58 protein-coding genes and 1 pseudogene are annotated in these 55050 nt (G+C 71.2%); 16 read left to right on the top strand and 43 right to left on the bottom strand.

The features are described 5' to 3' along the window. Window positions 1–54: 54 nt before the first annotated feature. The 12 genes from AB0B57_RS34815 to AB0B57_RS34760 all read right to left on the bottom strand — a co-directional run bounded on the left by AB0B57_RS34815 (window position 55) and on the right by AB0B57_RS34760 (window position 13172). Window positions 55–300, bottom strand: a complete 246-nt coding sequence (locus AB0B57_RS34815) for a hypothetical protein (RefSeq protein WP_357079987.1) — start codon at window positions 298–300, stop codon at window positions 55–57. 142 nt (window positions 301–442) lie between these two features. Beyond that, on the bottom strand, window positions 443–655 hold the full coding sequence (locus AB0B57_RS34810) for a hypothetical protein (RefSeq protein ID WP_357079984.1): 213 nt from the start codon (window positions 653–655) through the stop codon (window positions 443–445). Between the two features lie 130 nt (window positions 656–785). After that, window positions 786–1793 (bottom strand): glycosyltransferase, encoded by a 1008-nt coding sequence (locus AB0B57_RS34805; RefSeq protein WP_357079981.1) that lies wholly within the window; start codon window positions 1791–1793, stop codon window positions 786–788. 20 nt (window positions 1794–1813) lie between these two features. After that, a complete protein-coding gene (locus tag AB0B57_RS34800) occupies window positions 1814–2827 on the bottom strand; it encodes a glycosyltransferase family A protein (RefSeq protein ID WP_357079978.1) in 1014 nt (337 codons plus the stop codon). Beyond that, window positions 2824–3951, bottom strand: a complete 1128-nt coding sequence (locus AB0B57_RS34795) for a glycosyltransferase family 4 protein (RefSeq protein ID WP_357079975.1) — start codon at window positions 3949–3951, stop codon at window positions 2824–2826. The genes AB0B57_RS34800 and AB0B57_RS34795 overlap by 4 nt, the downstream gene beginning before the upstream one ends. A gap of 11 nt (window positions 3952–3962) precedes the next feature. Continuing rightward, window positions 3963–4769, bottom strand: a complete 807-nt coding sequence (locus tag AB0B57_RS34790; protein WP_357079972.1) for a UbiA prenyltransferase family protein — start codon at window positions 4767–4769, stop codon at window positions 3963–3965. Between the two features lie 157 nt (window positions 4770–4926). Further along, window positions 4927–5946, bottom strand: a complete 1020-nt coding sequence (locus tag AB0B57_RS34785; protein ID WP_357080039.1) for an NAD-dependent epimerase/dehydratase family protein — start codon at window positions 5944–5946, stop codon at window positions 4927–4929. Beyond that, on the bottom strand, window positions 5946–7268 hold the full coding sequence (locus AB0B57_RS34780) for an aminotransferase class III-fold pyridoxal phosphate-dependent enzyme (RefSeq protein ID WP_357080036.1): 1323 nt from the start codon (window positions 7266–7268) through the stop codon (window positions 5946–5948). The genes AB0B57_RS34785 and AB0B57_RS34780 overlap by 1 nt, the downstream gene beginning before the upstream one ends. A 261-nt stretch (window positions 7269–7529) precedes the next feature. Beyond that, window positions 7530–8570, bottom strand: coding sequence for a glycosyltransferase family 2 protein (locus AB0B57_RS34775; protein ID WP_357079969.1), 1041 nt, complete (start codon window positions 8568–8570; stop codon window positions 7530–7532). Window positions 8571–8633: 63 nt separating this feature from the next. Next, entirely contained in the window at window positions 8634–9830 is a 1197-nt protein-coding gene (locus tag AB0B57_RS34770) for an endonuclease/exonuclease/phosphatase family protein (protein WP_357079966.1), read from the bottom strand. Between the two features lie 53 nt (window positions 9831–9883). Further along, window positions 9884–10918, bottom strand: coding sequence for a glycosyltransferase family A protein (locus tag AB0B57_RS34765; protein ID WP_357079963.1), 1035 nt, complete (start codon window positions 10916–10918; stop codon window positions 9884–9886). A gap of 286 nt (window positions 10919–11204) precedes the next feature. Next, window positions 11205–13172 carry a BTAD domain-containing putative transcriptional regulator gene (locus AB0B57_RS34760; protein WP_357079960.1) on the bottom strand — a complete coding sequence of 656 codons (1968 nt, stop codon included), beginning with the start codon at window positions 13170–13172 and terminating at the stop codon, window positions 11205–11207. Window positions 13173–14397: 1225 nt separating this feature from the next. Between AB0B57_RS34760 and AB0B57_RS34755 the strand changes: the two genes are divergently transcribed. Together AB0B57_RS34755 and AB0B57_RS34750 are read left to right on the top strand one after the other, a co-directional pair. Beyond that, window positions 14398–15504 carry a YbhN family protein gene (locus tag AB0B57_RS34755; protein ID WP_357079957.1) on the top strand — a complete coding sequence of 369 codons (1107 nt, stop codon included), beginning with the start codon at window positions 14398–14400 and terminating at the stop codon, window positions 15502–15504. A gap of 31 nt (window positions 15505–15535) precedes the next feature. Continuing rightward, entirely contained in the window at window positions 15536–16747 is a 1212-nt protein-coding gene (locus AB0B57_RS34750; RefSeq protein WP_357079954.1) for a glycosyltransferase family 4 protein, read from the top strand. Between the two features lie 31 nt (window positions 16748–16778). Here the strand turns inward: AB0B57_RS34750 and AB0B57_RS34745 are convergent. The 3 genes and pseudogenes from AB0B57_RS34745 to AB0B57_RS34735 all read right to left on the bottom strand — a co-directional run. Then, window positions 16779–17006, bottom strand: a pseudogene (locus AB0B57_RS34745) (AbfB domain-containing protein); the annotation flags it as partial. 46 nt (window positions 17007–17052) lie between these two features. Next, the gene (locus AB0B57_RS34740) at window positions 17053–17541 is read right to left on the bottom strand and encodes a hypothetical protein (protein WP_357079951.1); all 489 of its coding nucleotides are present in this window, start codon (window positions 17539–17541) and stop codon (window positions 17053–17055) included. Beyond that, window positions 17502–18047, bottom strand: coding sequence for a hypothetical protein (locus AB0B57_RS34735; protein WP_357079948.1), 546 nt, complete (start codon window positions 18045–18047; stop codon window positions 17502–17504). Before AB0B57_RS34735 ends, AB0B57_RS34740 begins: the two co-directional genes overlap by 40 nt. 140 nt (window positions 18048–18187) lie before the next feature. On the opposite strand from AB0B57_RS34735, the gene AB0B57_RS34730 reads away from it, so the two are divergent. Further along, complete coding sequence (locus AB0B57_RS34730) at window positions 18188–18532, top strand: hypothetical protein (protein ID WP_357079945.1); 345 nt, start codon at window positions 18188–18190, stop codon at window positions 18530–18532. An 8-nt stretch (window positions 18533–18540) separates the two neighbouring features. Here the strand turns inward: AB0B57_RS34730 and AB0B57_RS34725 are convergent, their stop codons facing one another. From AB0B57_RS34725 to AB0B57_RS34710, 4 genes are all read right to left on the bottom strand, one after another. Continuing rightward, window positions 18541–19008: a ribose-5-phosphate isomerase gene (locus tag AB0B57_RS34725; RefSeq protein ID WP_357079942.1), complete on the bottom strand. Its 468-nt coding sequence runs from the start codon at window positions 19006–19008 to the stop codon at window positions 18541–18543. Window positions 19009–19096: 88 nt separating this feature from the next. Next, window positions 19097–20296 carry a DUF1015 family protein gene (locus AB0B57_RS34720; RefSeq protein WP_357079939.1) on the bottom strand — a complete coding sequence of 400 codons (1200 nt, stop codon included), beginning with the start codon at window positions 20294–20296 and terminating at the stop codon, window positions 19097–19099. A gap of 79 nt (window positions 20297–20375) precedes the next feature. Continuing rightward, window positions 20376–20924 carry a hypothetical protein gene (locus tag AB0B57_RS34715; protein ID WP_357079936.1) on the bottom strand — a complete coding sequence of 183 codons (549 nt, stop codon included), beginning with the start codon at window positions 20922–20924 and terminating at the stop codon, window positions 20376–20378. Window positions 20925–21102: 178 nt separating this feature from the next. Next, window positions 21103–21729 (bottom strand): disulfide bond formation protein DsbA, encoded by a 627-nt coding sequence (locus tag AB0B57_RS34710; RefSeq protein ID WP_357079933.1) that lies wholly within the window; start codon window positions 21727–21729, stop codon window positions 21103–21105. Window positions 21730–21952: 223 nt separating this feature from the next. Between AB0B57_RS34710 and pepN the strand changes: the two genes are divergently transcribed. Both pepN and AB0B57_RS34700 read left to right on the top strand, forming a co-directional pair. Beyond that, window positions 21953–24502, top strand: a complete 2550-nt coding sequence (pepN, locus tag AB0B57_RS34705; protein WP_357079930.1) for an aminopeptidase N — start codon at window positions 21953–21955, stop codon at window positions 24500–24502. An 88-nt stretch (window positions 24503–24590) separates the two neighbouring features. Continuing rightward, window positions 24591–25154: a Uma2 family endonuclease gene (locus AB0B57_RS34700; protein ID WP_357079927.1), complete on the top strand. Its 564-nt coding sequence runs from the start codon at window positions 24591–24593 to the stop codon at window positions 25152–25154. A 343-nt stretch (window positions 25155–25497) separates the two neighbouring features. Here AB0B57_RS34700 and AB0B57_RS34695 read toward each other — a convergent pair whose 3' ends face one another. From AB0B57_RS34695 to AB0B57_RS34620, 16 genes are all read right to left on the bottom strand, one after another. Next, window positions 25498–25905 (bottom strand): DUF5130 family protein, encoded by a 408-nt coding sequence (locus AB0B57_RS34695; protein WP_357079924.1) that lies wholly within the window; start codon window positions 25903–25905, stop codon window positions 25498–25500. Then, window positions 25892–26188 (bottom strand): hypothetical protein, encoded by a 297-nt coding sequence (locus tag AB0B57_RS34690; protein ID WP_357080033.1) that lies wholly within the window; start codon window positions 26186–26188, stop codon window positions 25892–25894. Before AB0B57_RS34690 ends, AB0B57_RS34695 begins: the two co-directional genes overlap by 14 nt. 75 nt (window positions 26189–26263) lie before the next feature. Further along, window positions 26264–27727 (bottom strand): amidase, encoded by a 1464-nt coding sequence (locus AB0B57_RS34685; RefSeq protein ID WP_357079921.1) that lies wholly within the window; start codon window positions 27725–27727, stop codon window positions 26264–26266. A gap of 56 nt (window positions 27728–27783) precedes the next feature. Continuing rightward, the gene (locus tag AB0B57_RS34680; protein WP_357079918.1) at window positions 27784–28212 is read right to left on the bottom strand and encodes a PIN domain-containing protein; all 429 of its coding nucleotides are present in this window, start codon (window positions 28210–28212) and stop codon (window positions 27784–27786) included. Continuing rightward, window positions 28209–28427 (bottom strand): type II toxin-antitoxin system VapB family antitoxin, encoded by a 219-nt coding sequence (locus tag AB0B57_RS34675; protein ID WP_357079915.1) that lies wholly within the window; start codon window positions 28425–28427, stop codon window positions 28209–28211. The genes AB0B57_RS34680 and AB0B57_RS34675 overlap by 4 nt, the downstream gene beginning before the upstream one ends. Window positions 28428–28455: 28 nt before the next feature. Further along, window positions 28456–29466, bottom strand: coding sequence for an amidohydrolase family protein (locus tag AB0B57_RS34670; protein WP_357079913.1), 1011 nt, complete (start codon window positions 29464–29466; stop codon window positions 28456–28458). Then, a complete protein-coding gene (locus tag AB0B57_RS34665) occupies window positions 29466–29990 on the bottom strand; it encodes a 3-hydroxyanthranilate 3,4-dioxygenase (protein ID WP_357079910.1) in 525 nt (174 codons plus the stop codon). Before AB0B57_RS34665 ends, AB0B57_RS34670 begins: the two co-directional genes overlap by 1 nt. Next, window positions 29987–30415: a RidA family protein gene (locus AB0B57_RS34660; RefSeq protein ID WP_357079907.1), complete on the bottom strand. Its 429-nt coding sequence runs from the start codon at window positions 30413–30415 to the stop codon at window positions 29987–29989. The genes AB0B57_RS34665 and AB0B57_RS34660 overlap by 4 nt, the downstream gene beginning before the upstream one ends. A gap of 130 nt (window positions 30416–30545) precedes the next feature. Continuing rightward, window positions 30546–31319 (bottom strand): fumarylacetoacetate hydrolase family protein, encoded by a 774-nt coding sequence (locus AB0B57_RS34655; RefSeq protein ID WP_357079904.1) that lies wholly within the window; start codon window positions 31317–31319, stop codon window positions 30546–30548. After that, window positions 31316–32377 (bottom strand): 4-hydroxy-2-oxovalerate aldolase, encoded by a 1062-nt coding sequence (gene dmpG, locus AB0B57_RS34650; protein ID WP_357079901.1) that lies wholly within the window; start codon window positions 32375–32377, stop codon window positions 31316–31318. The genes AB0B57_RS34655 and dmpG overlap by 4 nt, the downstream gene beginning before the upstream one ends. Beyond that, on the bottom strand, window positions 32374–33309 hold the full coding sequence (locus AB0B57_RS34645; protein WP_357079899.1) for an acetaldehyde dehydrogenase (acetylating): 936 nt from the start codon (window positions 33307–33309) through the stop codon (window positions 32374–32376). Before AB0B57_RS34645 ends, dmpG begins: the two co-directional genes overlap by 4 nt. Then, window positions 33306–34103, bottom strand: coding sequence for a fumarylacetoacetate hydrolase family protein (locus tag AB0B57_RS34640; RefSeq protein WP_357079896.1), 798 nt, complete (start codon window positions 34101–34103; stop codon window positions 33306–33308). The genes AB0B57_RS34645 and AB0B57_RS34640 overlap by 4 nt, the downstream gene beginning before the upstream one ends. Before the next feature lie 20 nt (window positions 34104–34123). Continuing rightward, entirely contained in the window at window positions 34124–35605 is a 1482-nt protein-coding gene (locus AB0B57_RS34635; protein WP_357080029.1) for a 2-hydroxymuconic semialdehyde dehydrogenase, read from the bottom strand. Window positions 35606–35628: 23 nt separating this feature from the next. After that, entirely contained in the window at window positions 35629–36966 is a 1338-nt protein-coding gene (locus AB0B57_RS34630; protein WP_357079893.1) for an NAD(P)/FAD-dependent oxidoreductase, read from the bottom strand. Continuing rightward, on the bottom strand, window positions 36963–38243 hold the full coding sequence (gene kynU / locus AB0B57_RS34625; RefSeq protein ID WP_357079890.1) for a kynureninase: 1281 nt from the start codon (window positions 38241–38243) through the stop codon (window positions 36963–36965). The genes AB0B57_RS34630 and kynU overlap by 4 nt, the downstream gene beginning before the upstream one ends. Before the next feature lie 14 nt (window positions 38244–38257). After that, complete coding sequence (locus AB0B57_RS34620) at window positions 38258–39160, bottom strand: tryptophan 2,3-dioxygenase family protein (RefSeq protein WP_357080026.1); 903 nt, start codon at window positions 39158–39160, stop codon at window positions 38258–38260. Between the two features lie 148 nt (window positions 39161–39308). Between AB0B57_RS34620 and AB0B57_RS34615 the strand changes: the two genes are divergently transcribed. The 3 genes from AB0B57_RS34615 (at window position 39309) to AB0B57_RS34605 (ending at window position 41278) form a co-directional block, all read left to right on the top strand. Next, window positions 39309–39761, top strand: coding sequence for an Lrp/AsnC family transcriptional regulator (locus tag AB0B57_RS34615; protein WP_357079887.1), 453 nt, complete (start codon window positions 39309–39311; stop codon window positions 39759–39761). A gap of 140 nt (window positions 39762–39901) precedes the next feature. Continuing rightward, the gene (locus AB0B57_RS34610) at window positions 39902–40426 is read left to right on the top strand and encodes a hypothetical protein (protein ID WP_357079884.1); all 525 of its coding nucleotides are present in this window, start codon (window positions 39902–39904) and stop codon (window positions 40424–40426) included. 12 nt (window positions 40427–40438) lie between these two features. Beyond that, complete coding sequence (locus AB0B57_RS34605; protein ID WP_357079881.1) at window positions 40439–41278, top strand: class F sortase; 840 nt, start codon at window positions 40439–40441, stop codon at window positions 41276–41278. On the opposite strand, the gene AB0B57_RS34600 is transcribed toward AB0B57_RS34605, so the two are convergent. Further along, the gene (locus AB0B57_RS34600) at window positions 41221–41994 is read right to left on the bottom strand and encodes a MerR family transcriptional regulator (protein ID WP_357079878.1); all 774 of its coding nucleotides are present in this window, start codon (window positions 41992–41994) and stop codon (window positions 41221–41223) included. The two genes, AB0B57_RS34605 and AB0B57_RS34600, sit on opposite strands and share 58 nt — an antisense overlap. A gap of 55 nt (window positions 41995–42049) precedes the next feature. On the opposite strand from AB0B57_RS34600, the gene AB0B57_RS34595 reads away from it, so the two are divergent. The 3 genes from AB0B57_RS34595 to AB0B57_RS34585 all read left to right on the top strand — a co-directional run bounded on the left by AB0B57_RS34595 (window position 42050) and on the right by AB0B57_RS34585 (window position 44378). Next, complete coding sequence (locus AB0B57_RS34595; RefSeq protein ID WP_357079875.1) at window positions 42050–43636, top strand: DUF6194 family protein; 1587 nt, start codon at window positions 42050–42052, stop codon at window positions 43634–43636. A gap of 86 nt (window positions 43637–43722) precedes the next feature. Next, window positions 43723–43989 carry a hypothetical protein gene (locus AB0B57_RS34590; protein WP_357079872.1) on the top strand — a complete coding sequence of 89 codons (267 nt, stop codon included), beginning with the start codon at window positions 43723–43725 and terminating at the stop codon, window positions 43987–43989. Further along, on the top strand, window positions 43986–44378 hold the full coding sequence (locus AB0B57_RS34585) for a PIN domain-containing protein (protein WP_357079869.1): 393 nt from the start codon (window positions 43986–43988) through the stop codon (window positions 44376–44378). The genes AB0B57_RS34590 and AB0B57_RS34585 overlap by 4 nt, the downstream gene beginning before the upstream one ends. 14 nt (window positions 44379–44392) lie before the next feature. On the opposite strand, the gene AB0B57_RS34580 is transcribed toward AB0B57_RS34585, so the two are convergent. Continuing rightward, the gene (locus tag AB0B57_RS34580) at window positions 44393–44929 is read right to left on the bottom strand and encodes an HNH endonuclease (RefSeq protein ID WP_354978555.1); all 537 of its coding nucleotides are present in this window, start codon (window positions 44927–44929) and stop codon (window positions 44393–44395) included. A 436-nt stretch (window positions 44930–45365) separates the two neighbouring features. On the opposite strand from AB0B57_RS34580, the gene AB0B57_RS34575 reads away from it, so the two are divergent. From AB0B57_RS34575 to AB0B57_RS34565, 3 genes are all read left to right on the top strand, one after another. Then, window positions 45366–45677 (top strand): antibiotic biosynthesis monooxygenase, encoded by a 312-nt coding sequence (locus tag AB0B57_RS34575; RefSeq protein ID WP_357079865.1) that lies wholly within the window; start codon window positions 45366–45368, stop codon window positions 45675–45677. Beyond that, window positions 45677–46876 carry a helix-turn-helix transcriptional regulator gene (locus AB0B57_RS34570; RefSeq protein ID WP_357079862.1) on the top strand — a complete coding sequence of 400 codons (1200 nt, stop codon included), beginning with the start codon at window positions 45677–45679 and terminating at the stop codon, window positions 46874–46876. The genes AB0B57_RS34575 and AB0B57_RS34570 overlap by 1 nt, the downstream gene beginning before the upstream one ends. 489 nt (window positions 46877–47365) lie before the next feature. After that, complete coding sequence (locus AB0B57_RS34565) at window positions 47366–48337, top strand: NADP-dependent oxidoreductase (RefSeq protein WP_357079859.1); 972 nt, start codon at window positions 47366–47368, stop codon at window positions 48335–48337. 4 nt (window positions 48338–48341) lie between these two features. On the opposite strand, the gene AB0B57_RS34560 is transcribed toward AB0B57_RS34565, so the two are convergent. The 4 genes from AB0B57_RS34560 to AB0B57_RS34545 all read right to left on the bottom strand — a co-directional run bounded on the left by AB0B57_RS34560 (window position 48342) and on the right by AB0B57_RS34545 (window position 51323). Then, window positions 48342–48935, bottom strand: a complete 594-nt coding sequence (locus tag AB0B57_RS34560; protein WP_357079856.1) for an HAD-IA family hydrolase — start codon at window positions 48933–48935, stop codon at window positions 48342–48344. 27 nt (window positions 48936–48962) lie between these two features. Continuing rightward, window positions 48963–50219, bottom strand: coding sequence for a sigma-70 family RNA polymerase sigma factor (locus AB0B57_RS34555; protein WP_357079854.1), 1257 nt, complete (start codon window positions 50217–50219; stop codon window positions 48963–48965). Between the two features lie 2 nt (window positions 50220–50221). Beyond that, window positions 50222–50569 carry a YciI family protein gene (locus AB0B57_RS34550; protein WP_357080023.1) on the bottom strand — a complete coding sequence of 116 codons (348 nt, stop codon included), beginning with the start codon at window positions 50567–50569 and terminating at the stop codon, window positions 50222–50224. Between the two features lie 109 nt (window positions 50570–50678). Beyond that, window positions 50679–51323, bottom strand: coding sequence for a winged helix-turn-helix transcriptional regulator (locus tag AB0B57_RS34545; protein ID WP_357079851.1), 645 nt, complete (start codon window positions 51321–51323; stop codon window positions 50679–50681). Window positions 51324–51395: 72 nt separating this feature from the next. Here AB0B57_RS34545 and AB0B57_RS34540 point away from each other — a divergent pair, with 72 nt between their 5' ends. Then, the gene (locus AB0B57_RS34540) at window positions 51396–52118 is read left to right on the top strand and encodes a hypothetical protein (RefSeq protein WP_357079848.1); all 723 of its coding nucleotides are present in this window, start codon (window positions 51396–51398) and stop codon (window positions 52116–52118) included. A gap of 57 nt (window positions 52119–52175) precedes the next feature. Here the strand turns inward: AB0B57_RS34540 and trpS are convergent, their stop codons facing one another. Both trpS and AB0B57_RS34530 read right to left on the bottom strand, forming a co-directional pair. Next, a complete protein-coding gene (gene trpS / locus AB0B57_RS34535; RefSeq protein WP_357079845.1) occupies window positions 52176–53234 on the bottom strand; it encodes a tryptophan--tRNA ligase in 1059 nt (352 codons plus the stop codon). Window positions 53235–53501: 267 nt separating this feature from the next. Beyond that, a complete protein-coding gene (locus tag AB0B57_RS34530) occupies window positions 53502–53972 on the bottom strand; it encodes a PRC-barrel domain-containing protein (RefSeq protein ID WP_357079842.1) in 471 nt (156 codons plus the stop codon). 176 nt (window positions 53973–54148) lie between these two features. Here AB0B57_RS34530 and AB0B57_RS34525 point away from each other — a divergent pair, with 176 nt between their 5' ends. Next, the gene (locus AB0B57_RS34525) at window positions 54149–54391 is read left to right on the top strand and encodes a hypothetical protein (RefSeq protein ID WP_357079839.1); all 243 of its coding nucleotides are present in this window, start codon (window positions 54149–54151) and stop codon (window positions 54389–54391) included. The last annotated feature ends 659 nt before the right edge of the window (window positions 54392–55050 follow it).

Below are 55050 nucleotides of genomic sequence, written 5' to 3'. Positions count from 1 at the left end.
TCGCGTACGTTCCCGGGGATCAACGCCGCAGGGCGTCCGGAGGCGACAAACCCCTCACGCCGACGGCATGGCGGCGTCCACCGCGAGAAGCGAGCCCTTGCCGGCCACCAGCAGGACACCCGGCGTCGACACGCGCAGCCCGCTGATCTGCTGGTCGACCAGGCGGCGCTCGCGGGGCCGACCGGTGTCGTCGACGAGCAGTAGCAGACCGGGTCGCCCGGTGGCCAGCACGTGCCCGCTGGGCCGGGACGACGTGGTCCACCGCGTCCGGCCCGGCGCTGACCCGCCAGCGGAACGCACCGGTGGTCAGGTCCAGCGCGACGGCACCACCCCGGCGCTCGCGCGCCCGAACCGATCCGCACCGGCCGCCACGAACGCCGGCCACTGTCCGTCGCCGGCCGCGAGGGGCTCGGGCCGGCTCCAGCGACGTGTTTCGTTGCCGTCACGCAGGTCGAGCAGCCGTACCGATGTGCCGCCCCCGACGATGTACCCGCTCGCCGATGACGGCCGGCAGCACGGTTGCCGTCCGCTGCCGGTCGACCCAGAGCAGACGGGTCGAGCGCTCGTGCACCAGGACGCCGTCGGGTGTGCTCGCCATCGCGGTCGGGTCGACCCGCTGGTGCAGTGCGCGACGCCACAGGACTTCGAAGATCACCCACCCTAGCCCGCGCCGGCCCCGCCACGGGGACCCGAGGCGCGTCACACCAACCCACCACCTCCGAGCCGGTTCACCGACGCTGTCAGCGCAGATGCCCAGCCGTTGTCGACCGAGGGGAGCGGCCGGTTCAGCGGACCGGAACCGAGTGCCGGACCGCGCTGGTCGTGCGGCGGAGCAGGATCCGCTGCAGGACGCCGACCCCCATCCCGACCGTCCCGACGAGGGTGACGAGCAGATGCACGGCGAAGAAGTACCCGCCGAACAGCAGGCCCTCGCTCGCGAACACCTGCCGGTACGTGGTGCCGTCCAGGCCGATGGCGGCGGCGAGCAGCAGCGGTGTCACGGCGGCGCCGGCCGCGCCGACCAGCAACGGTAGCGGCAGGGCCAGCGTGGCGAGCACGACCAGGACGCCGGCGACCGCGCGGGACCGGGAGTCTCCGGGCAGCTCGCCCCGGCGCCACTCCAGCGCGCTCGCCACCGCGCGCCGGAACACCTTGTGCAACACCATCCGCAGGGTGGGGTCGTGATCGTGGCAACCGCGGATCCGGTCGGTGAGGGCTACGTCGTAACGCTGGACGAGCCGGGCCCGGTAGTCGGCCGCCTCGGTGTCGCGCAGGTACGGGTTGAAGCCGCCGATCTCGGCGAAGACCCGGGCCGGCACCGCCAGCAGCGCTGCGTGCAGTTCCCGGGTCGGCCCGCCCGTCGGCATCCACCAGTGGTACATCTGCAACGCGCGGTACCGCGCGGCGAGGCTGTCGGCGATCAGCGACCTCGGGTGCAGGATTCCGCAGACCGCGCCGAGGTTCGGGTCGTCGCGCAACATGGCCACCGCGTTGCCGATGCTGTCTGGGTCGAGGGCGATGTCGGAGTCGAGGAAGAACAGTATCTCGCCGCCCGCGTGCCCGGCGCCGAGGTTGCGGGCCGCGGACTGGCCGCTGTTGGTCCGGGTCCGCAGCACCGTCGCCCCGGACGACTCGGCGACGGCGACCGAGTCGTCGGTGCTGCAGTCATCCACCACGATGATCTCGATCGGCGCGTACGTCTGCGCGGCGAGGGCCCGCAGGCAGAGCGCCAGGGCGTCGCGCCGGTTGTGGTGCGGAACGATGACCGAGACCAGCGGATTCGAGTGACTCATGGCTCCTCCGGGGATGGATCTCACGCGTTCGCGTGGCTGGTGGGGTGGCTCTGGGGCGGGCCGGGCCGGCGGGTGAGGGCGTACTGCGCCACGCCGACCCCCGCCGCCACGGCGGCGGTGAGGGTGACGAGCAACTGCACGGCGGTGAAGTAGACGCCGAAGCCGACGCCACCGGTGGCGAAGACGTGGCGGTAGGTGGCGGCGTCCAGCCCGATCGCGGTGGCGACCAGCGCCGGTGTCGCCACCGCGCCGACCGGGCCGACCAGCAGCGGCAGGGGAAGCGCCGCCGCCGCGCCGGCCACCGCCACGCTCGCCAGCGCCCGCGATCCGGTCGCGGCGCCGCCGGGCAGGGTGCGGTGCCGCAACCACAGGGGCATTCCCATCCGGGTGCGGTGGAACACCTTTCGCAGGATCGTCCGCAGCGTCGCGTCGTGGTCGTGCCGGCCGCGGATTGCGGTGGTGACCCGCACGTCGTAGCGGCGGCCGAGCCGGTAGCCGTAGTCCTGGTCCTCGGTGTGCCGCAGCCGTGGGTCGAACGGCCCGGTCTCGGCGAACACCTCCGCCCGGATGGCGAACAGGGCCGTGTGCAGGCCGGGTATCGTCCCCTCCACCTCGTTGAACCACACGTACTGCTGCGCCGTCCGGTACCGGGTGGCCAGGGTGCCCGGTAGCAGCGGCTCGGCGTCGTAGACGCCACAGATCGCGCCCACACCGGGCTGGTCCCGCAGCACGGAGACCGCGATCTCGACCCCGGTGGGATCGAGCGCCACGTCCGAGTCGAGGAAGAAGAGGATTTCTCCGGTGGCGTGCTCGGCACCGAGGTTGCGGGCCACGGACTGGCCGCTGTTCGACCCGGTGCCCACCACCGTGGCGCCCATCGCCCGGGCCACCTGCGCCGAGCCGTCGGTGCTGGCGTCGTCGACGACGATCAGCTCGATCGGCTGATAGGTCTGCGTGGCCACCGAGCGCAGGCAGAGCTCCAGCGTGGCGATGCTGTTGTAGCTGGGGACGATGACCGAGACGAGTGGGTTCACCGCGGATGCTTCCGCAGCGACTCGAACAGCTTCTGGTAGGCGTCCAGACAGGCGCCGACCGAGAACCGCTCCCGCGACTCCTTCGCCTTGAGCTCACGCCAGTCGGGTGAAACGGTCCCCATCCGGCGAATGGCGCCCTCCAGCGCCACCGGGTCGCGCGGGGGGACGACCTCGCCGAACCCGGTGGCCGCGACCGGGTACCGGCCGCCGGGGATGTCGGTGGTCACCGACGGTATCCCGCACATCATCGCCTCGGCCTGGACGATGCCGAAGGTCTCCGCCACCGACGGCAGGGTGAAGACATCGATCGAGGCGTAGAAGTCGTCGATCTCGGAACCGCGGAGCTCGCCGAGGACGCGGATCCGGGTGTCGCCGGCGATCGCGGCCTTGACGTCGGCGAGGTTGCTGCCACCGGCGACCGTGGCGTAGTTGCCGGCGATGAGCAGCCGGGCGTCCGGGTCGGCGATCCGCTGGAACGCTTTGACCAGGTAGACGATCCCCTTGTCCTGCACGATTCGGCCGAGGAACCCGACGTGGAGCCCGGTGGTCTCCCGGTAGCGCGGTGCCCCGCCCCGCCGGTCCAGGCAGGGCGCGGCGATCGGGGTGAAGCGGTCCCGCATCAGCGGCCAGAACTTCGACCCCATCGCCTGGTCGTCGCTGTAGGCCACCGTGGCCGCCGAGCGCCTGATCGCAGCCCGGGAGGTGATGTCCGAGGCGCGCATCAGGGCCCGACTGAACGTCGACGGAGGCAGGTAGAGGTCGATGTGCACGTGGCTGACGATGGGGGTGTCACCGCACCCCGCCGCGACCAGCGCCGCCTCCGCCATCGGCAGGTTGAGATGCAGCACCGACGAGGCACGGGCCAGTCGGGAGGCGACGACCGGGTAGCTGGGCGCGACGAACGCCCGGTTGATCCGGACCAGCTTCGGACACCGGTAGACGTCCACGCCCGCGATGGTCTCGCGTCGGGGCAGGCCCGGGTGGTGCTGCGCCGCGACGACCGCTACCCGCCAGCCCCGCTCCACCATGCCCTCGGCGACACAACGCGCGGTGTGGGTCAGCCCGCTCACGTACGGGTCGTAGTAAGTCAGGGCGACGGTCAGGTCGTACTTTGTCGTCGTCATGGGGTTCTCTCCTATGGGGTACGGGAAGCCAGCAGGAAGCCGCCCGACACGGCCAACCAGAGCAGCGAGTTGACGACCAGCGCCGGGTCTCGGAGCAGCAGCCGGACCGGGTCCGCTCCGCCGTCGGCGACGAGCACCAGCTGCAGGTAGCGGAACAGGGCGAACAGTGCCAGCGGCGCCGACAGCACCGCGGCGACGAGTCCGTTGGCGCCCAGCGGCGCCTCGGTGCGCAGGTAGAGCAGGTAGGATCCGACCGACATGACAGCGCTGAGCACCATCAGCTGGTCGATCAGCGGCACGGTGTAGCCGCGCAGCGCCGGACGGTGCGCGCCACCGACCGTGGTCAGCTCCTGCCGGCGCTTGCTGACGGTCAGTAGCAGGCAGAGGCTGAAAACGCTGATCAGCAACCAGCCGGACGGGTCGACGCCGAGCACCAGGTAGCCCTGCATCAGCCGCAGCCCGAAGCCGGTCGCCACCACGAAGATGTCCACCAGCGGCACGTGTTTGAGCGCGAAGGAATACGCGATGGCCAGCGCCAGGTAGGCCGCGACCGGCCAGATCCGCGGCCACGGCTGCAGCCCGCACAGTACGACGAGGAGTACGCCCTGAACGGCCGCCAGCAGCAGACCGACGCGTATCGAGATGCGGCCGGAGGCGATCGGGCGGTGCCGTTTGGTCGGGTGGCCACCGTCGCGGTGTCGATCGGCGATGTCGTTGAGGGTGTACACGAGCGTCGACGCGATGGTCAGGGCGACGATCGCCCACCCCACCCGCAGGATGGCACCCAGGCTCCACACGTCGAGATCCAGCAGCGCCACGGGGACGACCAGCAGGTTCTTGGCCCACTGGCCCGGCCGGAGGAGGGTCAGGATGTCTCTGGGAAGCCCGCCGCGGCGGCGATTGGCGGCGGGCTCTCCCGCCGCAGGGGTGGGGGTTGCCTCGGTTGACCACGTGGTGTGCACAGCAACCCCCGGGCTAGAAGAAGACCTTTGCGGCCCGCAGTACGCCCTGGCTCCAGGGCTCCCTACTGGTGCGGCCCGCCTGCCGGTCGCCGTCGTCCGGTCGCTGCCGCCACCAGTCGAAGGCCCGCAGCAGCGCCTCCTGGTTGGACAACCGGGGCTCGAAGCCGAGCCGCTGGCGGGCCTTCTCTGTGCTGACGTACGAATCGCCGAGCAACTTGTGCAGCAACCGTCCGTACACCGGGGAGAGCCGGGCCCGGCGGAGCAACTCCAGGGCGTACAGCGCCGGCTGCGCCGGGATGGAGCGCACCCGGCGGCGGTGCCCGGCGGCGTCGAGCACCGCCTGGAAGTCCTCCCGCAGGGTGCCGAAGCGGTTGGCCGCGACGTTGAAGGTGTCGTTGGCGGTCTCGGCGTCGGTGGTCAGGACCACCACGACGCAGTCCAGCAGGTCCTCCATCGCACACATCTGGATCCGTACGTCGCCGCGGCCGAGTACCGGGAAGTGTCGGCCCTCCTCGGCCCACTCGAACAGCATCGCGAACAGGCCCATCCGGCCGGCGCCGACAAAGGTCTTCGGTCGCAGGATCGGTACGCAGAGCCCGTCGGCGCGGAAGCTCTCGCAGATCTCCTCGGCGGACGCCTTTGCCCGGCCGTAGGCGTCCGTGGGCTCCCGGGGGTACTCCTCGGTGGTCGGCACGACGGTCGGCAGGCCGTACACCGCGGTGGAGGAGATGTGCACCACCCGGCGCACGCCACTGTCCCGGGCGGCGGTCAGCACGGTGCGGGTTCCCTCGACGATCACCGAGCGGATCTCGTCCTCCGGATAGCTGGGCAGCGCGGCCGCCGTGTGCACCACCGCGTCGGCACCGGTGAGGGCCGCCTTCAGCGCGGCCCGGTCGCGGATGTCGGCGACGGTGTGGTCGGGGTCGTCGACGGGTCGCATGTCGACGCCGTGCACCTGGTGACCGTCGGCGCGCAGCCGTCGCACCAGGCCGCTGCCCAGCATCCCGCCGCTGCCTGTCACCACGACGCGCATCACCACGACGACACCGCCTTCTCCCGTACGAACGCGGTCAGCAGCCGCCGCAGACCGACCGCGAGGGTCGCCTCCAGCGCGTCCAGGAAGTGCTCCAGATCGGCCTCTTCGATGACCAGCGTCGGGGCGACCATCAGCGGGTTCTCGCCGTTCGGGCTGTAGTAGGTCATGATCCGGTGGTGCCGGTACAGGTGGGCGATCACCGACAGTGTGATCAGCTTGGTCCGGAACTGCGGGTCGCCGGCGAAGCCGGGCACCAACTTGGCGGCCAGGTCGAGCAGCTTCGGCCCGCCGCCGAGGAACACCCCGTGCAGTGAGCCGACCCCGGCCACCCGGATGATCGTGTCGGGGAACGCCTTCTGGACGCGTTCCAACCCCGAGGTCAGGATCCGCTCGATCTCCCTCGCCCGGGCGGGGAAGTCCTCCTCGACCACGACGTTGACCGCCTCGATCGCGGTCGCCGTCTCCTCGCCGAACCCGTAGTAGGTGGTGCTGTGCAGGATCACGTCGGTCAACCGCTCGTACGCCCTGCGGAAGACGGGCTCCCGCGCGGTGTACCCGGAGATCGACGCCTTTCCGCCACCGAGTGACTTCGAGTAGGTGAGGATGTCGGGGACCAGGCCGTCGTGGCGCATGAAGTAGAACAGGTTGCCGGTCTTTCCCCAGCCCGTGTATATCTCGTCGAAGATCAGGATGATCTCCTCGGCGGTGCAGAGCTCACGCAGCTGCCGGAGCGCGGGCTCGGACCACCGACGCATGGTGGAGGCGCTGAACGGCTCGACCAGGATGGCGTAGACGTCACAGCCGCCGTCCGGTCGGCGGGCCTCGGCCACCGCCCGGCGCAACGCGTCGAGGTCGCCAAAGGGATACACCACGATTCCCGGCAGTCCGGGAAATCGGAAGTTGTTCTCCGATGAACCGGTCAGACTGCCCGCTCCCAGCGTCTTGCCGTGGAAGCTGATGTCTGCCCGAAGAATCGTGTTCCGCTTTCCGCCGTGGTATTTGTAGGCCATCTTCACCGCGCCCTCGTTGGCCTCGGCGCCGGAGTTCGGGAAGTACGAGATGGACAGGTCGGCCGGCAGCAGTTGCGCGACGTTGTGGCTGAGCGCAGCCAGGTACGGCGAGAAGAACGCCTTGTGTACCTCCATCCGCTTGTCCCGCGCGAACCGCTCGCGTGCCGCCAGGATCCGGGGGTGGTTGTGGCCGTGGTTCAGCACCCCGACGCCGCCGGAGAGGTCCAGCACCCGGGTGCCGTCGCGCATGTTGACCCAGGCGCCCTCGGCGCTGTCGACCAGGTCCCGGCCGAATCCGAACGATGTCATCAGGGACACCTGGGTACGGCTGACATGACGGCGGTAGAGGTCGTGCACCTCCTTGGTCGTCAGCTGATCGCATTCGTCGATGCCGATGAGCTTCGCCACGATTACTCCCTCCGTTGTGGTGCCGGCGGAGCGGAACTCGCTGCAGACTATGCGCGGCGAGCCGTTCGGCACCTTGCCCTTTTCTTGCTCGCAGATCGCCCGCCTTCGACGAAGGCTGGGCATGACCCACCGGACGATTCGATGCGGGACCGCCGCGGCTGACTACGCCGTGCGCGGTCCGGGCGGCGCCGCGGCGTCACGGCGCGGACCGGAGGCCCGTCCCGATGGTCGGGCGACCATCCGTCGCAGGACCCCGATCGCGCCGCCGGTGGCCGAGGTGACGAGGAGCAGCACGTGCACGCCCGCGAAGTAGAGCCCGAAACGCGTTCCGCGACGGGCAACGACGAAGCGCAGTGTGTCGGCGTCCAGTAGCAGCGCCATGCCGAGCAGCGCCGGGGGTACGAGCAGCCCGGCACCGCCGACCAGCAGGGGCAATGGCAGCGTCGCCACGGCGGCGAGGCAGAGCCCGCTGGCCACCACCCGCGCGGGCAGGCCAGCGAAGGGGACGCCGGGATCGCGCTCCATCGCGTGCGCCTGGGACCGGCGGAACACCTTCGGCAGCATCACTTGCAGCGTCGCGTCGCTGTCTTTGCGACCCCGGATCGTCCGCGAGGTGCGTACCTCATAGCTGCGCCGGCCGAGACGGTAGCCGTACTCCGGCCCCTCGTTGTGGCGCAACCGCGGGTTGAGCGGTCCGGCCTCCTCGAACACGGTCCGTCGGATGCCGAAGAGCGCCGTGTGGAGGCCGAACCCGACCGTCCGCCCGGTGGAGGTGTAGAACCAGCAGTGCAGTTGCAGCGCCCGGTACTCCTGTAGGCGCCGCTGTCGCAACAGCGGCTCCGGCTGCAGTTGTCCGCAGATCGCGCCGAGCCGGGGATCGGTCAGCAGTTCGGCCACCGCCGAGGCGATGCCGTCCGGTTCCAGTGCCACATCGGAATCGAGGAAGAACAGGATCTCACCGCGCGCCCGGGCTGCACCCAGGTTGCGGGCGATCGAGGGACCGCCGTTGGCCGCGGTGCGCAGCACGGTCACACCCAGTTCGCCCGCCACCCGCAGCGAGCCGTCCGTACTGTGGTCGTCCACGACGATTATCTCGATCCGCGGATACGTCTGCGACCGGACCGAGTCGACGCACAGGGCGAGTGCCCGCTCACGGTTGTGGTTCGGGATGATGACCGACACCAATGGCTGCTGAAGGCTCATGGCATTCGACGCTAAGGGCTGGGCGGCGTCCGCCGCTTGGTGGTTCCTTGGCGGCGGTGGCACCTATTCGACCGACAGGACCGACCACTGTGCCCGGTGGTCGGAGAGGCCGGCCGGGTCGCGCAACTGGTAGGCGTGCACCGAGACGTCGGGGCTGGTGAGCAGCCAGTCGACCCGCCACAGCGGCGTCTCGCCCGCCGCCCAACTGGCCGGGTAGAGGTCCGGTAGCGTCCCGGTGTGGTCGACCAGTCCGTCCGGCAGCAACCGGCTGATTCCCATGGCGGGCGAGGTGTTGAGGTCGGCTCCCACCACCACCGAATTCGGGTTGTCGTCGATATCGGCGCGTAGCGCGCGGTAGCTGGCCTGCCGCCGGTAGTCGTTCTCGCGATTGGCCTGTCGTCCGGCCCGCCGGTGGATCGCGAACGAGTGCGGCGGCTGATGGATGTGGGTGTTGTAGAAGGAGACCGTCTGCCCCCCGAGGAGGAGATCGGTCCGGAGCGTCTCGGTGGTGTATGAATCCTGGAAGTCGTCCAGCCCGGATGGGATGTCCTTCCGGCTCTCCGGCAACCAGGGGCGGATGTCCAGGCCGGTCTGGGCGACGATGGGAAGCCGCGACAGAGTGATCTGTTCGCCGGCCACCGCGATCTGATGATCGGGGAACTCCGCCCGCAACCGGGCCGTCGCGTCGATCCGGACCGCCTCGTCGTCCTTGTCCGTGGCCGATGCGTCGAGGTGAAGATACTCTTGCAGGAGGTAGACGTCGGCGTCCAGGTCGCGAAGGTACCGGTAGTGCGGATCGGGGTCGACGCCGCCGCCGGAAGCCCAGTCCTGGTCCCAGAACTCGGTGTTCCAGGCGACCACGGTGATCGCTCCCTGCGGCGCCGGCGGCGGGGTGTGCCAGAGGGTGGCGAGATTGACACCGCTGTTTCCGTACCCGAGTAGAGCGGCCACCACGAGCACCGCCATGATGCGCCACCGCACCGGTCGCGCGAATGGCGCCACGGCCAGCAGCACCAGCGGGATCACCGCGAAGAGCAACGGCGGGATGAGGTCCACTGGCGCCCACAGCACCAGGCGACCGCTCAGCGGACGGTGCACGAGCACGAAGAGCAGCCAACCCAGCGACGCGGTCACGACCAGACGGGTGCCCCAGCACCACCGCACACCGGGCCGCCGGCGCAACCGCGCCGCCCAGCCCGTCCGGACCGGCGTCGGTCGCGGTGCCGGCCGTTGCTCCATCAGCACCTCTCGGTCATCCATCAGCGCATCACCTCGACGGGATCGGATTCGACAGGGGATCAGTGGTCAGGGGATCAGGTGGACAGGGGCCTCCGCCGGTTGCGGGAGCGACCGGCGGCGCGTCGGAGCAGCGCCATCGCGGCGGTCGACAGCCCGACCGCGGCGCCGAGTCCGGCGGCGGTGTAGAACAGCAGATGCATCCCGGCCGCGAACACGGTGAAGCGTGCACTCTTGCGGCGCCGGACGAATCCCAGGAACTCTCGGCTGACGACGAGGAAACCCAGCAACAGCGGTGGCAGCAGGAGCAGCAGCCAGGGCCGGAGCAGGCCGCCGGCGACAGTGAGGCAGCACAGAGCCGCCAGGAGCAGGCCGGCTGGGGACATCATGTGCATCCGGGTACCCGCCGCCCCGCTGTTCCGACGCGACCAGGTCTTGAGCAGCACGTCCGGGTTCGCGGCGCGGCTGAGCTGCTCCCAGAGGAAGGGCAGCAGCCGATCGACGTCGTCGTGCCGGCCGACCACCGTGTCGGTCACCACTGTGCGGTACCGGGCTGGTAGCCGGGTACCGAACTCGACGTCCTCGCCGCTGCGCAGCTCCTCGTCCAGCCCGCCGGCCGCTACGAACACCGCCCGTGGGATCAGGCTCAGCGAGAACATCGTCGCGGTGGCCCGGCCCACCGTCCGGCGGCGCCAGAAGTGCTCGTGCAGGAGTCGGTACACCTCCACCGGTCCGTCGTCGAAGAGTGGCTCGGCAGCCCAGATCCCCTGCACCATCGCGTGGTCGGGTCGGGAACGCAGGACGCGGGTCGCGTTCTCGATCGCCTCCGGTGCGAGGGCGATGTCGGAGTCGACGAAGAACAACAGCGGCGCCGTGCTCGCGGCGACCCCGGCGTTGCGGGTGGCCGACACCCCCCGGTTGATCCGCTGCTCCACCAGGGTGCAGGGAAAGCCCCGGGCGATGTCGCGGGATCCGTCGGTGCTCGCGTCGTCGACCACGATCACCTCCATCGGCGTCCGGGTCTGGGCGTAGATCGCGTCCAGGCAGGCGCGCAGTGTCTTGGCCTTGTTGTAGTTCGGCACGATCACGGCCACAGCGTCCAATGACGCCATGCTGTCTCCCTCGCGTCAGCGCGACCGGGACCGCCCGGCGCGACCGGGACCGCCCGGCGTGCGGCCAGGACCGCCCGGCGTGCGGCCAGGACCGGCGGATGAGTGCCGACGATATCGGCCGCGGCGGCCGGGTCGCTTGCCGGAAGCTTGGCATCGGTTTTCCGGTGCGACGGCCGGACCGCTGGCGGGGCTGATCCGGGAACGACCGCACTGGCCGGTCGTCAGAGCGGAACGAAGCTCATCCCGCGCCCCCACAACCGGGGAACGACGTCGTCCAGGGTCAGGGTCAGATATCCCAGAGCGCGCCACCGCGACCAGCCCATACGCCGACGGTATCGGCCGCGGCCAGCGGGTCCCCTGCCGGAAGCCTGGCGCCGGTCTGTCCCTCCTCGACGCCGCACCCGTGCCGGCCGACGAGCCGCTCCCGGGCGTACAGACCGAGCAGGCCGCCCATCCGGTAGCGGCCGGGGAGGGCGGACTCCAGCAACCGCGCGTCGACCAGCCGTTCCAGCAGCCGTTCGGCGACTGCGACGGGCCGCTGCAACAGGCGTGCCGCGGAGGCGTTGTCGAACTCCGCCACTCCCGCGGAGGCGTTGTCGAACTCCGCCACTCCCGCGGCGGCCAGCAGGGTGAAGGCGTCCGCCGCGGCCCGCTCGGTCGGATCGGCGCTAAGTGTCAGCTGCTGCCAGCATGCCGCGAGACTCGCCCGGACGCCTACGCCGTCGAACTCCAGATTGTCGAGCCGGCGATCAGGGTCCCTGAGGCGGCCGGCGAGCTCGGCCAGCGGCCAGGCTGGCCGGGCCGAGAGCCTGGCGCCGGCCGCCGAGAGGGCCACGGGCAGCCCTTCGCACCGCCGCGCGATCGCCGCCGCGGCTTCCGGCTCCGCCGAAAGCCGGTCGTCGTTGATCCACCGGCCGAGTAGGCGTACCCCCTCCGCGACGGAGAGCGGGCCCAGGTGGACCTGCCCGATGTCGCCCAGGCCGACCAGCGCCCGGCGGCTAGTCACCAGCGTCGCGCAGTCGGCGACCCCCGGCAGGAGGGGGCGCACCTGGGTGGCCTCGACGGCGTTGTCGAGCACCAGGAGTAGCCGCTTGGCAGCCACGACCGACCGGAACATCACCGCGGCCTCGTCGGCCTGCGCCGGTACGCTCGATGCGGGTACGCCCAGGGCGCGTAGCAGCCGGGCCAATCCCTCCGCGGGCTCCAGCGGTGGCAGGTCCAGACTTGAGCCGCGCAGGTCGAGATAGAGCTGGCCGTCGGGGTACCGTCTGCTCAGCCGGTGTGCCGCGTGGATCGCGAGGGCGGACTTTCCCACCCCGGCGGGTCCGTGGATCGCCAGGACGGTCGCGGCGCCGTCGGGCCGGTCGGCGGCGAACCACTCGCTGACCCGGACCAGCTCGCGGACCCGCCCGGTGAACCGCGACAGGTCCGCCGGTAGTTGCCGGGGTTCCGGGCCGAGCGAGGGTTCGCGCGCCGGGGCGAGCCCGCCCGGCGCCTCGCCGAGTTCGCCCCGCAGGATCGCCACGTGCAGCTCGCGCAGTTCGGGGCCGGGCTCGGCGCCCAACCGGTCCGCGAGCTGTTCCCGGGTGTCGGCGTAGCACCGCAGCGCCTCTGCCGTGCGTCCGACCGCGCACAGTGCCCGCATCAGCAGCGCGACCAGGGGTTCCGCGAGGGGATGGCTACCGGCCAGCTGGGTCAGCCGGTCGACGACCGGCTCGGGGTTGGCCAGCCGGAGTTCCTCGGCGGCCCAGGCGGCCGAGGCGCCGATGTACTGGGACTGGATTCCGGCCCGCGTCCGGGCGGCCCACTCGCCGCCCAGCACGGGCAGGGGTTCACCCCGCCATAGGTCGAGCGCCTCCCGCAGCATCAGGATCCGGTCGGCGGAGTCCTCGGCGTGCCGGCTCGTCTCGATCAGCCAGCGAAACCGGTGCAGGTCGACCACCCGACGGTCCACATCCAGCCGGTAGCCGGCGCCGTGCCGGCTCAGACCGAGTTGTACGGTGCGGACGTCGGCCGAGACGCCAAGCACCCGTCTCAGCCGGGCGATGTGGGCGTAGATGGCGCTGCGGGGGGCATCCGGCGCGTCGTCACCCCACACCCGTTCGGCGAGGGCGTCGATCGAGACCGGGGTGCCGGCATCGACGGCCAGTGCCGCCAGCACCGCTTGGCGCTGCCGGGGGCCGACGTCCAGCGACCGTCCGTTGACCGCCAGTTCGACAGGCCCCAGGATCCGCACCAGCACGTGATCTGCCATGGGCTAGCCATCCTCACCGATTTACCAGGCATGCTGACGGCCCGGCCACGCACAGTTTCAGCGGTGACCCTCATCGAACATACATCAAGATGTTCATCGATTGAATACGTCGCGCTGGGATGTTGGCAAAGGGTTCCAGGGCCTAATCGCGCAAACTCCGACCCCGCGCGTGATGCGCTGGTCAGGCCGCGATCCTGGCAATTTATCTTGCCGTTATGCGCGTCCAAGACTCCGGCGTGCCCCGAAAAATCCGGACTCGACCTAAATGCGCGGCATTTAGCGTGTATCCCGCGTTCAAGCCATTCCATGGGCTCTTTGGGCGGGATGCTGGTGACCTGAGGTGAAGGGTCATCGACTACGATGAATTGGCGCGGAAGGTAGCTGGCATTTCTCTCCCGCCGTCGCCGCCGTTCGATTCAGTTGGCGCTGGTCGGGCGGATCCAGTGGCGTCGGCCGAGCATCGGTCCCGATCACCGGGCAGCGTGACGCGGTGGCGGTCCGGGCCGGACCGCCACCGCGTCACGGGCCTTGAACAGGAAGACTTGTTCGCTGCGCCGCGGCGACCGGCGTCGGTGTCTGGTGTGACCAGCGGGACCGCGGTGGTCCAGGCCTGGCGCTGGGCTGAAAGCGTCCGCTGCCGAGACCCGTACGTCGAGGTCGGTTTCCTCCGGTCGCGAGGTACGGCGGTTTGGTGCGGTCTCCACCCCGGTGAACAGCCCACCTATTTCGTTGAGCGCTTTCCTGTTCCACCTTATCGAGGATGCCGCCCGCGTCGGCGCCGCGGGGGTGCTCAATCCCTCCCTTGTCGGCAGAATCGGGATCATCGAAATTTTACTCTTTTCCATGATCACCAGTTTTGCACCCGTCCCGACGACAAGTCGAATGCCGGGCGCTATCTGTGCAGGTGTGGCCACCCACACTCGCCGCTTCGTTGCTCCGCTCGGTGGGTGCGCTGCGGAATCTATTGTCATGTACCATTCCTTAGGGACTCTCATCGTCCTACTTCCGGACGTGTCCGGCGTCCACGGTGCGCCGGCGTTTTCCCTATCGCTTAACTTTGTTTGCAGAAGCGGTATTCGGTCCCGTGTTTGCGCCGCGGCGGCTTCCCGCCGGAGCAGGCTCCGAGCCGCACCGGTGTGATCGCCCGCCGCCCGCATGTCCGATCCTTGCCGCGCTCGCCCGTCGGGCCAAGGTGGTGCCAAGCCTTCCCGCCTAACCTCGACCTGTGACCCCGTCGTACGCGCGAGTGCCCCCACCTGTCGAAGCGGCCCGGCCTGCCAGACGGCCGGGCTCCTGGCGGCGCGTGCTCGGCCGGGTGCTCGTCACCGCGCTCGTGGTCGCGATGCTGGTCGGCGCGGTGGTGGCCCTTCGCGATCAGGACTGGTCCCTGGTCGGCACCCTGGCGCAGGGGCACAGCGCCGGCTGGTTCGCCCTACTGCTCGCCGCCTCCTTCCTGGTGATCTCGGTGGGACTGGTGCTCGGCCTGCTGTCCTGGCGGGCGCTGCTGGTGGACATCGGGGGCCCGGTCGGCGGCTGGGCGTCGGCGCGGATCTTCTTCGTGGCCTTCCTGAGCAAGTTCATCCCGGGCAAGCTGTGGGCGCTACCGGCGATCATCCAGATGGGTCGGATGGAACGGGTGCCGCCGGTGCGGATGGCAGCGGTCTTCCTGTTCAGCACGATCATCGTCAACCTCAGCGGACTGACCGTCGGTGCCGCGGCCGGACCGGCCGTCCTGGGTGGTCGGGCCTGGTGGCTGGTGCTGGCGGCGGTGCCGGTCCTCGCCTTCCTGCTCTTCCCCGGCCTGATCAACCAGGCCGCGGGTACAGTCGCACGCCTGCTCCGCCGTCCGTCGTCGATGCGGGTCACCGACCGGGGGATGCGTCGGGCGATCGGGGCGCAGACCGTCTCCTGGATGGTCTCCGGGCACCACGTCTGGTTGCTGGCGGTCGCGGCCGGCGCGCCGCCCGGCCGGTCGTACCTGATCTGCGTCGCGGCGTTCAGCCTCGCCACCGTGAGCGGTGTCCTCGTGGTAATCGTCCCGGACGGGGTCGGGGTGCGCGAGGCGGTCCTCGTGCTCGCGCTCGCCACGGTGCTGCCGCTCCCGGTCGCGGGGGTGGTGGCGCTGGCCAGCCGGTTGATCTGCACCCTGAGCGAGATCGTCGTGGGCGGGGGTTGGCTGCTCGCGGCCCACCTCGCGGTGCGCCGCCGCGCCGCCCACGCCGCCGTCGGACCCTTCACCGGCGCTGAGTCCGACCAGGTCGGCGAGACCGACCGGTTCCGTGAGACCGACCCGATACCTCCAGCCCGACTCGGCGGTACCACCGCCCACTGACGCCGACCGTCCCTTCCGACCTGGAGCGCCGATGTCTCCTCCGGACCTGACGTCGCCAGCGGCACCAGTTCTGCTGATCACCAAGGAGTTCCACATACCACCCGACTCCGGTGCGACGCTGCGAACCGACGCGATCGCCCGGGTGCTCGCGGCAGGCGGCGCGACCGTCGTGGTGTGCCCGGATGCCGTCCATGTTCTTCCCGACGGCGCCGGGTACGAGACGATCACCGTCCACCGACCACGCCGGGCTGTCGCCGACGCGCTGCGGGATCTGCTGACACTCCCGAAATACCAGACCGTCGGCGGTGTACTGCAAAGCGGTTCCGCCCTGCTCGGCAACCTCCGGATCGCGCTGCGGCGGTTCGATCGCTTCCGGGCCTGCGTCATCGACCACACCAACATCGCGCGCCTGGCCCGTCACCTACCGGAGACGGTCGGCCCGATCCTGGTCAGCATGCACAACGTCGAGTCCGACCTGGTTCGGCAGCGGGCCCGAAAGGTCCCCCACGCGCAGCGCCCGCTGTGGCGCGCCGAGGTGGCGCTGCTGCGGCGGATGGAGCGAATCGTCGCCCGCGATCTTCCCGTTGTGGTGACGACGGAGGCCGATCGCCGACTGCTGGCCCCCCACGGCCCGCGTCGGATCGTCGTCTGCACCAACGGCATCTGGCCAGAGCAGATCACCGTCGCGCCCATCTCGAGGCCGGACCGGCTGCTCTTCCTCGCCGCCCTCGACTGGAAACCGAACGTCGACGGTCTGCGCTGGTTGCTGCTCAGCCCGGCCTGGCGCCGGCTCGTCTCCGACGTCCCGGGCATCGAACTCGTCGTCGCCGGGCGGAATCCCTCGGCCGGCGTCGCGGAACTCTGCCGCAACGCATCGAATGTCTCCCTCGTGCCGAACCCGGAGACGGTACGAACGCTGATGCGGGAGGCGACCGTGGGCATCGTGCCGCTGCTGGAAGGGGGCGGATCGAGGATCAAGATCCTCGAGTACGTCGCCGGTGGCCTACGCGTCGTGTCGACGGCGGTGGGCGCCAGCGGTCTGGTCGACCTTCCACCCGGCGTCGTCGCGATCACCGGGCAGGACACCGGCTCCTTCGTCGCCGCCATCCGCCGTCAACTGCGAGACGACGGCCAGGCCGCCTCCTTCCGGGTGGACGACTTCGTCCGTGGCTATGCCTGGCCGTCGGCCCTGCGGGAACTGCGCGAACTCGTCGACACCGGGTGGCCGGTGACGCACCCTTGAGGTCAGCTGAGAAGAAGGATGGGCGGGCGCCGGCGGTGGGACCGGCGGTCAGCCGCCCCCGGTCGTGGCGCAGGTAGGCGCCCGCGTCGCCGGCCAGTCGCAGCGATACCCCCCGTCCCCGGGGGACCCGGTGGAAACTGGCCTGCCCGGCGTACCCGGAACCGGGTTCGAACGGGTCGACGCGGACCGTCCCGCCGACGACCCGGACATACTGGTCGGGGTGGCTGACCGACTGGATCGACTCGCTGCCCGCGTCGGCGAGCCCTCGACGACGCGGAGCCGGTCACCGTCAAGCCCGGCGACACCTACCGGGTGACCTGCACGCACGACGCGACCCTGCGGGCGAGGCTGCCCCAGCTCTTCGGGACCTGCCACAGCGTCCGTGCCCCACAGCGCAGCAGGAACCGGTCCGCGCCGGCCGCAACGAACGCCTGCCACTGTCCGTCGCCTCCCACCAGGGCTTCCAGCAGGCTCCAGCGGGATACCTCGGTGCCGTCGCGCACGTCGAGCAGCCGCACCGATGTGCCGTCCCCGACGAGCACCCGCTCGCCGACGACGGCCGGCAGCACGGTTGCCGTCCGCTGCCGGTCGGCCCAGAGCGGGGTGACAGTCGGATCGGCCGGCCACGGATGAACCGTGGCCGGCCGGGTAAGCAGCAGCCTTGCCTGGTGGGGAGACGACCGGTGTCGCGGCGGGCCGCGACCGGGCGTACGGGCGGGCGGCGACGAGCCGACCCGCCCGTACGCGGCCACGATCAGTTCGAGGAGATCCAGTTCCAGGCCGAGACGACCCACTCGGTCTGCTGCAGCCACGCCACGCCGAGGCCGACGAGGAACACCGCGGTCGCCAGGTGGGCGCCCCGGGCGCTGCGCCGCACCCGACCGAGTTGCCGCTCCCACACCATCCGGCCGACCAGCCGGGACAGGGCGAACAGGCCGACCGCCACCAGCAGGCTGAGCACCAGCACCAGCAGCGGGCCGCTCAGGTCACCCTGGCCGGAGAGCGCCCAGATCCCCCAGCACACGAACGCGAAGAGCCCGGCCGCCGCACTCCACTCACCGCCGCGACGTAACTGCGCCATCCGCCAGCTCAGCGGCCGGCGTGGGGCCGGCTCACCGGGCCAGCCGGTGCCGGTCGGCTCCTGCTCGACCACTCCGAACGGCTCGGTCCGCGGGCTGCGCGGCTGACCCACCGGAGCCACGCCCCGGCGGAACCCGTCGCGCTGCGGCGGCACCCCGACGCCGGCCTGCGGTGGCACCTCCACGGTCCGCTCCGCCCACGGCTGCGTCTGGTCTGCCATCTCGTCCTCCCCCTGACCGACGGCATCGCCACCGCCTGAATTCGAGGGTAACCAGCCGGCAAACCGGTCGCCGACCCCGCCCGGGACACGGACCGGCACGACAGTGCCGAATCCCCCGCCGGGCAGGGTACGGTCGGCTGATGGGTGACCCCGACCGACGACGGCGACGGCTGCGCCACCACCACCCCGACCCCGAGACGGCCGGTCGGAGCACCGACAGCCCGACGGCCAGCACCACGGGTGTGCACGACGGTGACGACCCGTCCCCGCGCCGCCGGAACTCCGGCGGCGACGAGCGCGACGGCGAGCGGGGGCTGCGCGGGTTGGTCGGTTCCGGTTCGTCCCAGGTGGGGCTCAGCGCCGCGCTACGGGCCCGGGACGCGGCCCGACCCACCGACGACGACCTGGCCGAGGCGGAGGCCCGGGTGGTGGTCGTCCGACGCAACTGGGTGCCCCGCGAGGAGCTGCCCCGCTCGCCGCGCTGACCCCACGGTCAGGGCAGCTCGGGCAACTGCCGGGTCTTCTCGTAGTCGGCCACCTGGGCGATCCGACGGGCGTGCCGCTCGTTGCCGGAGAACGGCGTGTTCAGGAACGCCTCGACGATGCCGGTGGCGTCGTCCAGGGTGTGCTGACGGGCACCGATCGCGATCACGTTGGCGTCGTTGTGCTGGCGGGCGAGCTGGGCGGTCTCCACGCTCCAGGCCAGCGCCGCGCGGACCCCGGCGACCTTGTTCGCGGCGATCTGCTCACCGTTGCCGGACCCGCCGATGACCACTCCGAGGCCCGTCTCGTCGGCCACCACCTGGTCGCCGGTGTGCAGGCAGAACGTCGGGTAGTCGTCGTCCGGGTCGTAACCGTGCGGGCCGACGTCGACCACGTCGTACCCCTGCTTGGCCAGGTGGTTGGCCAGGTGCACCTTCAACTCGAAACCGGCATGATCGGATCCCAGGTAGACGCGCATACCGCGCAGTCTCTCAGGCCGCGCTCTCCGACGTCGCGCGGGCGGCGTCGGAGAGCCGGGTTCGTCACACGGTCGGGTGCGCGACCGCTCAGCGGGGCAGCTCCGCGACGACCAGACCGCCGCGGGCCTTCGGGGTGAACCAGGTGCTCTTGCGAGGCATCTTCTCCCGGGCCAGGTTCACCGCGACGAAGTCCGCCACGGTCACCGGGGCGATCAGGATCGCCAGCTCGGCCCGCCCGGCGTCGACCTCACCGGTGAGCCAGCTCGCCGGGTAGTCGCCGCCGACGTAGGTGATCCGCTTGTCGCCCGGGTCCAGACCGAGCGCGTCGCGCAGCAGCAGCCGCTCGACAAGCGCGTGGTCCAGGTTTTCCAGGTCGCCCGCGGCCGTGGCGGGCAGGCGTACCGCGTACCCCTGGTCGCCGAGGCGGAGGTGCACGGTGCCGCCGGCCGCCGGGACCTCGACCGGGCCGTCGATCGGCGTGACCTCGGCGCCCGCCGCCCGCAGCCGGTCGAGCAGCTCGGCCGGCATGGTGGTCAGCTCGCTGACCAGCCGGTTGTAGGGCTGGATGGCCACCGACGCGGGCGTGGTGACCACGGCCAGGAAGCGCGGCAGACCGCCGGTCTGGGCGGCCAGGCTGCGGTGGTTACCGTCGGCGACGACCAGCTCCCCGCCACCGGCGAGGCCGGTCAGCGTGGTCTGCTCCGGGCCGGGGCCGAGCAGCCAGATGGCGTGCGTGCGGCCCGACTGGTCGGTGTCCGTCGCGGCGGGCGCGCCGGCCGACTCGGTCGCCGCCGCGAGGGCGGCGTGCAGCTCGTCGCCCCGGCCGGTCTGGAGCAGGAGTACGGGGGAGAGCAGGTGACCCAGCGCCTCGGCCAGCGCCACCCGCTCGCGCACCTTGGCGATGAAGACGTCCTCGTTGCGGATGACCAGGCCCGGCTCGTCGGCCCGGGTGGAGATCTGGTCGGTGTCCACCATCGCGAACAGCCCGTACGCCGGCTCGTCGCCGGGCGCGCTGATCCGGTAGAGCACCACCACCTGCTCGGCGGGGGTGTAACTGCCGTCGGCCTTCGCCTCGGCGAGGCGGGCCGCCGCGGCCGGCAGTGCGTCGAGGAACGACGTGCCCAGGCTCTGTGGGGCGCGATGCGGCATCTCGATGCCGAGAGCACTGTGCGGGTTCGCCTCGATGATCGCGGTGATCTCCGCGTCGTCGGCGAACTCGTCGTAGTTTTGCGCGCCGGTGCCACCAGTGGTGACCCACGCCCGGGAGATCGGATGCACGACCGTCATGCCCGCTGACGCTACCGGCGGCGGTGTCGCCCCCGACGGGGACCCACGCCGGGTCCACCAGATGAAAGTGCCGAGCCGGTCAGCTGGCGCGGTCGGTTGCGCCCCGCCGGTGCCGGCCCGCCGCCGCCGGTCCGGCGTTGCCCCGTCGACCGGCCGCGGCCGGCCCGGTGTTCACGGCGCGGCGAGGTGATGCCGGCGGCCCCGGCACCGGGCGATCGGGCGGCGGCGCCGGGACGGGCCGCGGGCTCAGCGGCGGCGTCGGCACCGGACGCGGGGCGGCCGGGGCCGGTGGGGGCGGCGCGGGCTGGGCCGGCGCGGCGGCCGACGGAAGGACCGGAACCGACGCCGCGACGGGAGCCGGCACGGGCTCGATCGCCGCGCCGACCGGCGGCGCGGGATCGGCGAGCTGCGGTGCCACCGGCACGACCGGGGTCAACCGGGAGGTCACCGGCACCCGGGCCACGCCGACCACGATGGGCGGGGCGAGCAGGTCCGCCACGTGGGCGGGAAGGTCGGGGCGGACCGCCGGCCAGCGAGAGTCGTCGACCGACCAGTAGGCCGCGCCGGGTGTCTCGATCACCCCCGGCCGGGTCAGTTGATCGTCACCGGACGCGCGGTGCTTGGCCATCGGGATTGCCTCCACGAACTGCGGGGTGCGGCCCTCCTGCGGGTCGCTGCGGCGGACATGCAGGCCAACGAGCCCGGCGGTCTCCCGGTGACGGGGCAGGCGCGCCGACCCGCGACACGCCGACCGAGCGCTCCCCTGCCATCGTCCGGCGTTGACAGGGGAGCCCCGCGCGCATGTCTCAGTCGAAGATCGGGCCCTGCTCTCGGGTGCGCTTGAGCTCGTAGAAGCCCGGGGTGCCGGCGACCAGCAGCACACCGTCCCAGAGCCGACCGGCGGCCTCACCCTTCGGGGCCGGGGTGATCACCGGGCCGAAGAACGCGACCGGGCTGCCGTCCGGGCCGGGCGCGTGCACGACAGGCGTGCCGACGTCCTGCCCGACCGGGCGCATGCCGGCCTCGTGGCTGGCCCGCAGCGCCTCGTCGTAGTCGGTGCTCTCGGCGGCCGCGGCCAGCGCCGGGTCCAGGCCGGCGTCGGTCAACGCGGCGACGTAGAGCTCGTGGCGCCGCTCCTCCTTGCCCAGGTGGATCCGGGTGCCGAGCGCGGTGTAGAGCGGGCGCAGGACTTCGTTGCCGTACCGCTGCTCGGCGGCGATGCAGACCCGCACCGGGCCCCAGGCGGTCTTCAGGAACTCCTGGTAATCCTCGGGCAGCTCGTCCCGGCCGTCGTTGAGCACGGACAGGCTCATCACGTGGAAGCGGATGTCCACGTCCCGGATCTGCTCGACCTCAAGCAGCCAACGGGAGGTGATCCACGCCCACGGGCAGGCCGGGTCGAACCACATGTCGGCGGTGACACGTTCGGTCACGGTGGGATCCCTTCGCGACGGGTGGCGCCGGCGGCGGTCGGCGTCTCCGGAGAATCTTCACCCCGCAGTGCATCGACCGGCACCCGGATGAGAGCGTGACCTCGGCCACCGCGGGCTGCCCGTACATGGAACACTCGAATCGGGCCAGCCGTCACGAGCGGTAGGCGAACGGGCGCCGCCGGGCGTACGGCGACATGTGGGATGGAGACAAACAGTGCCGGGAGTGCGCAACCTGACGCAGGTCGAGGCGACCGAGCGGGCCCGCCTGCTCAACGTGACGGGGTATGACATCAGTCTGGACCTGTCCAGCGCCGTGCTGGCGGCCGACGGCCGCACGTTCCGGTCGACGACCGAGGTCCGGTTCCGCTGCTCCGAGCCGGGTGCGAGCACCTTCATCGAGTTGGCCGCCGAGTCGGTGCGGTCCGCGACGCTCAACGGCACGCCTGTCGACCTCTCCGACTGGTCCGCCGAGAAGGGCCTGGTCCTGTCCGGCCTGGACAGCGACAACACCCTGGTGGTCGACGCCGACTTCGCCTACTCCAACAGTGGGCAGGGCCTGCACCGCACGGTCGACCCGGTGGACGGCGAGACCTACCTCTACAGCCAGTTCGAGACCGCCGACGCGCAGCGGGTGTTCGCCTGCTTCGACCAGCCCGACCTGAAGAGCGTCTACACCTGGCACGCCACCGTGCCGGCGCACTGGCGGGCCGTGTCCAACATGCCGGTGCAGCGCGAGGAGCCGGCGGGTGAGTCGCTCAAGACGCTGCACTTCACCGAGTCGCCCCGGATGAGCACCTACATCACGGCGATGTGCGCCGGGCCGTACCACGAGGTGCGCGACAGCCACGACGGCATCGACCTGGGGGCGTTCTGCCGGGCGTCGATGGCACCGTACCTGGACTCCGACGACATGTTTCTGATCACCAAGCAGGGCTTCGACTTCTTCCACGAGAAGTTCGGCGTGCGCTACCCGCTACCGAAGTACGACCAGCTCTGGGTGCCCGACTTCAACGCCGGCGCGATGGAGAATTTCGGCTGCGTGACGCACGCCGAGTCGCACTACCTGTTCCGCTCGCAGGTCACCGACTTCGAGTACGAGCAGCGGGCCAACACGATCCTGCACGAGCTGGCCCACATGTGGTTCGGTGACCTGGTCACCATGCGCTGGTGGAACGACCTGTGGCTGAACGAGTCGTTCGCCGAGTGGGCCAGCCACTGGTGCAACACCAACGCGACCCGGTTCACCGAGGCGTGGACGACGTTCCTGTCCATCCGCAAGAACTGGGGCTACCGGCAGGACCAGCTCTCCTCCACCCACCCGGTCTACACCGAGATGCCGGACATGGAGGCCGTCGAGGTCAACTTCGACGGCATCACCTACGCCAAGGGCGCGAGCGTGCTCAAGCAGCTCGTCGCGTACGTGGGTGAGGAGCCGTTCGTCGCCGGGCTGCGGGCCTACTTCGGCAAGCACGCCTGGGGCAACGCCACCTTCGACGACCTGCTCACCGAGTTGGAGGCCGCGTCCGGCCGGGAGCTGCGCAAGTTCGCCGCGCAGTGGCTGGAGACCGCGCAGGTCAACACGCTGCGGCCGGAGGTGACGATCGGCGCGGACGGCACGTACGAGCAGGTGGTGGTGCGGCAGGAGGCGCCGACGGCGTACCCGACGCTGCGCACGCACCGGATCGGCGTGGGCCTGTACGACCTGACCGACGGGCGGCTGGTGCGCCGCGAGCGGCACGAGGTGGACGTGACAGGCGAGCGGACCGACCTCGCCGAGCTGCGCGGTGTCCGGGCCGCCGACGTGCTGCTGCTCAACGACGACGACCTGAGCTACACCAAGCTGCGCCTCGACGACAGTTCGATGGCGACAGTGGTGCAGCACATCGGTGGCTTCGAGTCGTCGCTGGCGCGGGCACTGTGCTGGACCGCCGCATGGGACATGATCCGCGACGCGGAGCTGTCCGCCCGCGACTACGTGGCGCTCACGCTGAGCGGGCTGCCCGCCGAGACCGACATCAACCTGGTCACCGCCACCCTGCGGCAGGCGACCACCGCGCTCGTCCTCTACGCCGACCCGGCCTGGGCGCCGACCGGCTGGGCCGACCTGGCCCGGACCGCCCGGGACGCGCTCGCCAGCGCGGAGCCCGGCAGCGGGTTCCAGCTCGCCTGGGCGCGTGCGTTCACCTCGGCGGCCCGCTCCGAGGAGGACCTGGCCACGCTGCGCGGCTGGCTGGACGGCACGGGTGCGCCGGCCGGGCTGACCGTGGACACCGAGCTGCGCTGGTCGGTGCTCGCCGCGCTGGTGGCCAACGGCGCGGCCGGTGCCGCCGAGATCGAAGCCGAACTGGCTGGTGACCGCACCGCCAGCGGCGAGCGGGAGGCGGCGTACGCGCACGCGCTGGTGCCGACGGCAGACAACAAGGCGGCTGTCTGGGCGTTGCTGACGGGCCCGGACGCCCTGCCCAACTGGCGGCACCGGGCGCTGTTGCAGGGCCTCGCCCACCCGGCGCAGGTGGACCTGGTCGCGCCCTACCGGGAGCGGTACTTCGCGGCGGTCAGCCAGGTGTGGGCCACCCGGGACAGCGAGCCCGCGCAGGAGTTCGCGCAACTGGCGTACCCGACCTACCTGGTGGAGGACGACACGGTGGCGGCCACCGACGCGTGGCTGGCCGGTGACGGGCATCCCGGCCCGCTGCGCCGGCTGGTTGCCGAGGGCCGCGACGGCGTCGTGCGGGCGCTCAAGGCCCGCGCGAAGGACGCGCAGCAGAGCTGACCAGCAGGGAGTACGCGGCCCGGTGCCGGCGTGGACGCGAATCCTCGCCGGCACCGGGCCATTATGGTTGCGAGAGGAGGTGGACGTGATGGCCCAGCCGACCTACGAGTGGCGGCCCCCGGATCGGGGCTGGCGCGAGCAGGATCTGTTCGACCTACCTGCCGACGGTAACCGCTACGAGATCATCGACGGGAGCCTGCACGTGACTCCCCCGGCCGGGCCAGAGCACCATGAGCTGGCGGACGAGATTCGCATGGCGATTCGCCAGTCGGCCCCCGCCGGTTGGCGGGTGATTCGGGAGATCGGGGTGCAGGTCCCCGGCGGTATTCTCATCCCCGATCTGACGGTGTTGCTACCAAGCGCACCGCGCGGGCGAATGTGGGCCGAACCCAAGAACATCGCGCTCGTCCTGGAAGTCGAGTCGACGGGGAGCCGCCGCCACGATCGCTTCACCAAACCCGCCCTCTACGCGGAGGCGGGTATCCCGCACTACTGGCGGGTGGAGCGAGGCGACTTCGGCCCGGTGATCTACCGCTATCGGCTCGGCGAGGGCGACCATTACGAGCTGCTGGGCACTATCGGCCCGAACGACGCGGTGACAGTGGACGAGCCGTGGACGATGAGGTTGGATCCGAGCGCCTGGCCGCGCTGAACCAGCTCACACACGCCAGCACCGGGCCACCACCTCGGAAGATCGTGCTCGAACGTGGAAATCAACGCCGTTGCGTTAGGGCTGTAGCCGGCGGGTCGACCCGGGACAGGAAGTGCCCGATCTGGGCCCGGCTTGGCGATCATGGAGTTGTGGTGCCGACTTTGGGGGTTTTACGGGCGTTCTGTTACCCACCACAACTCCATGATCGGCGAGGCAGTGCTGGTCGACGAACAGCCGTTCCACCTAACGCAACGGTGTTGACGTGGAAATAGGGGCCTCAGCCGTAGCCGAGGCCCCTATTTCCTGGATCGAGGGCGATCTTGCGAGTCGTACGGGCAGCGGCTCAGCCCTTGCCGGCGTGGCTGGCGAGCTGGTCGAGGCCGTTGATGATGCCGCCGGCCAGGTCGCCGCCGCTGAACGCCCCTGCCATGGAGAGCGCGGCCAGCTTGGCGTACGTGTCGGGGATGCGCTTGCGCGCGTACCGCCCGGTGATGATCTCCAGCTGGCGCTGGTTGGGCGACACGGCGATCAGCACCGACTTGTCGGGGTCGGCGAGCTGACGGTGCAGCCGCTGGGCGTGCTCGCGGATCGGCTCGTCGAGACCGCCGACGAAGACCGAGAAGACCAGCCCGGTGCCCTTGTCGGCCAGGCGTAGCGCCTCGTCGATGCGCAGCAGCTGGCGGGTCGAGAAGGGCCCGTCCAGCACCTCGGGCGGATTTCCCGACCCGGCCTGCTTCTCACCAACGGTCACTTGCGCCTCCGGTTCCACCGGCCGGCGCCTCGACGCTGGCCTGCTCGAGCTTGTGGCTGGTCAGCGCGGGCGCCTGCGCCCCTGCTTCCAGCGCGGTGCCGGCCGAGTCGGCCAGCTGCTCCGGGCGGCCCAGGAACCAGACCGGAGTGAAGTCGAAGGGCCGGCCCGGCCGGTAGCGCTTGGCGCTACCGCCACCGCCGGTGGCACCACCGTGGCTACCGGCGTACGACAGGCCGGCGATGACCAGCACCGCGGCCAACGGGATGCCGACGAAGACCAGCAACGTCTCGGTAACAGACAATCCCAACGCCCCCAGGCGGAAGAAGGACGACCTCGAACAACCGGGCCGGATGGACGATCATGATGTCGACCGCCCGACGCCGTCACCATTCACGTTAGCGGAGTCGACGGCCCGCCAGATTGCGGGGTGCCGATCCCATCCGTCACTGGAGTGTTCCAGTTGCGCAGCGGTCGCGATGAGCCGCGTGTCGTCGCCGTACCGGCCGGTGAGCAGCACCCCGACGGGCAGGCCGTCGCTCGTGGTGCCCATCGGCAGGGAGACGCTGGGATCGCCGGTGACGTTGAAGATGGCGCAGTAGGGCGAGAAGCGGCGTTGCCTGTCGAAGTCGGCCGCCGGGTCACCATCGGCGGTGAACCAGCCGACGGGTGCCTGCGGGGCGGCCAGGGTGGGACAGAGCAGCAGGTCGCATCCGGCGGTGCGCCGGGCACCGAGACGGACCTGCGCCTGCAACTCCCCGAGAGTGGCGGCCAGGGTGCCGGCGGAGATCTCGGCGCCCCGGGCCCGCAGCCACCGGGTCAGCGGCAGCAGCTCCGCCTCCCGCTGTGGCGGCACCGGGGTGAGCGCCAGCACGTACCAGAGGATCTCGAACAGCGGCCACGCCGCCGGCCCGAGCGGCGGTGTCACCTCGACCACCTCGTGCCCGGCCGCGGTGAGCAGCGCGGCGGCCCGGTCCACGGCGGCCACGCAGTCGGGATGCACCGGCTCGTCGGCGAGCATCGGCGTGGTGAACCGGCCGATCCGCAGCCGGCCGGGCTCGGCGCGGCGCGCGGCGGCCAGGTAGCCGCCCGGCGGCGCGGTCGGCGGCAGGTAGGGCTCGCCGGGGACCGGCACGGCCATGACGTCGAGCAGCGCGGCGACGTCGGTGACGGTCCGCCCGAGCGGGCCGCTGGTGGGCAGGCCGAACGCGCCGAAGCCGAGCGGCCCACCGGAGACCAGGCCACGGCTGGGCTTGTAGCCGACGAGGCCGCAGAGCGACGCCGGGATGCGCAGGGAGCCGCCGCCGTCGGAGCCCTGGGCGACCGTGACCAGGCCGGCCGCGACCGCCGCCGCCGCGCCGCCGCTGGAGCCACCGGCGGTGTACGCCAGTTGCCACGGGTTGCGGGCCGGGGGCGCGACCCGGCCCTCGGAGTAGAGCGAGCTGCCCAACTCGGAGGTGGTCGTCTTGCCGAGGCTGACCAGGCCGGCGGCCTTGATGAACCGGACCACGTCGGCGTCGACCGGCGGGACGAAGTCGACGAACGCGGCCGAGCCGAAGGTGGTGCGGACCTCGGCGGTGAGCGTCAGGTCCTTGATCGCGGTCGGCACACCGTGCAGCGGACCGCGTGCCTCGGCCGGCACGGCGTCGGCGGCGCGGGCGGCCTGCCGGGCGAGGTCCTCGGTGACGGTGACGAACGCGCCGACGGTGTCGCCGAGCGCCGCCACCCGGCGCAGAGCGTGCTCGACCAGGTCGACGCTGGACAGCTCGCCTTGGGCGATCGCGGCGGCCTGCTCCAACGCGGTCAGGTCGTGCGGCTCGGCCATGTCCTCATCCTGCCCGCTCTTGACCGGCTGGCGGCCTCCGACACGACGTCCCCGGATCAGCTGAGCGTGCCCGCAGGCGCCACCCATTCACTGCGCGGCCCACCGACGTCACTGATCAGATCGAAGTCCCGGTCGTAGTGCAGGACGATCGCGGAGTATTCGGCAGCGGCTGCCGCCACCAGGACATCGACGGGGCTGGCCGCCCGATGGTGACCGCGTGCCGTCAGCGCCAGTTGCAGATCGCGCGCCCTGGTCGCCACGGCCTGAGTGATCGGAAGGTCGATCATCAGCTCCGCGCGGCGCGCGCGTATCGTCATGGCATCCCGGAAGTCGCGGGCGCTCCGCCCGTCTTCGAGGTCGAGCGGCACGCAGGTCGCCGCGAGCTGTTCCCCGAGGATGGTCATGATCCGCTTGCCGGCGATCGGCTGACGGACGCGACTCCAGGCCGACGTGTCAATGAGGTACAGCCCAACCGGCAGGTTCACGCGGCGTCCTGTTCCCCGCGCGGTGTCTTGTCGTCCTCGAGCAGGCCGGTCCAATCCCGGTTGATCGAAATCAGCTCCCGGATGGCCTCCATCCGCTCGCTGCGCTCCGCGACGAGCCGCAACGCGGCATGGATGGTGTCCTTCTTGCTCTTGGTGCCGAGCTCAAGGCGGGCCCGGTCGAGCAGTTCATCGTCAAGATCGATAACAGTCTTCATGCGCCGAGTATATCCGCGAAGTCTTTCGTTATATAGCCGACTCGCCGAGGAAGCGCAGGGCGTTGGCCGAGAGCAGCTTGTCGCGCTGGGTGTCGGTGAGGAAGTCGGCGTCGCGGACCACCGCGCCGGCCGGGCGTTCGCCCAGCGGGTACGGGTAGTCGCTGCCGACCAGCACCCGGTCCTCCCCCAGCGTGTCGACGAGCAGCCGCAGCGCGGGCGCCGCGAAGACCACCGAGTCGACGCTGAACCTGTCGAGGTAGCTGCTGGGCGGGGCGGCGGACGCGCCACGGACCAGGTCGCCACGGCGGTGCCAGGCGTTGTCGGCACGGCCGAGCCAGAACGGGAAGCTGCCGCCACCGTGCGCGAAGCAGATCCGCAGCGTCTCCGGCACCCGGTCGAAGACGCCACCCAGGATCATCGCCAGCACCGACAGGTGCGTCTCGGCGGGCATCCCGGTGAGCCACCGGGCCATCCACCGGTCCAGGCGCGGACCGCCCGGCATGTCCCACGGGTGCACGAACACCGGCGCGCCCACCTCGGCGCAGTGTTGCAGGAAGGTGACCACCCCGGCGTCGTCCAGGTCCCGGTCGCCGACATGGTTGCCGATCTCCACGCCGACGTGCCCGGCGGCCAGGCTGCGATCCAGCTCGGCGCAGGCGGCGTCCGGGTCCTGGAGCGGCACCTGGCAGAACGGCACCAGTCGGTCGCCCCCGGCCGCGGTGACCTCCAGGGTCAGGTCGTTGAAGATCCGCGCGACCTTCACCGCCTGGTCGGCCGGACGGTCGTAGCTGAAGAAGACAGGCGTCGGCGAAACCACCTGCACGGCCACGCCGTCGGCGTCCATGTCGGCCAGCCGGCGCGACGCGTCCCAACACTCGGCGCCGACCGGGCGGAACTCCGCCTCCCCCACCATGATCATGGCGGCGCGCTCGGAGTCGACCCGCAACCAGGGCCAACCGGACCCGCCGCACGCCGCGCCGAGGTCCGGCCAGCCCTTCGGTACGACGTGCGTGTGCACGTCGACCACGCCTGCCGGCATCAGCCCTTGCCCGGGTGCAGGGTGCCGCAGTTGGCGCAGGTGCGGGCGGCCTCGTCGGCGTAGAACGCCTGGAACACCGGCGGCAGGTCGGCCGCGATGTCGCGGACCTGCAACTCCACCTCGTGCACCCGGTGCCCGCACTCGGGGCAGTACCACTGGAAGGTCTCCAGGGTGCCCTCCTCGCGGACCCGCTCCACGACCACGCCGATCGAGCCGGCCTCCGGGCGCTGCGGCGAGTGCGGGGTGTTGCGCGGCAACATCCACATCTGGCCCTCGCGCACGTGCACCGTACGCGGCCCTTCCGGGGTCATCAGGTTGATATGCATGTTGCCCTTGACCTGGTAGAAGAACTCCTCGTACGGGTCCACGTGGAAGTCGGTGCGCTGGTTGGGCCCGCCCACCACCATCACGATGAAGTCGTCCCCGCCGGGGAACATCTCCTTGTTGCCCACCGGTGGCTTCAACAGGTGCTGGTTGTCCGCGATCCAGCCCGGAAAGCTGAACGGCTCGGCGATCTCACTCACGACTGACCTCCGGAGGGGAGAAGGGCCACGGCCTGGATTTCGATGAGCAGGTGCGGGTGCGGCAACTGGTGCACCGCCACCGTCGTGCGGGTCGGCCCGGACGCGTCGAAGAACTCCGCCCACACCTCGTTGTAGCCACCGAAGTCGTTCATGTTGACCAGGTAGGTGCTCACCTGCACGAGGTCGCCGAGGTCCGCGCCGACCGACCGCAGCAGGTCCCGCACGTTCTCGATGACCGCCCGCGTCTGCACCCGGATGTCGAGGTTCGTCGTACCGAACTCGTCGACCGACACACCGGCGAACGTGTTGTCCGGCCGCCGCGACGACGTACCGGAGACGAAGACGAACCCACCCGCCACCTTGACGTGCGGAAAAGCCCCCCGCGGAGTCGCCTTCCCGGCCACCACCCGCGCGACCCCACTCATGACCCACCCCCACCCGGCACGGCGACGCGGACCCCAACCAGGTCAGGGGTTCCGGGCAGCCCGACCGGCGCAGGGATCAAGCCTGACCGCCCGGAGCCGGTCGGGCTGCCCGGAACCCCCACGGCCGCGCTCACGAGGACACCCGCAAAGACGCCGTGCCCAGCTTCTCCACGACCGCACGGACATGGGCGCCCGGACGCAGCGGCACGGCGGCGGTGGCGGCACCGGCCAGGAAGACCCAGCCGGACTCCAGCCGCACCCCGTGCCGGCCGGCCAGCCGGATGCCCTCGTCGAGCGCCCGGCGGGGATCGCCGAGGATCGCCGCCGTCGAGCCAACCTGCGCCACCCGACCGTCGACCTCCAGCAGCACGCCCAGGTTGTCCAACCCGTCGGGCACCGGCGACCACGGCCCGATCACGAACGCGGCGGCCGAGGTGTTGTCGGCGATCACGTCCGGCAACGAGAAGCGGAAGTCCGCGTACCGGGAGTCGATCAACTCGATGGCCGGGGCGACCGCGCGGACCGCGTCGGCGAAGTCGCCGACCGGCTCACCCGGCTCGGGCAGCCGGTCCAGCAGGAACGCCACCTCCGGCTCGACCCGGGGATGGATGTACGCGGCCGGGTCGACCACGCCACCGTCAGGCACCCGCATCGCGTTGGTGAGCCGCCCCCAGATCACCTCGTCCACGCCGACCTGGGCCATCTTCGCCCGGCTGGTCAGCCCCATCTTCAGCCCGACCAGCCGCTCGCCGCGTTCCAGCCGGCGTTGCACCAGCGCGGCCTGCACGCCGTACGCGGTGTCCACGTCGAGGCCGGTCTCGGCGGCGAGCTGCGGGATCGCGGTGGCCGTGTCGGCCGCCGCGCCCAGCTTGTCGGCGATCCCGGCGATGTCTGGTCCGATCATGAGGGCTCCTTGCCGGCCAGGTCGAGTGCCACGTCCACGATCATGTCCTCCTGTCCGCCGACCATCCGGCGCCGGCCCAGCTCGACCAGGATCGACCGGACGTCCACGCCGTACTTCGCGGAGGCCCGTTCGGCGTGCCGCAGGAAGCTGGAGTAGACCCCGGCGTACCCCAGGGAGAGCGTTTCCCGGTCCACCTGGACCGGCCGGTCCTGCAATGGGCGGACGATGTCGTCGGCGGCGTCCATCAGCGCGAACACGTCGCAGCCGTGCTTCCAGCCGTGCAGTTCGGCGACCGCGACGAAGACCTCCAGCGGTGCGTTGCCGGCTCCCGCGCCCATGCCGGCGAGGGAGGCGTCGACGCGGACGGTCCGGCCGTGGGGTGCGTCCGAACCGACCGGCGCGGACCCGGTGACCCGGCCGTGTTCGACGGCGAGCACGCTGTTGGCGACCCCGAGGGACAGGTTGTGGTGCGCGTGGATGCCGATCTGCGTGTCCGGGTCGAGGACCTGCCGGTACGCGTCGACCCGCTGCGCCACGTCGGACATCAGCAGCCGGCCGCCGGAGTCGGTGACGTAGACGCAGTGCGCCCCGTACGACTCCATGAGCTTGGCCTGCCCGGCCAACCCGGCCGCATCGTTCATGTGCGACATCATCAGGAACCCGGCCACGTCCATGCCGTTCTCCCGGGCCCAGGAGATGTGCTGGGCGGAGATGTCCGCCTCGGTGCAGTGGGTGGCGACGCGGACACTTGTCACCCCGAGCGCCTTCGCCGCCCTCAGGTCGGCGATGGTGCCGATGCCGGGCAGCAGCAGGGTGGTCAGCTTCGCCGTGGTGAGCACCTCGGCGGCGGCGGAGATCCACTCGGCGTCGCTGGCGGCGCCGTGGCCGTAGTTGACGCTGGATCCGGCGAGCCCGTCGCCGTGCGCCACCTCGATGGCGGCCACCCCGGCGGCGTCCAGCGCGGCGGCGATGGTGCGCACCTGCTCGACGGTGTACCGGTGGGCGATGGCGTGCATGCCGTCGCGCAACGTGACGTCCTGGATGTACAGGTCGGTCATGACGCGGCCACCTCCGAGGAACGCAGGGCCACCAGCCGCTCGGCGGTGCGCAGCGCGGCGGAGGTCATGATGTCCAGGTTGCCGGCGTACGCCGGCAGGTAGTGCCCGGCTCCGGAGACCTCCAGGAAGACCGACACCTGCAACGCGGTGAGCTGCCGCCCGAGCGTCGGCAGGTACGCCTGCACCCGGTCGAACTGCACGTCCTGCTTGAGGCGGTAACCGGGGACGTACTCCTGGACCGTCGCCACCATGTCCGCCACGGAGGCGGCGATGGCGGCGCGGTCGGCGTCGGCGTCGGGGCAGAGGCAGTAGACGGTGTCGCGCATCAGCAGCGGCGGGTCGGCCGGGTTCAGCACGATGATCGCCTTGCCCCGCTCGGCCCCGCCGACCACCTCGATGGCCCGCGCCGTGGTCTCGGTGAACTCGTCGATGTTGGCCCGGGTGCCCGGCCCCGCCGAGCGGGACGCGATGGACGCGACGATCTCCCCGTACGCCACCGGGGTGACCCGGCGGACGGCGGCGACGATCGGCACGGTGGCCTGCCCGCCGCAGGTCACCATGTTGACGTTGCGCTCGTGCAGGTGCTCGTCGAGGTTGACCGGCGGCACCACGTACGGGCCGAGCGCGGCCGGGGTCAGGTCGACAACGGTGCGGCCGTGGGCGCGCAGCACCTCGTCGTGGCGTCGGTGCGCGCCGGCCGAGGTGGCGTCGAAGACCAGCTCGACGTCGGCGAACTCGGGCATCGCGACCAGGCCGTCCACGCCCTCGGCGGTGGTGGCCACGCCGAGCCGGCGAGCGCGGGCCAGACCGTCGGAGGCCGGGTCGATGCCGGCCATCGCCACCATCCGCAGGCTGTCGCTCAGCCGCAACACTTTGATCATCAGGTCGGTGCCGATGTTTCCCGACCCCAGCACGGCTACTCCGGTCGTCATGAGATGCCGTCCTTTCCGAAACAGGTGCGCACCGAGCCGAGGCCGGAGATCCGCGCCTCGTACGCGGCCCCCGGGGTGACCGGCACCATCGGGCCGAGCGCCCCGGAGAGCACCACGTCCCCGGCGCGCAGCGGGTCACCGGCGCGGGCGAGCGTGCCGGCCAGCCAGCGCAGGGCGTGCAGCGGGTTGCCCAGGCAGGCCGCGCCCGCACCCACCGAGACCGGCTCACCGGCGTGCTCCAGCACCATCCCGCACAGCCGCAGGTCGACGTCGGCGAGTCGGCGCGGCGTGGTGCCGAGCACGAAGAGCCCGCTGGAGGCGTTGTCCGCGATGGTGTCCACGATGGAGATGTCCCAGGCCGCGATCCGCGAGTCGACGATCTCGATGGCCGGCAGCACGTGGTCGACCGCGCGGATCAGGTCGACGGTGGTGAGCTGCGGGTCCGGGAGATCCTTGTCGAGCACGAACGCGATCTCCGCCTCGACCCGCGGTTGGAGGAGCCTGCCGATCGGCACCTCGACGCCGTCGTCGACCGCCATGGCGTCGGTCAGCATGCCGAAGTCGGGCTGGAACACCCCGAAGGTCTCCTGCACCGCCCGGGAGGTCAGCCCGATCTTCGCGCCGACCCGGCGTTCGCCGCGGCCCTGCCAGGCCCGCGCCTGGAGCTGCTGCACACGGTACGCGGACTCGACGTCGCCCTCCGGCAGCAGCCGACCCCGCAGTGGCGGGCACGGTTTGCCGGTGCTGCGGGCGTCGGCCAGCTCCCGGTTGGCGGCCTCGATGTCAGCTTCCATGCCCGCTCCCTCGCCACGGCTCATGACAGGTCCACGCAGACGTTCGTCAACTCGGAGTAGAAGTTCAACGAGTGCACGCCACCCTCCCGGCCGATGCCGGACGCCTTCACCCCGCCGAACGGGGTGCGCAGGTCACGCAGGAACCACGTGTTGACCCAGACGATGCCGGCGTCCAGCCGGGCGCCGGCCCGGTGCGCGACGCCCACGTCCCGGGTCCACACGGTCGCCGCGAGGCCGTACTCGGTGCCGTTGGCCAGGGCGTACGCCTCGTCCTCGGTGTCGAACGGCGCCACGTGCACCACCGGGCCGAAGATCTCCTCCCGGTTGGTGCGGGCGTCCGGGCCGAGCCCGGTGAGCACTGTCGGCTGCACGTACGACCCGCCGTCGCGGGCGTCGCCGAAGGTGGGCGTGCCACCGCCGGTCAACACCTCGGCGCCCTCGGCGCGGGCCAGCTCGTACGCGCCGAGCACCTTCGCCCGGTGCTCATGCGAGATCAGCGGCATGGTGGCGGTGGCCTCGTCGGTCGGCCACCCGTACGCCAGCTCACCGGCCCGCTTCGCCAGCCGGGCGGTGAACTCCTCGAAGACCGGACGCTGCACGTAGATGCGTTCGGTGCAGAGGCACACCTGCCCGCCGTTGGTGAAGCTGGACCGCACCGACCCAGCCACCGCGGCGTCCAGGTCGGCGTCGGCGAAGACCAGGCCGGCGTTCTTGCCACCCAGCTCGAAGCTGACCGCCTTCACCCCGTCGGCGGCGGCCCGCATGATCGCGCCACCGGTGGCCGACTCGCCGGTGAAGGTGATCGCGTCCACGCCCGGGTGGCGGGTGAGGAACTCGCCCGCCGAGTCCGGCCCGAAGCCGTGCACCAGGTTGAACACCCCGGCCGGTACGCCGGCGGCGGCCATCACCTCGGCGAGCAGCGTCGCCGAGGCGGGTGTCTCCTCACTGGGCTTGACCACCACGGCGTTGCCGCAGGCCAGCGCCGGGGCGACTTTCCAGGTGAGCAGCAGCAGCGGCAGGTTCCACGGCACGATGACCGCGACCACACCGACCGGCTTGCGCAGCGCGTAGTTCAGCGCCCGGCCGCCGGTCGGGGTGACAGTGGTGAACGACTCGGTGGGAGCGGTCGCCACGATCTCCGCGAACGCCCGGAAGTTCGCCGCCCCGCGCGGAATGTCCAAGGTGCGGGCCTGGGTGATGGACTTGCCGGTGTCGGCGACCTCGGCGGTGACCAGGTCGTCGAAGCGGCGCTCCAGCTCGTCGGCCACGCGGCGCAGCACCTCGGCGCGCTCGCGCTCCCCCATCCGGCCCCACGGCCCCCGCAGCGCGGCTCGGGCGGCGGCCACCGCGTCGTCCACCGTGGACTCCGACGCCTCGACCACCTCGAAGACCTGCTCCCCGGTCACCGGGCTGGCCTTGGGAAACGTCGGCCCGCCGTCGACGAACTCGCCGCCGACGAAGTTGCGCAGCCGCTGCGGGCCGGCCGGCGCGTGGCCGGCCATCAGTCGCGGATCCCAGTTGTCGCTCACGCGCGCCTCCCTCGGCTCAGTGCCGCACCGATCGCGCCGACCAGCAGCAGCGCGGCCCCGCCGGCGACCGCCCCGAGCACCCGGTGCTGTCGACGCACCCGGCGGCGCACCTCCGCGTACGGCGTGGTGGAGAAGGACACCAGCTCGTACTGGGAAACGTACCGGCCGGGCAGGGCCCGTTCCAGGGCGTGCTCCACCCGCCGCCGCGCCTGGAAGACCGGTGAGGCCACCCTGTCCCGCATCTCCACGAAGTTGGTCAACGCCATCGTGGCGATGGCCTCGGCGTTCTCCTGGCGGCGTCGCTGGAACAGCGGCAACGCGGCCAACCAGTCGTCGGCGCACTCGTCCAGGCAGCGGTCCAGCTCGACCACGTCCTCGAAGGCGCAGTTGGCACCCTGGCCGTAGAAGGGCACGATCGCGTGCGCCGCGTCGCCGAGCAGGCCGACCTTGCCGAACACCTGCCAGGGCGCGCAGCGGACCGTGCCGAGCACGCCCACCGGGTTGTGCTGGTAGTCGTCGACCAGGTTCGGTGCCAGCGGGATGACGTCCGGGTAGTGCCTGGCGAAGTGCTCCTCGATCGCCGCCGGGTCGTCCAGTGCCGCGAAGCTCCCGTCGCCCTCGTTCGGCCAGAACAGCGTGCAGGTGAAGGAGCGGTCCGGGTTGGGCAGCGCGATCATCATCGAGGTGCCGCGCGGCCAGATGTGCAGCGCGTCCTCCTCGAGCGCGAAGTCCCCGCCCAGCGGCGGGATCGTCAGCTCCTTGTATCCGTAGTCGAGGAAGTCCACGCTCTCGTCCAGCAACCCGTACGCGAGCAGTTGCCCGCGTACCGCCGAGCCGGCACCGTCGGCGCCCAGCACGACCGACGCCTTGGCGGCGACCGGGCCCTGCGGGGTCTCGAAGCTCAGGGTGCCGTCGGTCGGGTCGAGCCCGACCAGCCGGTGGTCGAAGACGACACGCACCCCGGGCAGCGCCGCGGCCTCGTCCAGCAGGGCGTTGTTCAGCGCTCCCCGGCTGATCGAGTTGATCGCCCGGTCGCCGGCGGCGCTGTACGACTGGAACTGCTGCTCCCCCTCGACCGGGTGGATCATCCGGCCGCGCATCGGCAGCGCGTCGGTCAGCACCTGCTCGGCCAGCCCGATCCGGCGCAGCGCGTCCAGACCGCGCTCGGAGAGCGCCAGGTTGATCGAGCGACCGCGCTCGGCGGTGCCGGCACGCGGGTCGGAGCGGCGCTCGTAGAGGGCCACCGGGTAGCCACGTCGGGCCAGGAAACAGGCGGCCAGACAGCCGGCCAACCCGGCGCCGATGACCGCGATCTCGTCGCGTCGTGCGGTCATGGGTTCACCTTCCCCACGGTCGCCGCCAGCGCGGCGGCGGCCCGCCAGCAGTCGTGGTACGTCGAGTAGAGCGGCACCGGGGCGAACCGGACGACGTCCGGCTCCCGGGCGTCGGCGATGACGCCGTGCTCGTACCGCAGGCGTTTGGTCAGCTCGGCGGCGCTGCCGGCGCCGATGCGGACCGAGAGTTGGCAGCCCCGCCGGGCCGGGTCGCGCGGGGTGACCACGCGCAGCGGCCGGTCGACGACGACCTCGTCGAGCAACGACTCCAACCAGCCGGTGAGCCGTTGGCTGCGGGCGCGCAGCGCGGTCATCCCGACCGCGTCGAACAGCTCCAGCGAGGTCCGCACCGGGCCCATCGCGAAGATCGGCGGGTTGGAGATCTGCCAGGCCTCCACAGTGGATGGTGGCCGGGACTCCGGGGTCATCTCGAACCGAGTCGCCGCCGCGGTGCTCCACCAGCCCTCGAACCGGGGCAGGGTCTCGTCGCCGAGGTGCCGCTCGTGCACGAACACGCCGGCCAGCGCACCCGGGCCCGAGTTCAGGTACTTGTAGGAACACCAGGCGGCGAAGTCGACGTCCCAGTCGTGCAGGGCCAGCGGCACGTTGCCGACCGCGTGGGCCAGGTCCCAGCCGACGATCGCGCCGGCGGCCCGGCCGGCGGCCGTGATCGCCGGGATGTCCAACAGCTCGCCGGTGAGGTAGTTGACCCCGCCGAGCAGCACCAGCGCCACCCGGTCGCCCTCGGCGGCCAGGTAGTCGGTCACGTCCTCGGTGCGCAGGGCGTCCTCCCCGGGGCGCGGACGCAACCGGACCACCGTGTCGTCCGGGTCCAGGCCGTGGAACCGGGCCTGACTGCGCACCGCGTAGCTGTCCGAGGGGAACGCGGCGTCCTCGATGACGATGCGGGTGCGCACGCCGGCCGGGCGGTAGAAGCTCACCATCAGCAGGTGCAGGTTGACCGTGAGGGAGTTCATCACCACGGTCTCCGCGGGCCGGCCGCCGACCAGTCGGGCCGCTGGCGCGGTCAACAGCTCGTGGTACGGCAGCCAGGGCCGTTGCGCCTCCAGGTGCCCCTCGACGCCGAGCCGCCCCCAGGCGTCCAGGTCGGCGAGGAGTTCGTCGCGGGTGGCCCGGGGTTGCAGGCCGAGCGAGTTGCCGGCGAGGTACGCCGCCTCGGGGTGGTCGCCACCGTCGGCCGGCGGCACGTGGAACAGGTGCCGGTGGCCGGGGTCGGCCTCGTCGAGATGGTGCGCTTCTTGTTCTGGGGTGTGCATGTCTCGCTCTCCGGTCACATCGCGGTCCGGGCCGACCACAGCTCCGGGAAGACCACCCGGGACATGCTGCGCTGCAACCACGCCAGCCCGGCGGAGCCACCGCTGCCGACCTTGGCACCCATCGTCCGCTGCACCGCCTTGACGTGGTTCCAGCGCCAGTCGCCGAACTCCTCGGCGACGCCACTGAGCGCCTCGCCGAGCAGCCGCAGGTGGTTGTCCGGGCCGTGGTCGTCGTAGATCCGTACCCAGGCCGCCTCGACCAGCGGGTGCGGGTCGTGCTCGACTGCCACGTCCCGGTCGAGCAGGTCGGCGGGGAGGTCGAAGCCGTGCCGGGCGAGCAGTGCGAGCACGTCGTCCCAGAGGCTCGGGGTGGTCAGGGCGGCGTTCAGTTCGGCGTGCACCTCGGCCTGCCGGCGGAACGGGCGGATCAGCGTCGGGTCGCGCAGCCCCAGCAGGAACTCCAACTGCCGGTACATCGCCGACTGGAAGCCGGAGGCCTCGCCGAGCAGGTTGCGGAACCTGTTGAAGTCGGCCGGGCTCATCCACCGCAGCCCCTGCCAGGCGGCGTTGAGCCCCTCCAGGTGCAGCTTGGCGCGGCCCAGCGGGGCCAGCGCCTCCCAGACCTGGTCGGCGCGGATCAGCCGCTGGGTCTCCCGCAGTTCGTGGCAGGTCAGCCCGAAGTACAGCTCCATGATCTGGCTGACCATCAGGAAGGACATCTCGCCCGGGTCGCTGCTGAGCGGGTGCTGCATCTTGTGCAGGGCGCTGGCCTGCACGTACGCGTCGTACGGCACCATGTCGGCGAACTCCAGGGTCGGCTCGCCACCGGTGCGCGCCGCCTGCGCGGCACGCTGCCCGGGGGTCACCGGTTGCACCGTGGCACGGCGGTTCGGCGCCCGCCGTTCCGTCTGATCCACCATCTCGTCTCCCTCGCCCGGACTGGCCGACGTCATGATCTCGCGGTCGGATCGGCCTGCGGAATGCCGAATCAACGGCTCTCCCCGCCTTCTCCTGGCAAACCGAAGGCAACTAGGCGAAGTTGGTTCACGAAAGTAAGGTCTGAGCGTGGACGACATGGACTGGGCGCTGCTGCGCGAGCTGCAGGCCGACGCGCGGCTCTCGTTCAGCGAGTTGTCCCGGCGGGTGCACCTGTCCCCACCGGCCGTCGCGGAACGGGTTCGCCGGCTGGAGGAGGCCGGGGTCGTTACCGGCTACCACGCCCATGTCGACCTGACCCGCGCCGGCCGCACCGTGGTCGCGCTGATCCGGATGTCCTGCTACGGCGCGCGCTGCATCCTGCACGACCCGGCGGTGGCCGACTGGCCGGAGATCCTGGAGATCCACCGGATCACCGGCGACGCGTGCAGCATGCTGAAGGTGGCCGCCGGCTCGATCGGCGACTTCGAGGCGGTCATCGACCGGCTCGCCCCGTACGGCCAACCGTCGAGCACGATGGTCCTCTCCTCCCCGCTGGGCTGGCACCCCATCACCCCCCTGCCCTCGCCCCGCCGCGGCTGACCCGGGTTTGGCCCCGAGCCAGCGGGAAAGCAGCGCGTGCCCAGGGGACGCCCTTCCTTCCGTCCGGAGTGCCGCTGTGCGGCGTGGAGGCGGAACGAGGGGCGGAGGTTCCGGCGGTCGTCGCCGGTTGGGGGGAAATCATGCAGGCAATCCGCACGATCAACCGCGCGCTCTCGTCCGCACTGGCACTTGTCGCGCTGGTCGGGGCGTTCGTCCTGATGTCGGCCGCGTCGGCGCGTGCCGGTGAGAACGTCTTCGTCGAGGTGACGCCGAACAGCGTCCAGGCCGGCAGCCGGGTCAGCATCAAGGCGAGCTGCGACAACGACAACAACGACCGCAAGTCCAGCGTGCACTCCGACGCGTTCGGGCACGTGATGCTCAAGCCGGACAAGGGGTTCCTGACCGGGCAGGTCACCATCGCCCGGGACAAGCCGGCCGGTGACTACCCGGTGGACCTGCGCTGCGACAACGGCCAGACGTCGTCGACCACGCTGACCGTGCTGAACATGGCCTCACCGAGCAAGGGACCGGCGACCGGGGGTGGCGGAACGGCGGGCGGTCGCGGCACCGGCTCACTGCTGCTGCTCGGCGGGGTGGCACTTGTCGCCACGGCTGTCGCGCTCGGGATGGCCGGCGGCCGACGTCGGAGTGGAGCCGGCTCCTGAGCCGGGTGACCCATGACCCGCAGATCCGCGCGTACGCGGTCGGAGCACCGCGCCCGCCTCCGGGCCGGTGCGGCGCTGCGCGCCTCCGTACGCCTGCTGGTTCGTGTCTCCGGCCGGCTGGGTCGGGCCGCCGGGCAGGCCGGGTCGGCAAGTGTCGCCACCCCGGATCCGGCCGCCGGTGCGCTGCCACCGAACCGCCAGACCGCCGCACGGTCGTTGCGACCCCGTTTCGGTACGGGTCCGGGGCTGCCGGTGCTGGCCATCGCCGCGGTGATGGTGCTGATCGTGGCGATGCTCGGCGTCGAGCAGGTGACCGGCATGAGCCTGCTGCCGGACCGGCTCAGCGCCGGATTCCGACCGCCGCCGAAGAAGTTCCCGGTGTTGACGGCGAGCCGTCCGACAAGCCTCGCCATCGACAAGATCGACGTGCGGGCGCCCGTGCACGAGGTGGGCATCGCCCCGGACGGCACGATCGCCGTGCCGGACGCGGCCCGCGCCCAGGAGGCCGGCTGGTACGACCAGGGGCCCACCCCCGGCCAGTACGGCCCGGCGGTGATCGTCGGGCACGTCGACACCACGAGTGGGCCGGCGGTCTTCCACCAGCTCCGCGAGTTGCGCGACGGCGACCAGATCGAGGTCAGCCGCACCGACGGCAGCGTGGCGGTCTTCGAGGTGAACTCGGTGGAGAAGTTCGACAAGGGGCGCCTGCCGGTGGACGAGGTGTACGGCGACTTCAGCCGCCCGAGCCTCCGACTGATCACCTGCGGCGGTCAGTGGGTCGGCGGCGAGACCGGCTACTCGGACAACGTGGTGGTGTTCGCCTCGCTGGTCAGGGCGCGTCCAAGCGGCTGACCATCGTCGATGTAGTCGGCGAGCCGGGCGGCCCCGGTGAGCATCGCCCGGCCGCGCTCGGTGAGCCGTTGCCGCCACCGACCCAGCGACGCGGCGAGCGCTTCGGTGCCGCCCGCGCCGCGCACCTGACCCAGCACCCCGGCGATGTGGTCGAGCCGGTATCCGCCACGGCGCAACAGGTGGGCCAACTCGGCGTCGCGGACGTCGTCCGGGAGGTAGACCCGGTAGTGGGTCACCGGATCGCGCACCGGCCGCAGCACCCCGGCCCGTTCCCACTTGCGCAGCGTGGCCGGCCGAACACCGAGGCGGTGGGCCAGCACGCTGACGGACACGGCCTTCCGGGTCTGCGGTTGCGGCCGGGTCGCGTTCAGCGCCGCCACCGCCGACTCGACCGCGTCCAGGGTTTCCCGGTCGCGCTGGAGCAGGGCGTGCCCCTCGTCGATAGTGCGCAACGCCGTGTCGATCTCGCCCCGGTTGACGGCCCGCATGATCTCGCCACTGGCCGCGTAGCCGTGGCCCGGGATCAGCGCGAGGTAGGCACTCAACGCCCTGGCGTGGATCTCGGTGAACCGGCGGTAGCCGTTCGGAGTGCGCGGGGCCGGCGGCAGGACGCCGTCTCGTTCGTAGTTGCGGACGGCCTGCGCGGACAGACCGTGGGCGCGCGCGAGGTCGACCGGGCGGCGGACCCCGGGGTTTGAGGGTTCTGTGGCCGTCACCAGTGCTCCGTCGCTCCCAAGCTTCAACCGCTGGTTCAACGATACGGTTTATGGAATGCCAGCTTTTCTCGACCTGCTCGCGGCTTCCCCGGACCTGCTCGCGCTCGGCGAGCCGACGCACGGCGAGTCCGCCTTCCTGCAACTGCGCAACGACGCCTTCCTGTCGCTGGCCGAGCACGGCTACCGGTCGATCGCCCTGGAGAGCGATCGGGCCGCCGGGCTGATCGCCGACGAGTTCGCGCAGGGCGGTGCCGTGCCCCTCGACCGGGCGCTCTCCGCGGGGTTCAGCCACGACTTCGGCACCGCGCCGGCCAACCGCGACCTCCTGCTGCGGATGCGGGAGTGGAACGCGCAACGGCCGGCCGCGCAACGCCTGACGTTCCACGGCTTCGACGCCCCCCTGGAGTTGGCGAACGCCCCGAGCCCTCGGCGCCACCTCACTTGGGTCTGCGACTTCCTCGGCCTGGATCGATCCGCCGAGATCGACGACCTGGTCGGGGACGAGGCGCGGTGGAGTGACACGGCCGCCATCTGGGAGCCGGGCCGGTCGGTGGGGCGCTCGACCGACGCCGGACGACTGCGGGTGCTCGCCGACGACCTGCTGACCGAGTTGTACCTGCGGGCGCCCGGGAGGTCCGCGGGCTGGCCGGCGGCGTTCGTGCACGCGACGTCCGCAGTCGCCCTGCTGCGCTACCACGCCGCGGCGGCCGCCCCACTGGCGCAGGAGGAACGCTTCGTCCGCCTGGCCGCGGTCCGGGACGCGCTGATGGCCGAGAACCTGCTCGCGATCCGGTCCGCCGAGGCACACCGTGGGCCCACGCTGGTCTTCGGGCACAACACGCACCTCCAGCGGCACCCGGGCACGATGACGCTGGCCGGTACCGAGGTGTCGTGGGCCGGCGCCGGCGCGATCGTCGCGTCGCTGCTGGGCGACCGGTACGCGGTGATCGTCGGCAGCCTGGGCGCGAGCCCGGCGCTGGGCATCGGGGCGCCCGACGCGTCGACCTACGAGGGCAGACTCCAGCAGGAGACCGGCCTTCCCCGGTACGTGCCGGCGTCCGACATCGGGCCGGCCGAGCAGCGGACGCACGACTACCGCTATCTCCCGCTGGACCGGGCCGCCGTCGACCACGCCGACGCGGTCCTGCACGTCCCGACCGGCGTCGACGCGGCCGTGCTCGCCGATCGGATCGTCGCGCTGCCCGGCGTCGAGCAGGTTGTGGCGAGTGCGGAGAACGGTTCACCCGAGGCGGCCTGGGGCGACCGGTTCTTCTTCGTCGGCCCGGACCGCCGGCAGCCGTTCGCCACCATCGTCGAGCACGACGTGCCCGGCTTCGACGAGGCCGCCCAGTTGGACCGCCCCGGTGTCTTCCGCCTCAACCTGGACCTGGGCCGGGACGAGTTCGAACGACGCTTCGGCTTCCCGCCCAAGGCGTTCGAGGACCACCGGGACGAGTTCGACTTCGCCCGGCTCGACACCCTCACGCCGCACCCGGGTTACGCGCTTTACGGCTTCGCCAGCGTCGTCATGCCCGGCCCGCACCTGCTGCCCGAGATCGACAGGCTGTTGGCGGTCGCACACGCTCGGGCAGTCGACCGCCACGAGCGGGCCGCGCGCCGGGCAACCGACCAGCAGAGCTGACCACCCAACGGCCGCCACCCCAGGGAGCCCTCCACTGGATCCACGTGGTCGGACAATCGATCGCCATATCGCTGTATGGTCTATGTATGGCGGTTAAGAAGGTCACGGTCACCCTCCCCGAGGAGTTGGTGGCAGCGCTTGGCGCGGCGGCCCGCGAGGACGGCGTTCCCCTGTCACGGCTGGTCGCCAGCGCGGCGGAGAGTGAGCTCCGAAGGCGGGTCGGGCGGCGTCTGGTAGCTGACTGGCAGGCCGAGCACGGCGCGTTCACCCTTGAGGAGATCGCCGCCGCGCGGGCCGAGATGGCCGCGGCCGATGCCCAGGCACTCAGCGGGCCCGGTCAGGCGGCGGCGTGAGCATCCCCTACGTCTATGACGCCGGGGTGCTGCTCGCGATCGAAGACAATGATCGGCGGATGTGGGCGATCCACCACCTGGCCCTGGAAGAAGGGCGGCGACTGTTGATCCCGTCCGTCGTTGTCAGCCAGGCGTGGCGTGATGCTCGCCGCCAGGTCCAGTTCGGCCGGCTCCTGCACAGCTGCGAGATCGTTCCGGTCAGCGTCGAGGTGGCAAAGGCGGCAGGCGTTCTCTGTGGCAAGTCCGGCACGAGTGACGTCGTCGACGCCACTGTGGTCACCGTCGCTCTTGCCTGCGGCGCGATCGTCTTCACCAGCGATCCCGAGGACATCGCGCACCTGTCGTCAGCATCGGACGTCAAGCCCGGGCTCGTCATTCGCCGCCTCTGACCGCGCCGCCCGGGTCAGGCGGCGGCTTCCGGCTCCCGCAGGTCCAGCCAGTCGGCCCAGCGCGGGTCGGGGGCGCGGTGCCCGAGCACCCGCCAGGCGGTGCCCTTCGGCGCTGCGGGCAGCGCGTGCAACCGCCACCCCATCTCCGCCGGCGTCTTGTCGCCCTTGGTGTGGTTGCACCTGGCGCACGCGGCGACCACGTTCTCCCAGGCGTGCCGGCCACCCCGGCTGCGGGGGAAGACATGGTCGATGGTCTCGGCCGGGCCCCGGCAGTAGGCGCACCGCCACCCGTCCCGGGCGAAGATCGCCCGCCGGGACAGCCCGACGTGCGTGCGGTACGGCACGCGGACGAAGCGGGTCAGCCGGACCACGGACGGCACCGGGAGCGCGTCGTGGGCGCTGTGCAGGATGCCGTCACCGTCGGCGACGCAGACCGCCTTGGCGGAGAGGACGAGGATCGCGGCGCGACGCACCGACACGACACACAGCGGCTCGTAGGTGGCGTTGAGGACCAACGCGCCGGAGCCCACCGTGGGTCGTATGTCAGGCATCGCGATCACCCTCCCGGTTCAGCGGCTGCTGCGGACCGCCGCCGACCGGGGCCGGGCACGACGGCCCACACGGTCGACGCCGAGCCGATCACCGACGTCCGTTGCGCCAATAGTCCCTGATCGGACCCCGGATTGCACGCACTAATCCCTCATGGGGTATGAGGATCATGCGCATCCGGGCGGATCGCCCTCCCAGCCTGGGCGAACTCTGCCGTTGCCTGACAGTGGTTGACAGCCCTTGCCGGTCGCAGTTGTGCCGGATCCGTGCCCGATGATCTTCGGCCCCAACCCCCTGCTGCGCCCCCAAGCCATCCCGGAGTGCCTGAGGAACCCACCAGAGGCAAATCCGTAATATAGTACGGGTGGCCAGACATGAGTACGGCTCGATTTGCGTACCTGAGTCGTAACTCTTAGCTCCAATCAGGAGGTTGGTTGCATGTTCGCATTAGTGGTGCGATTCGACCTGAAAGACGACGAGAGCGCGCAGGCGTTCGACGCTCTTGTGGCTGAAACCGGGGCCGGAATCCGTGCCCACGAGCCGGGGACTCTGATCTACGCCACGCACTCTGTCGAGGGGGAACCGCTCGCTCGGGTCTTCTACGAGTGCTACGCGGACCGAGAGGCATTCGATGCGCACGAGCGGCAGCCTCACGTGATGCGATTCCTCAAAGAGCGCGAGCTGTATACGCAGGACGTACGGGTTGAGTTCTTGAAAGTTGGACCCAGTAAGGGCGTCGAGTCAAGTTGATGGCTGACCGCAGCAACGAGCAGGGTCGACTCATAGCCACACGTCGGCAGAAGCGTGGGCTTTCTCAACGTGAGTTCGCCGAAATGATCGGGCGATCCGAGGCTTGGCTGTCACAGGTCGAGCGCGGGGTCCGCTCAATCGACCGCGTCTCCATCCTGGAGCGGATCGCGGGTGCCCTCGGCATCCCGATGGTCGAACTCTCACCCAGCACTACTGACGCGGAGAGCGTCGAGGTTCCCTCGGTGGCAGCCGAGCTACGTTCGGTGCTGAGCACCAGTTATGTCATGGCCGCGATCCTGGGCAAGGATCGAGAGCTTCCCCTCCCGGACACAACCGATCGGGCCAGTTACTGCTGGACGCTGGCCCACGCAGCCCAATACGAAGAGCTGGCCGAACTGCTACGGGGCCTCCTGCCAGACCTGGAGAGGGCAACACGATCCACGAAGGGCGGGGCACGAAAGACGTACCTCGCCGAGTTGGCCTCGGTGTATCACGCTCTTTCGGCAGCACTGTCGAAGCTTGGCCAGCACGAAGCGGCCTGGGTCGCAACCGATCGCGCACTGCTCGTATCCGAACAGGTCGGCGACCCGCTACTGGTTGCCGCCGGGACATTCCGCCTTGCCCTGGTCTTCCAGGGCGCTCGGCAATTCGATCAGGTCATCAGTGCCGCGTCGTCGTCTGCCGCAGCACTTGAACCCGAGGTGTCGGCAACCAACCCGGCAGCGGCCTCCTTATTCGGCGCGCTGAATCTTCAACTGGCCGTGGCCTCGGCCCGGATGGGTGACGACCAGGGGGCTCACCGGTACCTGGGAGTAGCCCGAGAGGCTGCCCAGCTCTTAGGGGGCAACCGCAACGACTACGAAACTGAGTTCGGCCCCACGAACGTTCAGCTGCATGAGGTTGCGGTGGCAGTCGAACTCGGCGATGCGGGTTCCGCCCTTCGCGCTGCGGAGCGGATCGATCCGTCCGGTCTATCGGTTGAGCGGCAAGCTCGGCTTCTCATCGACGTGGCGCGCGCCTGGACTCAGCGCCGAAGGGTGCCCGAGGCGGTTGATGCGCTTGAGCAGGCCGAAGCGCTCACTCCGGAGCAGGTCAAGGGACATCCGATAGTCGAGACAACGGTTTCTGACCTAGTCCGGATGGACCCCACCCCCTCTGACCGGCTGACTGCCCTGGCCCGCCGGGTCGGAGTGGCCTAGCCTGCCGCGCCGCTAGCCGTACTGCCACGAAGGGCGTCCCACAGCGGGGCGCCCTTCATTGTTACTCCACAACGAGAAGACGATCAGTATGAAAGTACTAGATACGTACTTTTGTACGGACTACTCTGATCCCGTCGAGATGTACGCCCGTTTTCTGGGCTGGGTGAAGCGGGCCCTCGCCACCAGCCGACCCCGGAACGCGGGTCACCTCGACTGATTCTGAGCCTCGATGCCCCTAGGGCCTGTTTCACAAGGACTGGCCGGCCTGCGGCGGGCCCGGACGACGACCGGCGGCGTTGCGGTTTCGTCCGGATACGACACCGGTATCCGGACGAAACCGCGCCTTGTCGGATCGCCGCCCGGACTCCGCCTCGGCTCGACCGCCCTTGTGAAACAGGCCCTTGTGGGTGAACGGCGCTCGGCTCTGGACCACTCCCGTTCCTGAGCCGGCATGGTGAACGGTGACGCCGGCACAGAGGGGGAATCCACATGGTTGACGGGGATGTGCCAGAGCGGATGCAGGCCGCGGCCCTGGACGAGTTCGGTGGGCCGGAGGTGATCACCCTGCGGAAGCTGCCGATCCCGCAGATCGCCGACGACGAGGTGCTGATCAAGGTCTGGAGCGCCGGCGTGGGAGTCTGGGACGTGTACGAGCGGCAGGGTGTGCTCGTACCGGAGGGCTCTGCTCTGCCGATCGTGCCCGGCTCCGACGGCGCCGGCACCGTCATCGCCGCCGGCAGCAAGGTGTCCAACGTCGGGGTCGGCGACCTGGTCTACGTCTCCGCCACCACCCGCCCGAAGGGCGGCTTCTACGCCGAGTACGCGGCGGTCAAGGCGGAGTACGCGGCAAAGGTGCCCGACGGGTTGCCGGCCGAGCACGCCGGGGCCATGCCCACCGACGCGCTGACCGCGCTCGCCGGGCTCGACACCGTCAGCCTGTCGGCCGGCGCCTGGTTGTTGATCTTCGGTGCCAGTGGCGGCCAGGGCCACCTGGCCGTGCAGTTGGCCAAGCGGCAGGGCCTGAACGTGATCGCCGTGGCCTCCGGAGCGGACGGCGTCGCGCTGGTCACCCGACTCGGCGCCGACGTGTCCCTCGACGGCCACGCCGACCTGACCGACGTGCTCGCCCGGATCCGGGACGCGGCACCGGCCGGGGTGGACGCCATCCTGGCGATGGCCGGCGGCACGACGCTGGACCGGCTCACCGAGGCACTCACCGACGGCGGTGTGGTCGCGTTCGCCCACGGGGTGCGGCCGGAGCCGCGGGAACGGCCGGGCGTGGTGGTCCGTGCCTACGACGGCGAATCGAACTCTCGACAGTTGCAACGCCTCAACGAACTCATCGAGGCCGGCCCGTTCGTGGTGCACGTCGCGCAGACGTACCCGCTGGGCAAGGTGCGCGACGCGCACCAGCGACTGGAAACGTCCTACCCGGGCAAGCTGCTGCTGACGGTGGCCTGAGACCTCAGCGCGGCGGGCGCTGTTGCGGCACCCGTACCGATGCCATGCCGGCCGCGGTCGCGGCCTGGATGCCCAGGTCGGTGTCCTCGAAGACCAGGCACGACCCCGGGGGTACGCCGAGGTGCTCCGCCGCGAGCAGGAACGCCTCCGGGTCCGGCTTGGCCCGCGTGTAGTCGTCGGCGCAGACCAGCACGTCGAACCGGTCCAGTAGGCCGAGCGCGCCGAGGGAGGCGGTGACCGAGGCGCGGGTGCTGCCGGAGACGACGGCGAACGGGACCCGCCGGTGCGCGTCGTGGATGTGCGCCACCACCTCGGGTACGGCGGCGAGCTGCGGCAGCAACTCGTCGTAGTAGCTCTCCCGGCGCTCGACGACGGTCGCCACCGGCATGGCCAGACCCTGCTGCTCGTTCAGGGCGACGACGATGTCGACGGTCGGCCGTCCACCCCACGCGTAGAAGAGGTCCTCCGGGAACTCGCAACCCCACTCGTGCAGGGCCCGCTGCCAGGCCAGGTAGTGCAGCGGCATCGAGTCGACGATGGTGCCGTCGCAGTCGAACAGGTACGCCGCGAACTCACCGGGTGGCAGAGGCAGACTCATCGGGGAAGGGTACAGCGGCGGATCCGGTCAGTCGTCGGTGACGGATGCCAGCCGGCGCAGCAGGTGGTCCCGTTCCGGCTCGGTCCCGACCAGCGCCAACGCGCTGCGGTACGCCGCCGCGGCCTCGTCGTTGCGGCCGAGTTGGCGCAGCAGGTCCGCCCGGGTGGCCGGGTAGAGGTGGTAGCCGCGCAGCCGCGGATCGTCGGCCAACTCGTCCAGCAGGGCGAGCCCGGCGTCCGGCCCGTCGCGCATGGCCACGGCGGCGGCCCGGTTCAGCGCCACGACCGGTGAGGGGACCATGCCGAGCAGCACGTCGTAGAGCGCCACCACCTGGGGCCAGTCGGTGCTGGCCACGTCGGCGGCCTCGTCGTGCAGCGCGGCGATGGCGGCCTGCACCCCGTACGGCCCGGGTCCCGGGCCGGTCAACGCGACGACCACGAGCGCACGCCCCTCGTCGATCATCGAGTGGTCCCACCGTCGACGGTCCTGGTCGTCGAGGAGCACCACCGCGCCGTCCGCCCCGGTGCGCGCGGCCCGCCGAGCGTGCACCAGCAGCAGCAACCCGAGCAGCCCGGCGACCTCCCGTTCGGCGGGCAGCAGCCGGCGCAGGATCCGGGCCAGCCGGATGGCCTCCTCGGCGAGGTCGATCCGCTGGAGGTCGGGGCCGGAGCTGGCGGCGTACCCCTCGGTGAAGACCGAGTAGACGGCCTGGAGCACGGTGGGCAGACGACCGGGCAGCTCGTCCGGGCCCGGCACCCGGAACGGGATGCGCGCGTCGCGGATCTTCCGCTTGGCCCGGACCAGTCGCTGGGCCATGGTCGCGGGCGGCACCAGGAAGGCCCGCGCGACCTCGACCGTGGTCAGGCCGGCCAGGAACCGCAGGGTGAGCGCGCCGCGATCCGGCGCGGCCAGGGCCGGGTGCGCACAGGTGAAGAAGAGCGCCAGCCGGTCGTCGGGCAGGTCCCGGTCCGCGTCGGCGGGCGGCGCGTGGTCGGCCCGCTCGGCCTCCGCCCGGAGTACGGCGAGCCTGGTCGCCAGCACCCGGTCGCGGCGTAGCCGGTCCACGGCGCGGCGGCGCGCGGTGGTGAGCAGCCAGGCGCCGGGCCGGCTCGGGACGCCGTCGATCGGCCAGTGCGTCAGTGCCGCCTCGATGGCCTCCGAGGCGACCTCCTCGGCCAGGTCGAGGTCGCCGAAGCGGCGCACCAGGGAGGCGAGCAGTCGGCCGCGTTCCTCCCGGAACACCGCCTCCACCGACGACCCGACGGCCGCCTCCTCACCCGGCACGGTCAGACCCGCATGTCGATCTCGGCGATCGGACGGACCTGGACCGAACCGGTGCCGACGGCCCCGGGGCTGCGGGCCGCCCACTCCAGCGCGGCGTCGAGGTCCGGCACGTCGATGATGTCGTACCCGCCGAGCAGCTCTCGGGTCTCGGCGAACGGCCCGTCGGTGATGGTGCGGTCGCCGTCCGGGCCGACCTGCACGGTCGTGCAGGTGGTCAGGTCCTGCAGGGGATGCCCGCAGACCCAGACCCCGGCGTCCTTCATCTCCCGGTCGTAGCGGATCCAGTCCTCGAAGCTGCATCCGTTGCCGACGACCTCCCCGTCGACCATGGGGCTCATGAACAGCAGCATGTACTTCACGTTTCGGCTCCTCTCGGTGCGGCGGGTTGCCGTACAGCATGACGACGGTCGAGGCTCGGGAATATCGACACGGCCGGTCAGGTTTTTTCGAACCGCGAGTTCACGGCGCCGCTGCGAAGAGCAGGAAGAACCGTTCGGCCGTTCCGGTGTCGCCGTGCACCTCGATCTCGCCCGCGGAGACCGCCGACCGCAGCGGCGTGCCGCCGAACATCAGGTCCCGCAGCGCTCTCACCGTGCCGGTGACCGTGACGTCGACCTGGCCCGACCGGCCCCGGGCCACGCTGATCCCACTCGGAGACACCTCCACCTCGAAGGCGTCGGCACCCACCTGCAACCGCAGTCGAGCGGGCACCGGCGCGTCGGTCGGTGGCCGGTAGAGGGCCTTCAGCAACAGCATGAACGCGTCGGTGCTCATCTCGACGTCCGGCTCCGCGGGCAGGCCAGCGCCCCACCGCGACAGCTCGACAAGTGTCGGCTCCAGTTGCTGGCCGCGTTCGGTCAGCTCGTACGCGTGCACGCTGGCCGGCGGCCCGAGCTGCACCCGCCGGACGATGCCGGACTGCTCCAGCTCCCGCAGTCGCTGGCTGAGCACGTTCTGGCTGGCCCTCGGCAGGCCGGCCCGCAGATCGCCGAAACGCTTCGGGCCGAACACCAACTCTCGGACAATCAGCAGCGCCCAGCGCTCGCCGACGATGTCCATCGTGCGCGCCGCCCCGCAGGCGTCCTGGTAAGTCCGCTGAGTCACATCGCCATCGTAGTCGGCGCCCACCGCGCAGTGCTAATGTCGGACCGTCTAGTCCTAACTTAGGAGTGTTTCGTGGATGCACTGCTCGCCAAGGTGATCGAGCGTCACGGCGGCCTCGATCGCTGGCACACCGCGTCGACCCTCACCACCCGGCTCACCTACGGCGGCCCGTTCTGGGCGTTCAAGGGCCGCCCCGACTTCGACGGCACCGAGCTGGTCGAGGCCGACCTGCACCGGGAACGGATCCGCCACGTCCAGGAGGGCACCGGCCAGGTCACCGAGTACGACCGCGACACCGACCGGGTCACCGTCACCGCGGCCGACGGCAGCCTGATCGACGAGCTGACGAACCCCCGGGCGAGCTTCGCCGGCTACACCGGGGAGAGCCAGTGGACGCTCGCCCAGGCGGCCTACTTCCGTGGCTACGCCACCTGGCACTACCTCGTCGAGCCGTTCCTGTTCACCTGGCCGGGCGTCGAGGCGCACGAGGTCGAGCCGTGGACGGAGGGCGGCGAGTCGTGGCGCGTACTGCGCGTCACGTACCCCGAGACCGTGCACACCCACACCGGCACCCAGCTGTACTACTTCCACGACAGTGGGCTGCTGCGGCGCATGGACTACCAGGCGGTGGTCAACGGCTCCTCCCCGGTCGCGCACTACGTGAGCGGGGCGACCGAGGTCGACGGGCTGGTCGTGCCGACTCGACGCCGGATCCACATCCGCCAGGAGGACCGCACCCCGGACCTCTCCTGGACGCCGATCACCCTGGACCTGGCTGACGTACGGGTCCGCTGAGACCCCGATGCTGTCGCAGCGGACCCGACGGCACGTCGCCGACCGGACGCCCCGGCCTCAGGTCGAGGCGTCCGTCCGGCGGCGGCTCCGCTCAGCCCGCCGTCGCACCTGCTGGTACGCGCCGGTCAGCCCCATCGCCCGGCGTACCTCGATGAGGGTTTGGCGAACCTCCTGGCGGGTCCGCTCCGTGCCCTCGACGATCAGCCGGTCGACCAGGCCCCGGTCCGCTTCGATCTCGGCCCGGCGCTCCCGGATCGGCGCCAGGAACCCCTCCAACGCGACGACCAGGCGTTCCTTGACCTCCACGTCGCCCACCCGTCCGGCCCGGTAACGCCGGGCCAGGTCGGCGACCTCGTCGCGGTCCGGATTGAAAACCTCGTGGTACGCGAACACCGGGTTGCCCTCCACCGTGCCCGGCACGTCGGCCCGCACCCGGTTCGGGTCGGTGTACATGCCGAGCACCTTCCGACGCACCGTGGCGGCGTCGTCGGACAGCGCGATCGAGTTACCTCGGCTCTTGCTCATCTTGGCCGCGCCGTCGGTGCCCACCAGGCTCGGCGTGTCCGACGCGATCAGCTCGGGCACCGGGAAGACCGGGCCGTACAGGTGGTTGAACCGCCGTGCGATCTCCCGGGTCACCTCGACGTGCGCGGCGTTGTCCCGACCGACCGGGACCACCTCGCCCTTGACGCAGAGGATGTCCGCGGCCTGGAGCACCGGGTAACCCAGCAGCCCGTACGGCATCTCCTCCTTGCCGGCGTCGCGGGCCATGTCCTTGAGTGACGGCACCCGCTCCAGCCGGGGAACCGTCACCAGGTTCTGAAGGAGGGTGTTGAGGTCGCCGACCTCGGGGATCGCCGACTGGAGGTAGAACGTGGCCTGCTCCGGGTCGACGCCGGCGGCCAGGATGTCGGTGACCATCTCCCGGGCGTTGCCGGACACCTGGTCGATGTCCGCGCGGCGGTTGCGCGTGGTGAGCATGTGCAGGTCGGCGATGATGAAGAAGCTCTCGTAGCGCCGGTGCAGCCGTACCCGGTTGGCGATGCTGCCGACGTAGTGGCCGAGGTGTAGGCGGCCGGTGGGCCGGTCGCCGGTGAGCATTCGTGCGACGGACATGGTGGTGCCTCTCGTATCCGGAGGTGGGTCACGCGTGGGCGCGCGCCGAGCGGGGCGGGTCAGCCCCCTCGGTCAGCGGGATCGGCTCAGCGAGCCGTCCGCCATCGCGCGCCGGCGCGAAACCGCAGACCACCGGCACGGAGGACACTCAGAAGTTGCTCACGGCCATCGCCGGAGCTGGTCGGGACCCCGGGCACCGCACCCAGCGGTAGGCCGTCGACCAGGTCGACCGCCTCCGTCGCGCAGCTGCTCGTCCGGACCACGGCCTCAGATTACCCGCGGCATGACCCCGGGAGGGGGAAGATACCGGTCGGCGTAGTACTTGCCGACGAGATCCCGGTATGCCGGGTCGAGGGCATCCGGATCGAACGGGGGCGCATCCTTGATCTCCTGCCGAGACCGGTCGACGTGTACGACGCGTTCCTGGTGATCCACCTGAGCCACCGTGCCAGCCGGCAGCAGCACCTTCTGGCCGAAGATCCACGGCCCGGTGTCCACGACCAGGTACCCGGCGTCCGCCTCGTTGCTCGCCTCGTCGATGCTGCCGATCCGCCCGTCGCTCGCCTGCACCTGATAACCCACCAGGTCGACAGGCGTGCCAGGGCCAGGGGCGTCCGGGCCGTCGTGGCCACCGTCCGGGCCATCCGGCGGGGTGACCGAAGGCGTGGCCTGCGTATATCCGCCAGCGAGGGCGGACGGGTCACGCCAGGCCCAGGGATTGAAGATCGAGGGTTGCATGGGCACCTCCGGGGGGACGGTCCTCGGCTGTCCTGCTCTCCCAGTGCCCACCCCGCAGCCGCCGGAAACAGATCGACGACTGTCGCACCCCGTCCGGCCGGCCGGTCCCCACGTCGTCCACCGGCACGCGTCCGCACCTGACCTGGTCACCGGGCGCGCTGGCATACTCGGCTGCCATGGTGCTGTCGCGAGGGTGGTCCGTCTTCCTGGTCGGAGTCGGGATCTGGACCTGGGTGATCTGGCCGAGGTTCGCCGTCGCGATCTGGCAGGACCCGCGCTCCTGGGCGTCCGGCAGGGTGGCCGTGGGCGCGACCACCAGCTTCCTGTGGGTGCACGCGCTGCTGATCGCGGCGTCCCTGGCCATCGGCACCACGGTCGGGGTGCTCGGCATCCGCTCCTGGCGCCAACAAAAGTCTTAACCACCCCCGCACTGCGTGCCCTGCTGGCCCTCGGTGTTGCCCGGCCCTCGGTGATCAGGAGCTTTGCGTCAGATCCCAGTTCTCAGATGACGCAAACCTGTCGATGGCTGGGGTGCGGAGTGGGCGGGCGGGGCAGGAGTGTGACGCGGGACGCTTGCCGCGGATTTGACGATCAAACCCACGGACGCGTAACTTTCTCTCTGCCAGCGCGGAACGGGGCAAACGGGACGAAAGTCCTGAAGCCCCGAAACAAGCTGGCAGCCGGGTCACGCAGGGGTTCGCTCCTACGAGACACGGTCCGGGCGGGGCTCGCCGGATCGGCCGCGAGGCGGATTTGGTGCGGCGAAGCCGACCGGGTAAGGTTCACGACCGGCAGGGCACCGGGCGAGACTGCGGGAAACCGCAGCGGCCGGCCTGCCAAATCCGACGACCTGACGCAGCGGCCTGCTGCTGCGTGAGTGCGCCGGCGCTAAGCCGTACGAAGCATGACAGACCGGGACACACGGTTTGACACGGCGAAGACGGTGAGGTAACGTAGTAAAAGTGCCCGGCGCGAGAGCGACGGGGACACGGTGCGAAAAGCCCCGGTTGGGGTTCCACTGAGGTGGGGCTTCTGGTCGGTGTGTGGTTGTTCTTTGAGAACTCAACAGGGTGCTTGT

The organism is Micromonospora sp. NPDC049101 (genome assembly GCF_040648675.1).
Lineage (GTDB): Bacteria > Actinomycetota > Actinomycetes > Mycobacteriales > Micromonosporaceae > Micromonospora.
Note: the sequence above shows the minus strand (reverse complement) of the source record. Positions and strands in the feature narration are given on the sequence as shown.

Coding starts and splice junctions, on each gene's coding strand:
- AB0B57_RS34805 (WP_357079981.1), bottom strand. CDS start 1,793: ATGAGTCACTCGAATCCGCTGGTCTCGGTCATCGTTCCGCACCACAAC.
- AB0B57_RS34795 (WP_357079975.1), bottom strand. CDS start 3,951: ATGACGACGACAAAGTACGACCTGACCGTCGCCCTGACTTACTACGAC.
- AB0B57_RS34785 (WP_357080039.1), bottom strand. CDS start 5,946: ATGCGCGTCGTGGTGACAGGCAGCGGCGGGATGCTGGGCAGCGGCCTG.
- AB0B57_RS34780 (WP_357080036.1), bottom strand. CDS start 7,268: ATGACATCGTTCGGATTCGGCCGGGACCTGGTCGACAGCGCCGAGGGC.
- AB0B57_RS34775 (WP_357079969.1), bottom strand. CDS start 8,570: ATGAGCCTTCAGCAGCCATTGGTGTCGGTCATCATCCCGAACCACAAC.
- AB0B57_RS34770 (WP_357079966.1), bottom strand. CDS start 9,830: ATGGATGACCGAGAGGTGCTGATGGAGCAACGGCCGGCACCGCGACCG.
- AB0B57_RS34765 (WP_357079963.1), bottom strand. CDS start 10,918: ATGGCGTCATTGGACGCTGTGGCCGTGATCGTGCCGAACTACAACAAG.
- AB0B57_RS34760 (WP_357079960.1), bottom strand. CDS start 13,172: ATGGCAGATCACGTGCTGGTGCGGATCCTGGGGCCTGTCGAACTGGCG.
- AB0B57_RS34750 (WP_357079954.1), top strand. CDS start 15,536: ATGTCTCCTCCGGACCTGACGTCGCCAGCGGCACCAGTTCTGCTGATC.
- AB0B57_RS34735 (WP_357079948.1), bottom strand. CDS start 18,047: ATGGCAGACCAGACGCAGCCGTGGGCGGAGCGGACCGTGGAGGTGCCA.
- AB0B57_RS34730 (WP_357079945.1), top strand. CDS start 18,188: ATGGGTGACCCCGACCGACGACGGCGACGGCTGCGCCACCACCACCCC.
- AB0B57_RS34725 (WP_357079942.1), bottom strand. CDS start 19,008: ATGCGCGTCTACCTGGGATCCGATCATGCCGGTTTCGAGTTGAAGGTG.
- AB0B57_RS34720 (WP_357079939.1), bottom strand. CDS start 20,296: ATGACGGTCGTGCATCCGATCTCCCGGGCGTGGGTCACCACTGGTGGC.
- AB0B57_RS34715 (WP_357079936.1), bottom strand. CDS start 20,924: ATGGCCAAGCACCGCGCGTCCGGTGACGATCAACTGACCCGGCCGGGG.
- AB0B57_RS34700 (WP_357079927.1), top strand. CDS start 24,591: ATGGCCCAGCCGACCTACGAGTGGCGGCCCCCGGATCGGGGCTGGCGC.
- AB0B57_RS34685 (WP_357079921.1), bottom strand. CDS start 27,727: ATGGCCGAGCCGCACGACCTGACCGCGTTGGAGCAGGCCGCCGCGATC.
- AB0B57_RS34675 (WP_357079915.1), bottom strand. CDS start 28,427: ATGAAGACTGTTATCGATCTTGACGATGAACTGCTCGACCGGGCCCGC.
- AB0B57_RS34670 (WP_357079913.1), bottom strand. CDS start 29,466: ATGCCGGCAGGCGTGGTCGACGTGCACACGCACGTCGTACCGAAGGGC.
- AB0B57_RS34660 (WP_357079907.1), bottom strand. CDS start 30,415: ATGAGTGGGGTCGCGCGGGTGGTGGCCGGGAAGGCGACTCCGCGGGGG.
- AB0B57_RS34655 (WP_357079904.1), bottom strand. CDS start 31,319: ATGATCGGACCAGACATCGCCGGGATCGCCGACAAGCTGGGCGCGGCG.
- dmpG (WP_357079901.1), bottom strand. CDS start 32,377: ATGACCGACCTGTACATCCAGGACGTCACGTTGCGCGACGGCATGCAC.
- AB0B57_RS34645 (WP_357079899.1), bottom strand. CDS start 33,309: ATGACGACCGGAGTAGCCGTGCTGGGGTCGGGAAACATCGGCACCGAC.
- AB0B57_RS34640 (WP_357079896.1), bottom strand. CDS start 34,103: ATGGAAGCTGACATCGAGGCCGCCAACCGGGAGCTGGCCGACGCCCGC.
- AB0B57_RS34635 (WP_357080029.1), bottom strand. CDS start 35,605: ATGGCCGGCCACGCGCCGGCCGGCCCGCAGCGGCTGCGCAACTTCGTC.
- AB0B57_RS34630 (WP_357079893.1), bottom strand. CDS start 36,966: ATGACCGCACGACGCGACGAGATCGCGGTCATCGGCGCCGGGTTGGCC.
- kynU (WP_357079890.1), bottom strand. CDS start 38,243: ATGCACACCCCAGAACAAGAAGCGCACCATCTCGACGAGGCCGACCCC.
- AB0B57_RS34610 (WP_357079884.1), top strand. CDS start 39,902: ATGCAGGCAATCCGCACGATCAACCGCGCGCTCTCGTCCGCACTGGCA.
- AB0B57_RS34605 (WP_357079881.1), top strand. CDS start 40,439: ATGACCCGCAGATCCGCGCGTACGCGGTCGGAGCACCGCGCCCGCCTC.
- AB0B57_RS34595 (WP_357079875.1), top strand. CDS start 42,050: ATGCCAGCTTTTCTCGACCTGCTCGCGGCTTCCCCGGACCTGCTCGCG.
- AB0B57_RS34590 (WP_357079872.1), top strand. CDS start 43,723: ATGGCGGTTAAGAAGGTCACGGTCACCCTCCCCGAGGAGTTGGTGGCA.
- AB0B57_RS34580 (WP_354978555.1), bottom strand. CDS start 44,929: ATGCCTGACATACGACCCACGGTGGGCTCCGGCGCGTTGGTCCTCAAC.
- AB0B57_RS34575 (WP_357079865.1), top strand. CDS start 45,366: ATGTTCGCATTAGTGGTGCGATTCGACCTGAAAGACGACGAGAGCGCG.
- AB0B57_RS34570 (WP_357079862.1), top strand. CDS start 45,677: ATGGCTGACCGCAGCAACGAGCAGGGTCGACTCATAGCCACACGTCGG.
- AB0B57_RS34565 (WP_357079859.1), top strand. CDS start 47,366: ATGGTTGACGGGGATGTGCCAGAGCGGATGCAGGCCGCGGCCCTGGAC.
- AB0B57_RS34560 (WP_357079856.1), bottom strand. CDS start 48,935: ATGAGTCTGCCTCTGCCACCCGGTGAGTTCGCGGCGTACCTGTTCGAC.
- AB0B57_RS34550 (WP_357080023.1), bottom strand. CDS start 50,569: ATGCTGCTGTTCATGAGCCCCATGGTCGACGGGGAGGTCGTCGGCAAC.
- trpS (WP_357079845.1), bottom strand. CDS start 53,234: ATGTCCGTCGCACGAATGCTCACCGGCGACCGGCCCACCGGCCGCCTA.
- AB0B57_RS34530 (WP_357079842.1), bottom strand. CDS start 53,972: ATGCAACCCTCGATCTTCAATCCCTGGGCCTGGCGTGACCCGTCCGCC.
- AB0B57_RS34525 (WP_357079839.1), top strand. CDS start 54,149: ATGGTGCTGTCGCGAGGGTGGTCCGTCTTCCTGGTCGGAGTCGGGATC.